General features: G+C 69.0%; 53 protein-coding genes (2 of these 53 cut by a window edge). 31 read left to right on the plus strand and 22 right to left on the minus strand.

What is annotated here, in order from left to right:
* A protein-coding gene (locus FB475_RS22910; protein WP_141858624.1) for a cation diffusion facilitator family transporter crosses the window boundary here: on the plus strand, nt 1-275 show its end. Its footprint begins 685 nt before the window's first position; the window shows 275 of its 960 coding nt (coding positions 686-960); the start codon falls outside the window, past its left edge; it ends in the stop codon at nt 273-275.
* Between the two features lie 41 nt (nt 276-316).
* Here the strand turns inward: FB475_RS22910 and FB475_RS22915 are convergent, their stop codons facing one another.
* Nucleotides 317-676 carry a MerR family transcriptional regulator gene (locus FB475_RS22915; protein WP_141858625.1) on the minus strand — a complete coding sequence of 120 codons (360 nt, stop codon included), beginning with the start codon at nt 674-676 and terminating at the stop codon, nt 317-319.
* A gap of 109 nt (nt 677-785) precedes the next feature.
* On the opposite strand from FB475_RS22915, the gene ahcY reads away from it, so the two are divergent.
* Entirely contained in the window at nt 786-2,219 is a 1,434-nt protein-coding gene (gene ahcY, locus FB475_RS22920) for an adenosylhomocysteinase (RefSeq protein ID WP_141858626.1), read from the plus strand.
* A gap of 48 nt (nt 2,220-2,267) precedes the next feature.
* On the opposite strand, the gene FB475_RS38175 is transcribed toward ahcY, so the two are convergent.
* Nucleotides 2,268-3,260: an RDD family protein gene (locus tag FB475_RS38175; protein WP_272952091.1), complete on the minus strand. Its 993-nt coding sequence runs from the start codon at nt 3,258-3,260 to the stop codon at nt 2,268-2,270.
* A 70-nt stretch (nt 3,261-3,330) separates the two neighbouring features.
* Between FB475_RS38175 and FB475_RS22930 the strand changes: the two genes are divergently transcribed.
* Nucleotides 3,331-4,320 carry a stage II sporulation protein M gene (locus FB475_RS22930; RefSeq protein ID WP_141858627.1) on the plus strand — a complete coding sequence of 330 codons (990 nt, stop codon included), beginning with the start codon at nt 3,331-3,333 and terminating at the stop codon, nt 4,318-4,320.
* Nucleotides 4,321-4,343: 23 nt separating this feature from the next.
* Nucleotides 4,344-5,117 carry a DUF1206 domain-containing protein gene (locus tag FB475_RS22935; protein WP_238332353.1) on the plus strand — a complete coding sequence of 258 codons (774 nt, stop codon included), beginning with the start codon at nt 4,344-4,346 and terminating at the stop codon, nt 5,115-5,117.
* A 28-nt stretch (nt 5,118-5,145) separates the two neighbouring features.
* Here the strand turns inward: FB475_RS22935 and FB475_RS22940 are convergent, their stop codons facing one another.
* From FB475_RS22940 to FB475_RS38180, 3 genes are read right to left on the minus strand one after another with little or no spacing between them, the layout of a single operon-like run.
* A complete protein-coding gene (locus tag FB475_RS22940; RefSeq protein ID WP_141858628.1) occupies nt 5,146-6,732 on the minus strand; it encodes an ABC transporter permease in 1,587 nt (528 codons plus the stop codon).
* Nucleotides 6,729-7,625: an ABC transporter ATP-binding protein gene (locus tag FB475_RS22945; RefSeq protein WP_141858629.1), complete on the minus strand. Its 897-nt coding sequence runs from the start codon at nt 7,623-7,625 to the stop codon at nt 6,729-6,731. Before FB475_RS22945 ends, FB475_RS22940 begins: the two co-directional genes overlap by 4 nt.
* A 2-nt stretch (nt 7,626-7,627) precedes the next feature.
* Nucleotides 7,628-8,230, minus strand: a complete 603-nt coding sequence (locus FB475_RS38180) for a TetR/AcrR family transcriptional regulator (protein ID WP_141858630.1) — start codon at nt 8,228-8,230, stop codon at nt 7,628-7,630.
* Nucleotides 8,231-8,408: 178 nt separating this feature from the next.
* Between FB475_RS38180 and FB475_RS22955 the strand changes: the two genes are divergently transcribed.
* The 7 genes from FB475_RS22955 to FB475_RS22985 are packed head-to-tail and all read left to right on the plus strand — an operon-like array spanning nt 8,409 to nt 15,189.
* Complete coding sequence (locus tag FB475_RS22955; protein WP_141858631.1) at nt 8,409-10,199, plus strand: ABC transporter substrate-binding protein; 1,791 nt, start codon at nt 8,409-8,411, stop codon at nt 10,197-10,199.
* A 7-nt stretch (nt 10,200-10,206) separates the two neighbouring features.
* Nucleotides 10,207-11,244 (plus strand): ABC transporter permease, encoded by a 1,038-nt coding sequence (locus tag FB475_RS22960; RefSeq protein ID WP_141858632.1) that lies wholly within the window; start codon nt 10,207-10,209, stop codon nt 11,242-11,244.
* Nucleotides 11,241-12,125: an ABC transporter permease gene (locus FB475_RS22965; RefSeq protein WP_141858633.1), complete on the plus strand. Its 885-nt coding sequence runs from the start codon at nt 11,241-11,243 to the stop codon at nt 12,123-12,125. The genes FB475_RS22960 and FB475_RS22965 overlap by 4 nt, the downstream gene beginning before the upstream one ends.
* On the plus strand, nt 12,125-13,084 hold the full coding sequence (locus FB475_RS22970; RefSeq protein WP_141858634.1) for an ABC transporter ATP-binding protein: 960 nt from the start codon (nt 12,125-12,127) through the stop codon (nt 13,082-13,084). Before FB475_RS22965 ends, FB475_RS22970 begins: the two co-directional genes overlap by 1 nt.
* A gap of 3 nt (nt 13,085-13,087) precedes the next feature.
* A complete protein-coding gene (locus tag FB475_RS22975; protein WP_141858635.1) occupies nt 13,088-14,035 on the plus strand; it encodes an ABC transporter ATP-binding protein in 948 nt (315 codons plus the stop codon).
* A gap of 22 nt (nt 14,036-14,057) precedes the next feature.
* Nucleotides 14,058-14,399 carry an ArsR/SmtB family transcription factor gene (locus tag FB475_RS22980; RefSeq protein WP_141858636.1) on the plus strand — a complete coding sequence of 114 codons (342 nt, stop codon included), beginning with the start codon at nt 14,058-14,060 and terminating at the stop codon, nt 14,397-14,399.
* Nucleotides 14,392-15,189, plus strand: a complete 798-nt coding sequence (locus tag FB475_RS22985) for a VOC family protein (RefSeq protein WP_141858637.1) — start codon at nt 14,392-14,394, stop codon at nt 15,187-15,189. Before FB475_RS22980 ends, FB475_RS22985 begins: the two co-directional genes overlap by 8 nt.
* 338 nt (nt 15,190-15,527) lie before the next feature.
* On the opposite strand, the gene FB475_RS22995 is transcribed toward FB475_RS22985, so the two are convergent.
* From FB475_RS22995 to FB475_RS23015, 5 genes are read right to left on the minus strand one after another with little or no spacing between them, the layout of a single operon-like run.
* On the minus strand, nt 15,528-16,820 hold the full coding sequence (locus FB475_RS22995; protein ID WP_141858638.1) for a DUF58 domain-containing protein: 1,293 nt from the start codon (nt 16,818-16,820) through the stop codon (nt 15,528-15,530).
* Entirely contained in the window at nt 16,820-17,791 is a 972-nt protein-coding gene (locus tag FB475_RS23000) for an AAA family ATPase (protein ID WP_141858639.1), read from the minus strand. Before FB475_RS23000 ends, FB475_RS22995 begins: the two co-directional genes overlap by 1 nt.
* Nucleotides 17,788-18,930 carry a DUF4350 domain-containing protein gene (locus FB475_RS23005; RefSeq protein ID WP_141858640.1) on the minus strand — a complete coding sequence of 381 codons (1,143 nt, stop codon included), beginning with the start codon at nt 18,928-18,930 and terminating at the stop codon, nt 17,788-17,790. The genes FB475_RS23000 and FB475_RS23005 overlap by 4 nt, the downstream gene beginning before the upstream one ends.
* Nucleotides 18,927-19,556, minus strand: coding sequence for a DUF4129 domain-containing protein (locus FB475_RS23010; protein ID WP_141858641.1), 630 nt, complete (start codon nt 19,554-19,556; stop codon nt 18,927-18,929). Before FB475_RS23010 ends, FB475_RS23005 begins: the two co-directional genes overlap by 4 nt.
* Nucleotides 19,553-20,584, minus strand: coding sequence for a hypothetical protein (locus FB475_RS23015; protein ID WP_238332354.1), 1,032 nt, complete (start codon nt 20,582-20,584; stop codon nt 19,553-19,555). Before FB475_RS23015 ends, FB475_RS23010 begins: the two co-directional genes overlap by 4 nt.
* Nucleotides 20,585-20,811: 227 nt before the next feature.
* Here FB475_RS23015 and mtrA point away from each other — a divergent pair, with 227 nt between their 5' ends.
* From mtrA to FB475_RS23055, 8 genes are all read left to right on the plus strand, one after another.
* Nucleotides 20,812-21,489 carry an MtrAB system response regulator MtrA gene (gene mtrA, locus FB475_RS23020; protein WP_141859693.1) on the plus strand — a complete coding sequence of 226 codons (678 nt, stop codon included), beginning with the start codon at nt 20,812-20,814 and terminating at the stop codon, nt 21,487-21,489.
* A 658-nt stretch (nt 21,490-22,147) separates the two neighbouring features.
* Nucleotides 22,148-23,452, plus strand: coding sequence for an MtrAB system histidine kinase MtrB (mtrB, locus tag FB475_RS23025; protein ID WP_272952092.1), 1,305 nt, complete (start codon nt 22,148-22,150; stop codon nt 23,450-23,452).
* Nucleotides 23,449-25,218 carry an LpqB family beta-propeller domain-containing protein gene (locus FB475_RS23030; protein ID WP_141858643.1) on the plus strand — a complete coding sequence of 590 codons (1,770 nt, stop codon included), beginning with the start codon at nt 23,449-23,451 and terminating at the stop codon, nt 25,216-25,218. The genes mtrB and FB475_RS23030 overlap by 4 nt, the downstream gene beginning before the upstream one ends.
* 88 nt (nt 25,219-25,306) lie before the next feature.
* Complete coding sequence (locus tag FB475_RS23035; RefSeq protein WP_141858644.1) at nt 25,307-25,990, plus strand: ComF family protein; 684 nt, start codon at nt 25,307-25,309, stop codon at nt 25,988-25,990.
* A gap of 217 nt (nt 25,991-26,207) precedes the next feature.
* Entirely contained in the window at nt 26,208-26,831 is a 624-nt protein-coding gene (gene hpf, locus FB475_RS23040) for a ribosome hibernation-promoting factor, HPF/YfiA family (RefSeq protein ID WP_141858645.1), read from the plus strand.
* 111 nt (nt 26,832-26,942) lie between these two features.
* The gene (locus FB475_RS23045; protein WP_141858646.1) at nt 26,943-28,154 is read left to right on the plus strand and encodes a winged helix-turn-helix domain-containing protein; all 1,212 of its coding nucleotides are present in this window, start codon (nt 26,943-26,945) and stop codon (nt 28,152-28,154) included.
* A 387-nt stretch (nt 28,155-28,541) separates the two neighbouring features.
* The gene (gene secA, locus FB475_RS23050) at nt 28,542-31,511 is read left to right on the plus strand and encodes a preprotein translocase subunit SecA (RefSeq protein ID WP_141858647.1); all 2,970 of its coding nucleotides are present in this window, start codon (nt 28,542-28,544) and stop codon (nt 31,509-31,511) included.
* 101 nt (nt 31,512-31,612) lie between these two features.
* The gene (locus tag FB475_RS23055) at nt 31,613-32,569 is read left to right on the plus strand and encodes an NAD(P)H-dependent flavin oxidoreductase (RefSeq protein ID WP_141858648.1); all 957 of its coding nucleotides are present in this window, start codon (nt 31,613-31,615) and stop codon (nt 32,567-32,569) included.
* Here the strand turns inward: FB475_RS23055 and melA are convergent.
* Genes melA through FB475_RS23085 form a run of 6 tightly spaced genes read right to left on the minus strand, consistent with a single transcriptional unit; the run spans nt 32,533 to nt 38,656 of the window.
* Nucleotides 32,533-33,846: an alpha-galactosidase gene (gene melA / locus FB475_RS23060; protein ID WP_141858649.1), complete on the minus strand. Its 1,314-nt coding sequence runs from the start codon at nt 33,844-33,846 to the stop codon at nt 32,533-32,535. The genes FB475_RS23055 and melA overlap by 37 nt on opposite strands.
* Nucleotides 33,843-34,766 (minus strand): carbohydrate kinase family protein, encoded by a 924-nt coding sequence (locus FB475_RS23065; RefSeq protein WP_141858650.1) that lies wholly within the window; start codon nt 34,764-34,766, stop codon nt 33,843-33,845. Before FB475_RS23065 ends, melA begins: the two co-directional genes overlap by 4 nt.
* A gap of 7 nt (nt 34,767-34,773) precedes the next feature.
* Entirely contained in the window at nt 34,774-35,592 is an 819-nt protein-coding gene (locus FB475_RS23070) for a carbohydrate ABC transporter permease (RefSeq protein WP_141858651.1), read from the minus strand.
* Nucleotides 35,589-36,521: a carbohydrate ABC transporter permease gene (locus FB475_RS23075; protein WP_141858652.1), complete on the minus strand. Its 933-nt coding sequence runs from the start codon at nt 36,519-36,521 to the stop codon at nt 35,589-35,591. Before FB475_RS23075 ends, FB475_RS23070 begins: the two co-directional genes overlap by 4 nt.
* Nucleotides 36,521-37,819 (minus strand): ABC transporter substrate-binding protein, encoded by a 1,299-nt coding sequence (locus tag FB475_RS23080; RefSeq protein ID WP_141858653.1) that lies wholly within the window; start codon nt 37,817-37,819, stop codon nt 36,521-36,523. The genes FB475_RS23075 and FB475_RS23080 overlap by 1 nt, the downstream gene beginning before the upstream one ends.
* A 33-nt stretch (nt 37,820-37,852) precedes the next feature.
* Nucleotides 37,853-38,656 (minus strand): endo alpha-1,4 polygalactosaminidase, encoded by an 804-nt coding sequence (locus FB475_RS23085; protein WP_238332355.1) that lies wholly within the window; start codon nt 38,654-38,656, stop codon nt 37,853-37,855.
* 275 nt (nt 38,657-38,931) lie between these two features.
* On the opposite strand from FB475_RS23085, the gene FB475_RS23090 reads away from it, so the two are divergent.
* From FB475_RS23090 to FB475_RS37745, 7 genes are all read left to right on the plus strand, one after another.
* Entirely contained in the window at nt 38,932-39,951 is a 1,020-nt protein-coding gene (locus tag FB475_RS23090; RefSeq protein WP_141858655.1) for a LacI family DNA-binding transcriptional regulator, read from the plus strand.
* A gap of 17 nt (nt 39,952-39,968) precedes the next feature.
* On the plus strand, nt 39,969-41,234 hold the full coding sequence (locus FB475_RS23095) for an extracellular solute-binding protein (protein ID WP_141858656.1): 1,266 nt from the start codon (nt 39,969-39,971) through the stop codon (nt 41,232-41,234).
* Entirely contained in the window at nt 41,231-42,127 is an 897-nt protein-coding gene (locus FB475_RS23100) for a carbohydrate ABC transporter permease (RefSeq protein WP_141858657.1), read from the plus strand. The genes FB475_RS23095 and FB475_RS23100 overlap by 4 nt, the downstream gene beginning before the upstream one ends.
* Entirely contained in the window at nt 42,124-42,942 is an 819-nt protein-coding gene (locus FB475_RS23105; RefSeq protein WP_141858658.1) for a carbohydrate ABC transporter permease, read from the plus strand. The genes FB475_RS23100 and FB475_RS23105 overlap by 4 nt, the downstream gene beginning before the upstream one ends.
* A 17-nt stretch (nt 42,943-42,959) precedes the next feature.
* Nucleotides 42,960-44,018, plus strand: coding sequence for a glycoside hydrolase family 130 protein (locus tag FB475_RS23110; protein ID WP_238332356.1), 1,059 nt, complete (start codon nt 42,960-42,962; stop codon nt 44,016-44,018).
* Entirely contained in the window at nt 44,015-44,827 is an 813-nt protein-coding gene (locus FB475_RS37740; protein ID WP_238332357.1) for a hypothetical protein, read from the plus strand. Before FB475_RS23110 ends, FB475_RS37740 begins: the two co-directional genes overlap by 4 nt.
* A gap of 86 nt (nt 44,828-44,913) precedes the next feature.
* A complete protein-coding gene (locus tag FB475_RS37745; protein WP_238332358.1) occupies nt 44,914-45,867 on the plus strand; it encodes a hypothetical protein in 954 nt (317 codons plus the stop codon).
* A 10-nt stretch (nt 45,868-45,877) separates the two neighbouring features.
* Here the strand turns inward: FB475_RS37745 and FB475_RS23120 are convergent, their stop codons facing one another.
* The 5 genes from FB475_RS23120 to FB475_RS36890 form a co-directional block, all read right to left on the minus strand.
* The gene (locus FB475_RS23120; protein ID WP_238332359.1) at nt 45,878-46,585 is read right to left on the minus strand and encodes a helix-turn-helix domain-containing protein; all 708 of its coding nucleotides are present in this window, start codon (nt 46,583-46,585) and stop codon (nt 45,878-45,880) included.
* Nucleotides 46,582-46,875: a hypothetical protein gene (locus FB475_RS23125; RefSeq protein WP_141858659.1), complete on the minus strand. Its 294-nt coding sequence runs from the start codon at nt 46,873-46,875 to the stop codon at nt 46,582-46,584. The genes FB475_RS23120 and FB475_RS23125 overlap by 4 nt, the downstream gene beginning before the upstream one ends.
* A 146-nt stretch (nt 46,876-47,021) precedes the next feature.
* Complete coding sequence (locus tag FB475_RS23130) at nt 47,022-47,945, minus strand: VanW family protein (protein ID WP_238332360.1); 924 nt, start codon at nt 47,943-47,945, stop codon at nt 47,022-47,024.
* A 564-nt stretch (nt 47,946-48,509) separates the two neighbouring features.
* Nucleotides 48,510-49,913, minus strand: coding sequence for an Rv3235 family protein (locus FB475_RS23135; protein WP_141858660.1), 1,404 nt, complete (start codon nt 49,911-49,913; stop codon nt 48,510-48,512).
* A 343-nt stretch (nt 49,914-50,256) separates the two neighbouring features.
* Nucleotides 50,257-52,077: a hypothetical protein gene (locus FB475_RS36890; RefSeq protein WP_185759401.1), complete on the minus strand. Its 1,821-nt coding sequence runs from the start codon at nt 52,075-52,077 to the stop codon at nt 50,257-50,259.
* A 150-nt stretch (nt 52,078-52,227) separates the two neighbouring features.
* Between FB475_RS36890 and FB475_RS23145 the strand changes: the two genes are divergently transcribed.
* Nucleotides 52,228-52,776 carry a hypothetical protein gene (locus FB475_RS23145; RefSeq protein WP_141858661.1) on the plus strand — a complete coding sequence of 183 codons (549 nt, stop codon included), beginning with the start codon at nt 52,228-52,230 and terminating at the stop codon, nt 52,774-52,776.
* Nucleotides 52,777-53,086: 310 nt separating this feature from the next.
* Here FB475_RS23145 and FB475_RS23150 read toward each other — a convergent pair whose 3' ends face one another.
* Complete coding sequence (locus FB475_RS23150) at nt 53,087-53,335, minus strand: helix-turn-helix domain-containing protein (RefSeq protein ID WP_141858662.1); 249 nt, start codon at nt 53,333-53,335, stop codon at nt 53,087-53,089.
* A gap of 192 nt (nt 53,336-53,527) precedes the next feature.
* On the opposite strand from FB475_RS23150, the gene FB475_RS23155 reads away from it, so the two are divergent.
* The 4 genes from FB475_RS23155 to FB475_RS23170 all read left to right on the plus strand — a co-directional run.
* The gene (locus FB475_RS23155) at nt 53,528-54,187 is read left to right on the plus strand and encodes an SAF domain-containing protein (RefSeq protein WP_141858663.1); all 660 of its coding nucleotides are present in this window, start codon (nt 53,528-53,530) and stop codon (nt 54,185-54,187) included.
* The gene (locus FB475_RS23160) at nt 54,187-55,464 is read left to right on the plus strand and encodes a CpaE/TadZ family protein (RefSeq protein WP_141858664.1); all 1,278 of its coding nucleotides are present in this window, start codon (nt 54,187-54,189) and stop codon (nt 55,462-55,464) included. The genes FB475_RS23155 and FB475_RS23160 overlap by 1 nt, the downstream gene beginning before the upstream one ends.
* A gap of 66 nt (nt 55,465-55,530) precedes the next feature.
* Nucleotides 55,531-56,325 (plus strand): DUF4097 family beta strand repeat-containing protein, encoded by a 795-nt coding sequence (locus tag FB475_RS23165; protein ID WP_141858665.1) that lies wholly within the window; start codon nt 55,531-55,533, stop codon nt 56,323-56,325.
* 58 nt (nt 56,326-56,383) lie between these two features.
* Nucleotides 56,384-57,021, plus strand: the 5' portion of a protein-coding gene (locus FB475_RS23170) for an HAD family hydrolase (RefSeq protein ID WP_141858666.1). Its footprint extends 10 nt past the window's final position; 638 of the gene's 648 nt are visible here — the first part of the coding sequence; the start codon lies at nt 56,384-56,386; its stop codon lies off the right edge, out of view.

Consider the following 57,021-nt stretch of genomic DNA (forward strand, 5'->3'; position numbering starts at 1 on the left):
AGATCGTCGCCGCGATCGAGAACACCCCCGGCGTGCAGCGGCTCATCCACATCAAGACGCTGCACCTCGGCCCGGAAGAGGTACTGGTCGCCGCCAAGCTCGGCGTCGAGCCGACCACCGACGCGGCCGTGGTCGCGGAGACCATCGACGCCGCCGAACGCGCGATCCGCGCCGCCGAACCGATGGCGGCCCACATCTACCTCGAACCGGACGTCTTCCACGAGAACTACGTCCCCGACGAGCGCCCCGCAGTCCCCGAGGCCCCCTCGCACTGACGGAGCCCTCCCTTCCCCTTTCTCTCCTTCCTTCCCTTCGGCTAGCGGGGCCTAGGCGGCAGGACGCCACTGCGGCCCAGCCATCGGAGGGCGCGTTCGCGGTCGATCTCGGCTTGGGTGGGTGGGGCGGTGAGGCGGCCGGTGCGGTAGCCGAGGTTGCGGATGTCCGCGGCCACGGACGGTTCGGCCAGCGCGCGCAGGGCGAAGGCGAGCGCGGCCGGCGTCACGTCGTACCGGCGTTCGAGGTCGAGCGCGAGTTGGACGGCGGCCAGGTCGCGGTCGTCGTACTGGCGCTGCGCGGTGTGCTCGGAGCGCGAGCGCGGGAGCAGGCCGAGGGCCTCCCGGTAGCGCAGCATGCGCGGAGTGGTACCCAGCTGGCGAGCGGCCTCGGTGATGCGCATAGCATCAATCCTGACATTCCGGTGTCAATTTCGCGCTGCGAGCGATCAAACCGCGTGCCTCGGCCCTCTACGCTCGGGCAGGTACCAATCACAGCTTCAGGGGAGCGGCATGACCTTCGACTACAAGGTGGCGGACCTCGGCCTGGCCGAGTTCGGGCGCAAGGAGATCCGGCTGGCCGAGCACGAGATGCCCGGCCTGATGGCGATGCGTGCGCAGTACGGGGAGAGCAAGCCGCTGGCCGGTGCGCGCATCATGGGCTCGCTGCACATGACCATCCAGACCGCGGTACTGATCGAGACCCTGGTGGCGCTCGGAGCCGAGGTGCGCTGGGTGTCCTGCAACATCTTCTCCACCCAGGACCACGCGGCCGCCGCGGTCGTCGTCGGCAGCGGTACGGCCGACGCCCCGGCCGGCGTCCCGGTCTTCGCCTGGAAGGGCGAGACGCTGGAGGAGTACTGGTGGTGCACCGAGCAGGCGCTGACCTGGCCCGGTGGTGACGGCCCGAACATGATCCTCGACGACGGCGGCGACGCCACGATGCTCGTGCACAAGGGCACCGAGTTCGAGAAGGCGGGCGCCGTACCGGACCCGTCGACCGCGGACTCCGAGGAGTACGGCGTCGTCCTGAAGCTGCTCACCCGCACGCTCGCCGAGTCCCCGAACAAGTGGACCACGATCGGCCAGGGCATCAAGGGTGTCACCGAGGAGACCACCACCGGCGTGCACCGGCTGTACGAGATGCACAAGGCCGGCGCGCTGCTGTTCCCGGCGATCAACGTCAACGACTCCGTCACCAAGTCGAAGTTCGACAACAAGTACGGCTGCCGGCACTCGCTCATCGACGGCATCAACCGCGCCACCGACGTGCTGATCGGCGGCAAGGTCGCGGTCGTCTGCGGGTACGGCGACGTCGGCAAGGGCTGCGCCGAGTCGCTGCGCGGCCAGGGCGCCCGGGTGATCGTCACCGAGATCGACCCGATCTGCGCGCTGCAGGCCGCGATGGACGGGTACCAGGTGACCACCGTGGACGACGTGGTCGGGATCGCCGACATCTTCGTCACCACCACCGGCAACAAGGACGTCATCACCGCCGACCACATGGCCGCGATGAAGCACCAGGCGATCGTCGGCAACATCGGCCACTTCGACAACGAGATCGACATGGCCGGGCTGTACAAGGTGCCGGGGATCGAGCGGGTCAACATCAAGCCGCAGGTCGACGAGTTCCGGTTCCCGGACGGTCACACGATCATCGTGCTGTCCGAGGGCCGGCTGCTGAACCTGGGCAACGCGACCGGTCACCCGTCGTTCGTGATGTCGAACTCGTTCACCAACCAGGTGCTGGCGCAGATCGAGCTGTTCGTGAAGACCGCCGAGTACCCGACCGGCGTCTACGTGCTGCCCAAGCACCTCGACGAGATGGTCGCCCGGCTGCACCTCGACGCGCTCGGCGTGAAGCTCACCGAGCTGACCAAGGAGCAGTCCGCCTACCTCGGCGTACCGATCGAGGGGCCGTACAAGGCTGAGGCTTACCGCTACTGAGAACCTCGTGAAAAGCACCCCGCAGAGTCTCTGCGGGGTGCTTTTGCGTCAGGTCCAGCCGTTGCTTCCAGGGGCGGCCCAGCCTTGGGCGTTCACCGTGGCGGGGCGGGGGCCGCTGGGCGGTGGGGGCGGGACGAACGGCGGCGGTCCGGGCAGCGGGGCCGGTGCGCCGTACGGGTTCGGCGGGGCGAACGGGCCTTGCGGGACGGCGTACGGGTTCGGTGGGGCGAACGGGCCCTGCGGGACGGCGTACGGGCTCGCGAAGGGGCCGGTGGGGAGCGGGCGTTGCGTGGCCAGCCGGTGGAGTTCGCGGCGGCGGCGTTCGGCGAGGACCGCCGAGAGGAACGCGGGGGCGATGATCGGGTACGGCGGCGCCGGGGCGGTGACGGCCGCGACGCGGGCGGCCAGCGCCTCACCGAGGGCGATCTGCGGGCCGGGGAGGAGTTCGGTGTAGCGGGCCAGGTAGTCGCGCGCCGCGTTGGCGAGCTCGTCGGACAGCCGGGACAGCTCCAGCGACTGCGCCCATTGCACCAACGGGCCCGGTACGAACAGCGGCGGCGACGCCATCGACTGCTGGCGTTCGCGGATGACGACCGTACCGGCGACCATGTCCCCGATCCGCTTGCCCTGCTTGTTCATCAGGCTCGCGACGATCCCTGGGCTGGCCGCGAACCACGGCGCGAAGTCGACGAAGAACCACATCAGCGTCCGGACCAGCGCGTGCCGGAACCGGATCGAGCTGCCGTCGTCGCGGACCACCTTGAGCCCGAGCACCATCTTGCCGATGGTCCGCCCGCGGGTCAGCGTCTCCATCACGACCCGGTAGCCGATCGCCACGAGCAGCACGACGATGAAGATCAGCGCGACCGCCAGCGCCTCGCTGGACTGGCTCCCGATCAGGAAGCCGGTCAGCAGACCGATCAGCACCATCAGTACGACGCCCTGCAGGATCACGTCGATCGCACACGCCAGCGCCCGCGTCGGCATCCGGGCGATCCGCACCTGGAGAACGACCGCTTCACCCGTGACCAGCTGAGACACGACGTCGCCCCCCTCCTACGTAGACGCTCGGTCCGGCTAGTCTGCCATCAGTCGGGTGGAGGAGGTGGCGGTGGACGTAGAAGCGTTTGTGTCGGTGCACCAGCCGCAGTGGGACCGCCTCGCGCGCCTGACCCGAAGGCAGCGTCGGCTGACCGGTGCGGAGGCTGAGGAGCTCGTCGTGCTCTACCAGCGCGTCGGCACGCACCTTGCTGCGCTGCGGGCAGCTGGAGCGGACCCTGTCTCCATCGGGCGGCTGTCCGGGCTCATAGCCGACGCCCGTGGTGCGGTGACCGGAGCGCAGGCGCCCGTCTGGCGGGATATCTCCAAGTATTTCCTGGTCAGCTTCCCCGCCGCGCTGTACGCGTCCAGGCGCTGGTGGATCACCATCGGAGTGATCTTCTACCTGGTGGCTGCTTGGACGGCCTGGCGGGTGCTGGCGCATCCAGAAGTGATCGGCTCAGTCGCTACGCCGGACGAGGTCAAGCAGCTGGTCAACCACGACTTCCAGTCGTACTACTCCGACAACCCGGCCCAGGACTTCGCGCTACGTGTCTGGATCAACAACGCGACCATCAGTGCCGCCGTACTCGCGCTGGGTATCCTCCTCGTCCCGTCGGTCTTCGTACTGTGGGACAACGCGATGAACCTCGGCCTGAGCGCCGGCCTGATGATCGCCAACGACAAGGGCGGCCTGTTCTTCAGCCTGATCACCCCACACGGTCTGCTGGAGCTCACCGCCGTTTTCATCGCTACGGCAGCCGGGCTGCGCCTCGGCTGGTCGTGGATCGTGCCTGGTCCGCGGACCCGCATGCAGTCCTTGGCGCAGACCGGGCGGGCCACCATCGGCATGGCGATCGGTCTGGCCGCGGTACTCCTGGTCACCGGTCTGATCGAGGCTTTCGTCACCCCGTTCCTCCCGGCGCCGGTCCGCGTCACGATCGGTATCGTCGTCGAGCTGGCCTTCTTCACCTACGTCTGGACTTTGGGCCGCCGCGCCTACCGCCACGGCGACTACGGCGACATCGAGGAGGCGGACGCCTCGGCGCCGGTGTCCGCCTGACCTGTTTCCGGGCTGGGCACTTGGTGGTAGTGAGTACCGCCCAAGAAGTCCGCTACAGCCGGCCCTACGGCCTTGCCATCACCGTCGGCCTGATCGCGTACGGCCTGGTCTACCTGCTGATCGCGCTGATCGCGGTCCAGCTCGCCTTCGGTCACGCGCAGCAGGAGGCGACCCAGCAGGGCGCGCTCGAGGAGCTGGCCGGTACGCCGTTCGGCCACCTGCTGCTGTGGATCGTCGCGATAGGGCTGTTCGCCCTGGTGATCTGGCGGGTGCTGGAGCTCGTCTGGGGCCACCTCAAGCTGCAGAAGAAGCTGTCCTCGATCGGCCGCGGGATCGTCTACCTGGTGCTCGGTATCAGCGCGGTGAAGGTCGCGAACGGTGCCGGGGCTTCGAGCAGCGGTACCCAGCGGACCATGTCCGCGCGGGTGATGGAGCACCCCGCCGGCCGGGTGCTGATCGTGGCCATCGGGGTCGCGATCATCGCCATCGCCTGCTACCAGCTGTACAAGGCGTACTCGAAGAATTTCACCGAGGACCTGGCCGGCGGCATCTCGGACGTCACGATCCTGCTCGGCCGGATCGGCTATGCCGCGAAGGGCATCGCCTTCCTGGTCATGGGCGTGATGTTCGGCTGGGCCGCGATCAGCTACGACCCGCAGAAAGCCGGCGGCCTCGACACGGCGCTGCACACGATCAAGGACCAGCCCTTCGGCACCGTACTGCTGGCCGTCCTCGCCGCAGGCATCGCCTGTTTCGGCCTGTACTGCTTCATCTGGTCCTGCAACGCCCGCCGGTGAGTCGGCCTTCAATCGGGGTCAGCCGGGGTCAGGCGGGCACGTCCCGCCGGCGGAGGCCGAGGAGACCGGCGAGGCTGAGGGCCGCAGAGATCGCCACCAGGGCGATCAGTGCACCGGCGTCGACGGATCCACCCGGCAGCGACGGGAGATGGGTGTACGGCGAGATGTCGCGGATCCAGGTCGCGGTCGCGGCTCCTGCGCTGACCAGGCCGATCAGGATGCAGAGTGCGGGGCCGGCCCACGATGCCATTGACGCTTGGGGGAAGAAGCCGATGATCGCGATCGCCAGCGCGGCCAGGACCCACACCGCGGGGAGTTGGGCGAGCGCGGCGGCGACCATCCGCGGTAGTTGACCGCCGACGTCACCGATCGCGGCGCCGTACGCCAGCCCTTGCATGACGCCCGCGGCGAGCAGCGCGACGGCCGGACCGAGGAGGCTGAACAGCAAGTGACTCGCGGCCCACTGCCAGCGGCTCGTCGCGGTCGCCAGCACGGGTTCGGCCCGGCCGCTGGTTTCCTCGACCCGCATCCGGAGCGTCGCCTGGACCGCGTACGCCGACGCGATCAGCCCGCCGAGCATCGTCACGCCGGCCAGGAACGAGTCGATCAGCCCGGACGCACCACCCATCCGCTGGAACATCTCCTGGATCGCCCGGTCGTCGCGCATCATGTCGCCGACGCCCTTCGCGACGCCGCCGAACAACAAGCCCAGCAAGGCGAATCCGGCCGTCCAGGCGACCAGCAGCCCGCGGTGCAACCGCCACGCCAGCCCGAACGCCGAGCCGACGGTGCCGTCCGCCGGACCGAGCCGGTCCGGCAGCAGCCCCGCTCCCACATCCCGCCGCACAGCCAAACCCACCGCGGCGGCGATGAGTGCGATCGTTGCCATCAGCAGCACCCCGCCCAACCACCAACGGTTCTGGGCATAGGGATGAATCTGCTGCGCCCAACCGATCGGAGAGATGTATGACAACCACGCGAGCGGACCGTTCGTATGCGCACTGGTGTCCCCGGCGGCCCGCAGTACATAAGCCGCCCCCAGTACACCGATAGCGATCCCACGAGCCGTCCCCGCACCGGCGGTCAACTGCGCCGCGACCGCGCCGACACCCGCGAACAACCATCCGGTCCCGGCGTAGACGATGCCGATAGCAACGGATCCGGCGAGCGGCAGGTTCTGGCTGTGCATGCCGAGGGCAAGCAATACCGCGAGGACGAGGTTGGCGCCCAGGGTGACCACCAGCGCTGCGGCGAGTTGTGCGTGCCGGCCCACAACTGTTGCCCCGAGCAACTCCCGGCGCCCCGACTCCTCCTCGACCCGGGTGTGGCGGATCACCGTGAGCAAGCTGATCAGCCCGACCATCACCGGTACGAACCCGAGCCGCCACGTCACGAACTCGCCGAGGCTCGACCCGGACAGCTCGCCGTACAAGGTGATGAAGCCCGCGTTGCTCGCGTACTTGACCCGCGAGTCCGGCGTGGGGAACAGATCGCCGTACTGCTTGACATAGCTGACGGAGATCGCCGTCAGCAGCACGATCCACAACGGCAGGACGATCCGGTCGCGGCGCAGGATCAGCCGGATCAGACCTCCCGTTCCGGCCAGCGACTTCATCGTGCGGCCTCGGGTTCGTACAGTCGCAGGAACAGTTCCTCGAGCGACGGGGGTTGACTGACCAGGCTCCGTACGCCGATCTCGGTGAGCCGGCGCAGTACCGGGTTGATCTCGTCGGTGTCGACGTCGAACCGGACGCGCCGGTCGTCGACCCGCAGATCGTGGACACCGGCCAGCTGCGCGAGCCCGTCCATCGGACCGACCAGCTCGGCCTGGATCGACGTCCGGGTGAGATGCCGCAGCTCGCCGAGGGTGCCGCTCTCCACGGCACGGCCCGCGCGGATGATCGTGACCCGGTCGCACAGCGCCTCGACCTCGGACAGGATGTGGCTGGACAACAGCACGGTCCGCCCCTCGCGGTCGCTGATCTCCTGCACGACCTCGCGGAACACCTCCTCCATCAAGGGGTCCAGGCCGGAGGTCGGCTCGTCGAGCAGCAACAGTTCGACGTCGGACGCGAACGCGGCGACCAGCGCGACCTTCTGCCGGTTGCCCTTCGAGTACGCGCGGGCCTTCTTGCGCGGGTCGAGGTCGAACCGCTCGAGCAGCTCGGCCTTGCGCTTCCGGTCGATCCCTCCGCGCATCCGGCCGAGCAGGTCGATCGCCTCGCCACCGGACAGGTTCGGCCACAGCGTGACGTCACCCGGTACGTACGCGAGCCGCCGGTGCAGCGCGGTCGCGTCGGACCACGGGTCGCCGTCGAGGACGCTCGCCGTACCGCCGTCCGCGCGGGTCATTCCGAGCAGGATGCGAAGGGTGGTCGTCTTCCCCGCGCCGTTCGGGCCGAGGAAGCCGTGGACCTCACCGGTTCGCACCGTGAGATCGAGACCGTCCAGAGCACGGGTGCGCCCGAACCGCTTGACCAGACCTTCCGTGCTGATCGCAGCAGGCATGATCACTTCTCCTGTTTCCGCAGGGTGTCCACTTGTTCCTGGGTGATGATCGGGATGGCGAAGACGTCGAGCATGCCCTGACCGATCCGGGCGTAGCCGCTCGGCGACGTCATGTCCTCGCCGAGCGCCTGCGAGATCTGGTCGCGGAACACGAAGACGCTCAGCTTGATGGCGGCCAGCGCGGCGGCGTACGCGCGCCGGTCCTGCGGGTCGATGCCGTACCCCTTCGACCACTCCTCGATCGTCTCGACCGCGCCGAGGAACAACGCGGTCGCGGTCTCGGAACCGTCCATCATCGAGCGGACCAGGTACAGCTGCAGCGGGAACACCCGCGGATGCAACGTCACCGGGTCGAGTGCCGCCACCCCGTCGCTGCTCGCGAGCTCCGCGCTGATCTCGAGCATCCGCTCCCGTGCGTAGGCGTCACACGCCTCCCGCAACGCTTCCTTCGACCCGAAGTGATGCCGCACCAGCCCCGACGACACGCCAGCCTCGGCCGCGATGTCGCGGATCGAGGCGCCCTCGATCCCGCGCTCGCCGAACAGCTTCACCGCCGCGTCCCGGATCCGGGCCCGCGCCGTCAGATCCTCCAGCCGCCGATCCATCAGCCCTCCTCGCTACACACAAAAGCAAACTACTACACGATCGTGTAGTCAAGTGGTGTGGGCCGGTAAGAAGGTTACTTACGTATGACAATGCTGGTATTTCGTTGACAGGGCTGTGCCGAGTGGTGTGGTTTCTTCCCCAAACACCAACACCGGCTGGGGAAGGGTGGGCGGCCCGATGAGGAAGTTGTTGGCGGTGCTGGCGGCGCTGTGTTTGCTCGCGGCGGGACCGGGGACGGCGGTTGCGGCGCAACCGGGGCAGAAGAAGGTCATCAAGATCGGGGTGACGCAGTCGGTCGACTCGATGAATCCGTTTCTGGCGGTCCGGTTGGTGACGGGGTCGATCCAGCGGATGATCTACGGGTTCCTGACCGTGCCGGACTCGAAGACGTTGCAGCCGAGTCCGGATCTGGCGGAGTCGTGGACGACGTCACCGGACGGACTGACCTGGACGTTCAAGATCCGGCAGGCGAAGTGGTCGGACGGGCAGCCGATCACGGCCGACGACGCGGCCTGGACGTTCAACAAGATGATGACCGACGACGGTGCGAAGACCGGGAACGGCCCGGCGGTGGAGAACTTCCAGAGCGTCAGCGCGAACGGCCAGGAGCTGACGATCAAGCTCAAGACCCCGCAGGCGTCGATGCTCGACAACCCGGTGCCGATCATGCCGAAGCACGTCTGGGAGAAGATCAAGGAGATCTCGAAGTACGACGGGGAGACGTATCCGACCGTCGGCAGCGGGCCGTACGTCGCGGTCGAGCACAAGAAGGGCCAGTTCGTCCGGCTGGAGGCGAACCCGGACTACTGGCGTGGCCGCCCGAAGATCGACGAGCTGCAGATCATCTTCTACGACAACCCGGCCGCCTCGATCGTCGGGCTGAAGAAGGGCGATATCGACCTGATCGGCCGGCTGAACCCGCCGGACTTCGAGTCGCTCAAGGGCGACGGCAACATCGTCCAGTGGAACACCCAGGGCCGGCGGGCGACGTACCTGCAGATCAATCACGGCGCGACGACCAGCGACAACAAGCCGATCGGTGACGGGCATCCGGCGCTGAAGGATCCGCGGGTACGGACCGCGCTGCACTACGCGATCGACAAGCAGAAGCTGGTCGACGAGGTGCAGAACGGGCTGGCGCGACCGGCCGACGGGTCGATCATCCCGCCGCTGTACAAGGACTTCTTCTGGGAGGCGAGCGGCGCCGAGAAGGTCACGTTCGACCTGGCGAAGGCGAACAAGATCCTCGACGACGCCGGTTACAAGAAGGGTCCCGACGGCGTCCGCACGATGCCGGACGGGTCGCGGAAACTGCAGTTCCGCTTCAGCATCCACACCGACACCCCGATCGAGGAGAAGCTCGCCGAGTACCTGACCGGCTGGTTCAAGGAGATCGGGATCACGCTGACCACGAAGCGCCTGGATTCCAGCAAGTTCACCGAGGAGACCGGGACGACGGCACTGTTCGACATCGCGATCAGCGGCTGGTCGGTGAACCCGGACCCGGAGGAGGTCCTCGGTACGCACCTGTGCAGCCGGCGCCCGACTGCGACCGGAGAAGGCGGCGGTACGGAGTCGTTCTACTGCGACCCGACGTACGAGAGCCTGTACCTGCAGCAGCAGAAGGAACTGGACCGGACGAAGCGCGCCGACATCATCAAGAAGATGGAGGAACGGCTGTACGTCGACGCACCGGTGATCGCGTTGTACTACCCCAACGACCTCGAGGGGTACCGCAAGGACCGGATCGCCAAGATCACGCCGATCCCGGAGGACAAGGGCCTGCTGTACGGCGGCTCGGGCTACTGGCCGTTCTACACGCTGGAGGCGGTGTCGACGGACGCCAAGGCCGGCGGTGGATCGAACGCCGGAGTGATCGCGGGCGTCGCGGCCGGCATCGTCGTCCTCGCGCTCGGCGGCTTCTTCCTGGCCTGGCGCCGCCGCAGCGCCTCCGACGAGCGCGAATGACGCGCTGATGACCACCGTCCCCGAAGTCCCCGCCGTCGAGGCGCTGGACGAACGGCCCGTCCGCCACGGTTTGCTGCGGTACGCGGCGACCAAGGCGGGCGGGGCGCTGCTCAGCATCGCGATGGTGATCGTCGCGACGTTCTTCCTGTTCCGGCTGCTGCCGGGTGACCCGGTCCGCGCGCTCGCGCAGGGGCGGAACATGACGCCCGAGCAGCTGGACCTCGAACGCGCACGGCTCGGGCTCGACAAGCCGATCCCCGAACAGTTCCTGCACTTCGTCTCACAGACCCTGCGGCTGGACCTCGGCGTCTCGTACGAGTACAAGCGCCCGGTCCTCGACCTGATCGGCGAGCGGATCGGGTCGACGCTGCTGCTCACCGGTACGGCGCTGGTGATGGCCGTCAGCCTGGGTCTGTGGCAGGGCGCCCGCGCCGGCTGGAAGCCGGGCAGCCGGTTCGACAAGATCTCGACAGCGATCTCCCTGGTGCTGTGGTCGGTGCCGACGTTCTGGCTCGGGCTGTTGCTGCTGATGGTGTTCGCGGCCGGCATCGGTCCGATTCCCGGCATCTTCCCGACCCGCGGCAGTTCGAGCGTGGACAAGCCGGCCGGGTTCGCGGGTGTCCTCGACGTCGGTGAGCACATGGTGCTGCCATGCCTCACGCTGGTCGCGGTCGTCTACGCGCAGTACCTGCTGGTGATGCGGTCGTCGGTGATCGACGAGGTCGGCCAGGACTACATCACGACCGCGCGGGCCAAGGGTCTGCGCGACGACGAGGTACGCCGCAAGCACGCCGTACCGAATGCGCTGCTGCCGACCGTGACGCTGGTGTTCCTGCGGATCGGGTTCGTCGTCGGCGGTGCCGTGACGGTCGAAGCCATCTTCAGCTGGCCGGGGCTCGGGCAGCTGTTCTACCAGGCGATTCGGGTACCAGACTTCACATTGATGCAGGGCACTTTCCTGCTGATCACTGTGTCCGTCATCGTGATGAACACTCTTGCCGACGTGGTCTACCACCTCCTCGATCCCCGGGTGAGGTCGGCATGAGCAGCGTCGTTTGGGTACGGCGGAAACGCGCGTTCGGAAAGTTCTGGAGCGATTTCCGGAACCGCCGGGCCGGGGTTACCGGACTGGTGGTCCTGGTGATCGCGGTCGTCCTGGCGCTGATCGCGCCACTGTTCATCGACGCCGGCGTGACGAACGTCGTCAGCGGGACCGGGGCCAGGCTGGCTCCGCCGAGCCTCGACCATCCGCTCGGTACCGACGAGTCCGGGCGGTCGGTGCTGCTGATGATCTGGTGGGGATCCCGCACGTCGTTGCTGATCGGGTTCCTCGCGGCCCTGCTGAGTATGGTGATCGGGACGGTGCTCGGCATCGCGGCCGGGCATTTCCGCGGCTGGATCGGCGCGGTGATCCTGCGGGTGACCGACTGGTTCCTGGTCCTGCCGTCGCTGGTCACGGCGCTCGTTCTGGCGGCGATCCTCGGCGGGTCGACCGCGACGATCATCGTGGCGATCGGTGTCACGTCGTGGCCGTCGACGGCCCGGCTGATCCGCGCGCAAACGCTGGCCGTCGAGGCGCGCCCGTACATCGAGAGATCGCTGGCACTCGGCGCCGGGCACTGGCACATCGCCACCCGGCACGTGCTGCCGAACGTCGCGCCGTTGCTGTTGGCAAGCACGACACTGGAGGTCGCGAGCGCGATCGTCACCGAGTCGACGCTGGCGTTCCTCGGTGTCAGCGCGAACAAGACGTCGTGGGGCACGATGCTGCGCGGCTCGTACGACTGGGGCGCGGCAACCGCCGGCGCCTGGTGGTACATCCTGGTGCCCGGCCTGTGCATCGTGACGGTCGTGATGGCTTTCACCTTGTGCGGAAGGGCTTTGGAGACCGTGCTCAACCCGCGCCTGCGCACTCGGGAGGCCTGATGCTCGAACTCGAAGACCTCTCGGTCACCTACCGCATCGGTGCCGAATCAGGCGGTTCGTTCGGCGAGGTTCCCGCGGTGCGTGGAGTGTCGTTGAAGCTGGCCGCCGGAGAGGCACTCGGACTGGCGGGAGAGTCGGGATCCGGAAAGTCTTCCGTGGCCCTGACCCTGCTGCGGCTGCTGCCGCGTTCTGCGACGGTCGGCGGGCGGATCCTGCTCGACGGCGAAGACGTGCTGACGATGAACTGGGGCCGGCTCCGCGCCGTTCGCTGGTCGTCGGCCTCCATTGTTTTCCAGGGGGCCCAGCACGGTCTGAACCCGGTCCGGCGGATCGGTGACCAGATCGCCGAACCCCTGCTCGTCCACAAGTTGGCGTCCGGCGCGGCCGCCGACACCCGGGTCAAGGAACTGCTGGAACAGGTCGGGCTGCCTGCGTGGCGGGCGCGCAGCTACCCGCACGAGCTGAGCGGTGGCCAACGGCAACGAGTAATGATCGCGATGGCGCTGGCCTGTTCGCCGCGGCTGATCATCGCCGACGAGCCGACGACCGCGCTCGACCTGATGGTGCAGGCGCAGGTGCTGACCCTGATCCGGCAGCTGATCGCGGACCACGGGATCTCGTTGCTGATGATCTCGCACGACCTGTCCGTGCTCGCGGACGTGTGCGACCGGCTCGCGGTGATGTACGCCGGTCGGTTGGTGGAGGTGGGACCGGCGGGAGGAAAGTTCGAGCACCCGTACAGCCAGGCGCTGGCGGCAGCGTTCCCGACCGTCGGCGATCCGGCGTCCCGGCTCGCCCCGCGCGGGCTGGCCGGTGATCCGCCGGATCCGCAGCAGCTGCCGGGCGGCTGCGCGTTCCATCCGCGCTGCCCGGTCGCGCTCGAGACGTGTGCGAGTACCGACGTACAACTGCTGGTGTCGGGAGACCGGGCGGCGGCCTGTGTCCTGGTGGGGGAGTGACTCTTGCTAGAGGCAACTGATCTGCAGGTCGAGTTCTCCGGCCGTGGTGGACGCCGGGCGCGGGCCGTGGACGGTGTGAACCTGTCCGTCGGCGCGGGCGAGATCGTCGCGCTGGTCGGCGAATCAGGCTGCGGGAAGACCACGCTCGCCCGTACGCTGCTCGGTCTCGAACGTCCCACCGCCGGCCGCATCACGTACGACGGGACACCGCTGAACTACTCGACCCGTGCGCTGCGGGCCTTCCGCCGTCAAGTACAACTCGTTCTCCAGGACCCCATGGGCTCCTTGAACCCCCGGCACACCGTGTACGAGGCGGTCGCCGAAGGTCCCCGCATCCACGGGCTGCCTGACGAGGAGGCATTGGTCGCGTCCGCGTTGGCGCGGGCGGGATTGCGGCCGCCGGAGCGGTTCTTTCAGCGGTACCCGCACGAGTTGTCGGGTGGGCAGCGGCAGCGGGTGGTGATCGCCGGGGCATTGGCGTTGGAGCCGAAGGTATTGATCGCGGACGAGCCCGTGGCCTCGTTGGACGCGTCGGTCCGCGGCGAGATCCTCGCGCTGCTGCTGCGGCTGCGTGACGACCTCGGCCTGTCCGCGCTCGTCGTGACCCACGACCTCGGGCTGGCCTGGAACATCGCCGACCGGGTCGCGGTCATGTACCTCGGCCGGATCGTCGAATCCGGCCCGGCCGAAGACGTGCTCACCAACCCGCGGCACCCGTACACCAAGGCGCTGCTGTCGGTCCTCCCCGAGTCGCCGGCCCGGATCGTCCTCACCGGCGAACCGCCCGACCCGACCCGGATCCCGTCCGGCTGCCGCTTCCACCCGCGCTGCCAGCTGGTAGCCGCCGGCAACGGAACCGGCGCCTGCACGACCACCCGCCTCGACATCCTGCCCGCCGGGGCAGCGCATCAGGTCGCCTGCCATTTGGTTCCAGCGGTTGACAATAGTTAACAGATCGTAGAACTATTGCGGGATGGCGCAAGATCAGGTCGATCGGTTCTTCGAGGTGCTGGCTGATCCGACCCGGCGGCAGGTCGTGCAGCTGCTCGGGGACGGTCCGCAGCGCGCCGGGCAACTGGCGGTGGCGGCGGGGGTGTCGTCGCCCGCGATGAGCCGGCACCTGCGGATCCTGCTGGAGGCCGGTCTGGTCGCCGATGAACGGGTGCCGGACGACGCACGGGTTCGCGTGTTCCGGCTCAACCCGGAGCCTGTCGTCGCCGTACAGGCCTGGCTCGACCAGGTCCAGGCGCACTGGCGCGACCAGTTGGGCGCCTTCAAGCGACACGTCGAGCAGAAGGGGAAGTCCGATGCCTGAACCGTCCGCGACCGCGTCCGTGGAGGTCCCGGTCGACCCTGCCACCGCGTTCCAGGTCTTCACCGAGGAGATCGACCTGTGGTGGGTCCGCGGCCCGATCAACTTCTGGGACTCGTCCCGGGCGATCGAGATCCGCGTCGAGCCGGGCGTCGGCGGCCGGATCCTCGAGGTGTACGCCGACGACGCGCTGGAACGTGGCGTGATCACGGCCTGGGAGCCGGGCGTCCGCTTCGAGTACCGGAGCTCCACCGACGACACCGAGACGACGGTGACGTTCGACCCGATCGCCGCCGGGACCCGCGTGACCGTCGTCGAGGCGCTGGTCCCTGGTGGTACCGAGGCCGTCTACTCCTGGCGGAACGTGCTGCATTGGTTCCCGGCCTGGGTGGCGCGCCGCGACACCGCGCCGCACGAGGTCCGCGAGGTCGGCCGGCTCGCGGTCGCCTTGTCGTACGACGATCCTGCCGCGGCTGCGCGCTGGTTGCACAGGGTGTTCGGCCTGGAGACGTGGGACCGGATCCCGGAGGAGGGCCGGCAACCGTCCTGGATCGAGCTGCACGCCGGCGCCTCCTCGATCGTCCTGCTCCGCCGGGACGCGCCGGGGGCCCCGGCCGCCGACCATGCGACCTGGGTGTACGTCGACGACCTGGAAGCGCACTTCACGCAGGCCAGTGAGGGTGGCGCGAAGATCCTGAGCGAGATCCACCAACACGGCTACAAGTGCTACGAAGCCGAGGACCTCGAAGGACACCACTGGACCTTCCTCCAGGCGCGCCCGACGATGCCGTGATCGAAGAACCCCTCACGGGCGGCCGGATGACACCCGGCGTGGTACGGGTCGGTAACACGGTACGCCGGCCCGCGTCGGACCGCTCCGCGTTCACCGCAGCGCCGCAGCCGGCGCCAAACACAACGATCCCATCAGGCAAGCCGGCCAGGTCAGGGCTCTCGCGGATGCCTACGGTCTAGCCGCGACGGTCCCGCTGATCGACGCCATCCTGCGAAGCCAACTGGACAACGCACAGTTCTGGGCCGACAGGCCATGTGAAGCGGCGGCGGAGCGAATCGCCTGGTCCTACCGAGAACACGCCTTCGTCGCAGACAACCGCCACATCTTCGAAGCAGCCCTCACAGCCGGCCGGCCTTCTTGAGGGCGAGGTAGGTGTCGGCGAGGGCCGGTGCAATCTTGTCCGGAGGCTCGTCGACGACAGTCACCCCAGCACGACTCAAAGTCGCGGTCAGGCGTTCGCGGTCCAACCGCGTCCGAGCCGCCGACGCAGCCCCGTACACCTCGACCAGATCCGTGCGACTGGCCTCGAGCTCGGTCAACCGGGGATCAGCAATCGAAGCGAGCAGTACGACGTGCCGCCGAAGCAGCGGCCCGATGACCGGCAGCAGCGACTCCTCGATCGCCGCCGGGTCCAGCCCCGTCAGCAGCACGACCAGCGACCGCTGACCGAGCCGCTCCAGCACCTGCGACACCACGATGCGGAAGTCCGTCTGCACCAGCTCCGCCTCGACGTTCGCCAGTGCGTTCACGAACGACGGCAGCACGTCCTCCGGCGCGGGCCGCCGTACGTCGGCCCGTACCGCGGAATCGCAAGCCAGCAAGGAGACCCGGTCACCCGCCCGGGTGGCGAGCGCGGCCAGCAGCAGCGCGGCGTCCATCGCATGATCCAGCCGCGGCGCATCCCCGACCCGTCCCGCGGACAGCCGCCCGGAGTCGATCACGATCGCGACCTGCCGATCCCGCTCCGGCCGCCAGGTCCGCAGGACGACGTTCCCGCGCCGGGCCGTGGCCCGCCAGTCGATGCTGCGTACGTCGTCACCCGGTACGTAGTCCCGCAACGAGTCGAACTCCGTACCCTGCCCGCGCACCAGCAACGCCGTACGCCCGTCCAGCTCGCGCAGTCGGGCCAACCGCGACGGCAGATGCTTGCGGCTCTTGAACGGCGGTAGCGCCCGCACCGTCCACGGCACCTGCTGCGACCCTTGCCGGCCCGCGAACCCGAGCGGCCCGATCGCTCGCACCGTCACGCGAACCGACTGCCGATCGCCACGACGCGTCGGAACCAGATGCGTCGTCAACCGGCGCCTCTCACCGGACGGAATGTCCAGCTTGTGCGGCCGGTCCAGTACGCCTGCGGAAGGCGGCCAAGCGTCCCGCAGCAAGCCCCGCCCCCGGCGACCTGGGTTGGTGACCAGCAGGTTCACCACGGCCTGCTCACCCAGCCGTACGGCGTTGTCGCCCTCACGGCTGAACTGCAGCCGCCGTGGCGACCCAGCCAGCAGGATGTCCACCAGGCTGATTACCAGCACCGCACCAACCACCACACCGACCCCGGCCCACGACGGCATCACCAGAGCGACGAACACCACTCCAGCGGCTGCCAAGAGGCCGGCCCGGCCAGTGAGAACCATCAGCGTGGCACCGGCACCGTTGCGAGCACGCTCTCCAGTACGGCGTCCGGGCTGACACCCTCCAGCTCCGCCTCGGGCCGCACCTGGATTCGGTGCCGCAGACAAGGACGAGCCATCGCCTTCACATCGTCCGGGATCACATAGTCCCGCCCGGAAAGCCACGCCCACGCACGGGAAACGGCCAGCAGCGCCGTAGCGCCACGGGGCGACACGCCGAGCTGCAGGGACGGCGACTGGCGCGTAGCGCGGCACAGGTCCACGACGTACGCCAGCACGTCCTCGCGGACCGCAACCCGCCGTACGGCGTTCTGCCCGGCTTCAAGATCCTCCGGACCAGCCACTGGACGCAGTCCGGCCGCGGCCAGGTCGCGCGGATCGAAGCCCTGCGCGTGGCGGGCCAGTACGGCGATCTCCGCGTCGCGCGGCGGGATGTCCAGTGTCACCTTGAGCAGGAAGCGGTCCAGTTGCGCCTCCGGCAGCGGATAGGTGCCTTCGTACTCCACGGGGTTCTGCGTGGCGGCGACGACGAACGGAACGGGCAGCTTGCGCGGCTCGCCGTCCACGGTGACCTGGCGCTCCTCCATGGCCTCCAGCAGCGCGGCCTGCGTCTTCGGTGGCGTCCGGTTGATCTCGTCCGCGAGCAGGATGTTCGTGAACACCGGACCCGGGCGGAACTCGAACTCCGACGTCTTCGCGTCGTACACCAGCGAACCGGTGACGTCACCCGGCATCAGGTCCGGCGTGAACTGCACGCGTTTGGTGTCCAGCCGCATCGCTGTCGACAGTGCCCGCACCATCAGCGTCTTGGCTGTACCGGGAACGCCTTCCAGCAGTACGTGGCCGCGGCACAGCAGGGCGAGCACCAGTGCGGTCACAGCGGTGTCCTGGCCGACCACCGCCTTGCCGATCTCGGTCCGGAGCGCGACCAGCGCCTGCCGGGCCTGGTCGGCGGTGACCTCGGTAGTCGTCACGGGTGTCGTACCTCCTGCGTCAGTACGTCGAGTTGCTGGGACAAGGACATCAGAGCGGCATCGGAGAGCGGTGGGAGACCGTAGAGCAGTTCGTACAGCATCGCCGGGTCCCGGCCGGTCCGTGCGGCGACGGTCGCGACAACGGCTGACGGGTCAGCCCGTCGAGGGATGCCGTGCGCCTTGTGTAGCTGGCCGAGCGCGGACTCGCGCAGTGCCGCGGCAGCGCGGTCCCGGGCGCGAGAGCGGCGGTAGAGCCGCGCTCTGCCCTCGGTGGTCTCGGCGGCGTGCACGATGACCGGGAGCCGCTCTGCGACGACAGGACCGAGCCGCCGGCCACGCCAGATCGCCACAACCAGCACTGCGAACGCCAGCGCCCAGCCGATGTAGCGGACGGCAGGCGGGATCAGCGGCGGGCTGTTGCCGTCCGGGCTGTCGGCACCGGTCGACTCCCACTGCGGCAGGTACCAGGTGAGGTCCTGATGCGTGCCGATCAGGTTGAGCGCCAACGCAGCGTTGCCGTCGTCCGCCAGCTGGTCGTTGGTGAACGACAGTGGCGTACCGATCACGTCGACGGTCTGGTCGCCCACGTGCAGCTGCACCACGGTGTTGTGGACGCCGTCGCCGTAGCAGGTGACCGCGTTCTCCGGCGCGATGTACGTCGGCCCGCTGACGGTGACCGTACCGGCCTTGACTGCCGCGGGGAGGTCGCAGCCAGGCTCCCGGCTCCGCGACGTCACGGAGTCACCGCTCAGCGAGACCCCGGGCGCGAGGGCCGTCAGCGCTCGCGTGCTCGGCCGGATCAGGATGAGGTGGCTCCAGCGAGCGTTGGCGATCTCCTGCCAGTCGGAGTCGTCCAGCGCACCGGACGGTCCAACGAGGAGGGCCTTGCCGTCTCCTGATTTCACGGCGTCGTCCAGGGACTCAGTGCTGTGCACGGCGACGTTGTGGTTCTCCAGCAATGCTGCCAGCGCACGGGCCCCGTCGGACTTCGTAGAGTCCGGACTGAACGGTCCTGAAGTCCGCGCCGACGTAGCGATCAGTACGCCGATCGCGGCCAGCACCACGAGAGCTGTCACGAGGAGGGGTGTCCGCAACGCCCTCCAGGTCTCCACGGCGTCGCGCCCTACCGACGTACTCATACAGCCACCCGCGCCGTCCGTGCTGCATTGTCAGCCGTCACCACGGCCTCGTACCGCTCGCGGCTGCCCGGACGGTTGCCGTAGACAACCTCTGTGAAGATCAGAGCAGCCGGTTGCAGGATGTCGCGCAGTACCGGAGCTGCTTTCCCCGCGTCCGCGACCACCTCGTACGCCGTACGTCCGGGGCGCTCGTCGAGGATGGTCCGCTCGGTCAACTCGGCCACGCAGGCGCGGAACCGGCTGCGGATCGCCGACGCGAAGTCACCGGACGCCGCCTCGCGCTCGGCCAGCGCACGGTACTCCGCGGCGCTCCGCGGCCGTGCCGTGTCGAAGACGGCCTGCGACTTCACCTTGCGGCTGGTCCGCAGTACGCCGGCACGCCAGAGCACCACAACCACGACCAGCACGAGGAGACCGATCAGCATTGCCAGACCGGCGTGGCCGTTCGGTGAGGAGCCGTTGAGGCTGTCGATCAGGTCCTGGATCCAGCCGACGAGCTTGCCGAGTGCCTTCTCGATCAGCGAGCCCGAGTCCCGGTACGCCGACTTCGACAGCTCCTTGGCCGCCTCGTGCGCGGCCCGGTCCCGGTCGATGTCGACGGGCGGCTCCAGCGGGAAGCGGATCACACGGGCTCCCCGGACCGCAGCGCCGGACGCATCCACAGGTCGAGACCCTCACGCCGGACCCGGAGGTCCAGGTAGATCAGGGCCTGTACGGCCGACATGAACGCCAGGCTCGCGATCACCGTCATCAGCGCCGCGAGGCCGACGGCAGCACCGAGCACAACCGTCACCACGGTGGACGCGGTGCTGTCGTCCCCGCCGGCCCATGAGCCGACCGTGATCATCAGCGACGTCACCCCGAACTGCAGTGCGTAGCTGATGATGTTGACGACCAGCCCGCCGAACACCAGGATCCCGAACACCCGCCAGAACTTCCCCCGCACCAGCCGCCAGGACCGCCGCAGCGCACCCCAGACACCAACCCGCTCCGGGATGTAGAGGCCGATGTCGGGCGAGTGCCGACCCTCCATCAGGACGACGGTGCCGGCGAGGACGAGCCGGACGCCGAAGATCAGCACGAGTACGCCACCTACGAACATCATGCCCAGCGCGGCCGCGCCTGCGGCGTCCGAGGAGATCGCAGCGTCCGTGCCGGCGCCGATGCCGAGCACGGCCAACCCCCAGCCGCCGATGAGCAGCACGAACGACAGGGACTGCACCAGACCGACAGCAGCGAGCGCAGGTAGCGCGGGCCGCACCAGCCGCATCAGCTCACGCGGACCGGCCCGGTGCGCCAGCTGACTGCGCACCGCCGCCAGGGCGATGATCCCCGCGAGCATGCTCGACACCACCGAGAACAGCACCACCTGGACGCCGTACGTGAGCAGCAAGGCCGCCCCGGCCTGTCCGAACGGGTCGTCCGCCCCGAAGAACCCGCTCAGACCACCCGGTACGGCGACCTCGGTCAGGGCGGCCTGCAGCGCGACCAGGGCGATCCCGGCCAGCACCGGCAGGCCCAGCATGATCGTTTTGTTCTCGGAGATCGTCCGGGCCGCGTTGTCGAGCAGGTCCGCGGGCAGCCAGGGACGCAGCGGCTCGGCGGCGACGTCGTCGTGCAACCGCATGCTCTCGTCGGCCCCCTGATCGGCCACTGCTTACCCTCCTCTGCCCGTGACGAAGTTGTGGTGGACCCTGGATGTGCACCATGATCCCCGTTGATCACAGCCCAAACCGGGGTCATACGGCGATCCGGCGTGTGCACTACCCGGGGAATGGGACACTATCCGTAGTGCGTACGGCCTGGCACCTGCCGCGCGCATCCGATCGGTCGGCAAGCGGACGGCAAGGAGCTATGGGCGTGGCAGACGGTAACCGGACGATGCGGGGCCGCATCCTCATCGTCGACGACGACACCGCGTTGTCGGAGATGCTCAGCATCGTGCTGCGCAACGAGGGCTACGACACCTATCTGTGCGCGACCGGTGACAAGGCGGTACCGGCGTTCCGCGAGTTCAAGCCGGACCTGCTGCTGCTCGACCTGATGCTGCCCGGGATGGACGGCATCGACGTCTGCCGGGCGATCCGGGCCGAGTCCGGCGTACCGATCGTGATGCTGACCGCCAAGAGCGACACCGTGGACGTGGTGCTCGGGCTGGAGTCGGGCGCCGACGACTACGTGGTGAAGCCGTTCAAGCCCAAGGAGCTGGTGGCCCGGATCCGGGCCCGGCTGCGCCGGATGGACGAGCCCGGCCCGGAGTCGCTGACCATCGGCGATCTGACCATCGACGTGGCCGGCCACTCGGTGAAGCGGGCCGGCGAGACCATCCAGTTGACGCCGCTGGAGTTCGACCTGCTCGTCTGCCTGGCGTCGAAGCCCTGGCAGGTGTTCACCCGCGAGGTGCTGCTGGAGCAGGTCTGGGGCTACCGGCACGCGGCCGACACCCGGCTGGTCAACGTGCACGTCCAGCGGCTGCGCTCCAAGATCGAGAAGGACCCTGAGCACCCGGAGATCGTCGTCACGGTCCGCGGTGTCGGATACAAGGCTGGTGCGGACTGATCGAGTACGGTCGCGGCCAAGAGCCGCAGGTGGCCTCCGGCGACACCCCGGTCGAGCCGGTGGCCGAGTCCGCCCACACCACCTCCCGGGGCACGTCTCAGGGCACACCGCAGGGCACGTCGCACAGCACCGCGCAGCCGGGCCCGCCCGCGCACCAGGTGGCCGAGTCCCGCGGCACCGAGATCGAGCTGACGGCGGCCACGGCGGACTGGTCTGCCCAGCCGAAGCCACTGTGGCGCACGCATCCCAAGCACTGGCCGGACATCTGGCGGCGCTCCATCCAGGCCCGGATCGTCACCGGCACCCTGCTGATGTCGACGCTGGTACTGATCCTGGTTGGCTGGGTGATGATGAGTCAGGTCACCGACGGTGTCCTGGAGTCCCGCCGTACCAGCGCCCAGGCCGAGGTTCGGGCGCAGCTGCAGCAGCTGTCCGCCTCGATCGACGCGGCGAACCGCAACACGGTCAACCAGCAGCTCTCCGAGCTGGTCCTCGGCACCAACCGCCCAGGCCTGTACGACGTACTGCTGGTGCCGACCGATCAGGCCGCGTCCAACGCGATCCGCTACACCGGCCTGGTCGACAGTGAACGGTCAACCAGCAGCTCTCCGAGCTGGTCCTCGGCACCAACCGCCCAGGCCTGTACGACGTACTGCTGGTGCCGACCGATCAGGCCGCGTCCAACGCGATCCGCTACACCGGCCTGGTCGACAGTGACTCGATCCCGCAGGCGCTGGCGTCCTCCGTGGTCAGCGACGGCGACAAGCTGTGGGACACCTACACCCGGATCAACTACCGGGACAGCCCGAGCGTCCCGGGACTGGTGATCGGCTCCCAGATCCGGATCGACTCCACCGGGGACAAGTACTCCATCTACTTCCTGTTCCCGCTCACAGCGCAGCAGGAGACCCTGGACGTCGTCCAGCGCGCCCTGGTGACCGCGGGCCTGCTGCTGATCGTTCTTCTCGGCGCTATCGCCTGGCTGGTCACCCGGCAGGTGGTCACGCCCGTGCGGATGGCCCGGCGGATCGCCGAGCGGCTGGCCGCCGGCAAGCTCGAGGAGCGGATGCAGGTCCGCGGTACCGACGACCTGGCCCGCCTGGCGCTGTCCTTCAACAAGATGGCCTCCAACCTGCAGCGGCAGATCCGCCGGCTCGAGGAGTTGTCCCGGCTGCAGCGGCGGTTCGTGTCGGACGTGTCGCACGAGCTGCGGACGCCGCTCACCACGGTCCGGATGGCCGCCGACCTGCTGCACGAGACCCGCGACCAGTTCGACCCGATCAGCCGCCGCTCGGTCGAGCTGCTGCAGAACGAGCTCAACCGGTTCGAGGAGCTGCTCGCGGACCTGCTGGAGATCAGCCGCTTCGACGCCGGCGCGGCCGCCCTCGACCTGGAGGACGTCGATCTGCGCGACATCGTCAACCGCGTACTGGAGAACCACGAGACGCTGCTCGAACGCAAGGGCTGCCCGGTCGAGCTGGACATGCCGGCTCCGTGCCGGGCGAACGTCGACTCGCGCCGGATCGAGCGGATCCTGCGGAACCTGATCGGCAACGCGATCGAGCACAGCGAGGGCCTGCCGATCAGGATCAGCACGGCCTTCGACGACGACGCGGCCGCCGTCGCGGTCCGCGACCACGGCGTCGGCTTCCGCGCCGAGGAGGCCGAGATGGTGTTCAGCCGGTTCTGGCGGGCCGACCCGGCCCGGGCCCGGACCACCGGCGGCACCGGCCTCGGGCTGTCGATCGCGCTCGAGGACGCCCGGCTGCACGGCGGCCGGCTGGACGCCTGGGGCTCGCCCGGCGAGGGCGCGTACTTCCGGCTGACGCTGCCGCGCCGCCCGGACGTGGCGCTCACCGGTTCGCCGCTGCCGCCCCGGCCGCCGGACGCCGCCCGGGTGATCACCGAGCTCGTCGACGTCGGCGCGCCGTACCAGAAACTGAACGGTGGTGAGGACCGGTGAGGCGCCGGCTCCTGCTGGTGCTGGTCTCGGTGGCGATGCTGGCCGGTTGTGCGGCCGTGCCGACCAAGGGCACCATCCGCAGCGGCGACCGCGCCGGGCAGGCGCCCGACCTGGGCGGCGTCGGCGTCGAGGCGAAGCCGCCGCGGCCGAACGTCGGTGACATGGCCATCGTCAACGGCTTCCTCGAGGCGATGTCGGACTCCCAGGCCTACGACGTGGCCCGCCAGTACATGACCCCGGAAGCGGCCGGCGCCTGGAAGCCGGAGAAGCAGACGGTCGTGTACGACCAGCAACCCGACTCGCTGACCCGCAAGGGCAACGGGATCCAGCTGTCCGCGACGATGATCGCCACCATCGACGAGCGCGGCGAGTGGATCCCGGCGCCGCCGAACGCGAAGGCCGACTTCTTCTTCAAGCTCAAGAAGGTCAACGACCAGCTGCGCGTCGACTCGGCGCCGCCGGGCGCCTATCTGGGCAGCAACCAGGTCGATCTGAAGCTCGCTCCCCGCGACCTGTACTTCCTCAACCCGGACCGCAACATGCTCGTCCCGGACCCGGTCTACCTCCCGCAGACCCTGCCGTCCGGCCAGGCCGCGACACAGCTCATCCAGGAACTGCTGAAGGGCCCGACCAGCCGGCTCGGCAACGGTGTGGTCTCCGCGGCGCCTCCAGGCACCGAGGTACAGGTCTCGGTACCGGTGGACCTCGGCGTGGCGACCGTTGCGCTCAACGACACCGCGGGCTCGCTCCGGGACCCGGACCGGCGGCTGCTGGCGGCACAGATCGTCTGGACGCTCAACCAGCTCAACCTGCGGGCCAAGATCACCGTCGGCGGTGCGCCGCTGCTGCCGGACGATCCGGACGTGCTGCCGTTCGCCACCTTCACCGCGTTCGACCCGCAGGTGCCGGGGACCTCCATGACCCGGCTGTACGGGCTGATGAACGACCTGCCGCAGCGGATCGTCGGCCTGGACGGCTCCACCAACGTGGAGGCCCAGGTCGTCAACAACGGCCCGCTGGCCGGCAAGAAGGCCCAGTCGTTCGCTGTCACGCCCCGAGGCGACGCCGGCGCGATCGTCACACTCGACGGGCACGACGTTGTCTACGGGCTCCTGGACCCGACCGGGAAGGACGACAAGGATGGGTCCTTCAAGGTCGAGGGCAAGACGCTGCCGCCCAGCTACGACTCCGAGGGCAACCTCTGGGTACTGGACCGGGCCGACACCGCGCACCCGCGGTTCCGGGTCCGCGACGCCGACGGACAGACGCTCACCCCGATCGCCACCGACTTCAAGGGCGACACCCCGGTGGCGCTGCGAATGGCACCCGACGGCGTGCGGGTGCTGCTGGTGATGCAGACCGCCGGCACCACGCAGAACTACGTCGAGACCGGGACCGTGCAGACCACGAACAACGGCAAGCAGCTGGTGCTCGGGGCCTTCCGGCCGCTGCGACTGCCGCTCACCAACATCTCCGACGCCGCCTGGAGCAAGCAGGGCATCATCGTGATCGGCGCCGGCGGCTCGCCGGGCAACACCAAGCACCAGGTCTGGTCGGTGAACGCGGACGGCTCCAGCCTGCAGCTGCTGCCCGGCTCGACCCCGGACTTCACCCCCGAGCGCGTCGCCTCGAACCCGAACAAGGACACCCTGCCGGTGATCCAGGACGACGACGGCCAGATCCACTGGCTCAGCAAGGACCTCGCCTGGATCACGATGGACAGCGAGAAGAACCACCCGGTGATCGTCCCGACATACCCGGGCTGAGTAAGAGGTCCCGCTCGCGGGACCTCTTGTCCACAGGCACCCGGTCGCGCGGTTGCGTGCCGGGGGCCGGTTCGGCGACGGTGGCCCGATGTGGGGCGGCTTCGTCGATCTGGTGCTGGGCGGGCGGTGCGCCGGGTGCGAGCGGCCCGGTGTCACTCTCTGTGGTGGTTGCCGTCGGCTACTGATCGGAGCGACTCCGTTCCGTGCATGGCCGGACCCCCGACCGCCGGGGCTGGCGCCCCCGACGGCCGCCGCGCCGTACGCCGGGGAGCTCCGCCGGCTGATCGTGGCGCACAAGGAGAACGCCCGGTACACCTTGGCCGGGCCGCTCGGCCGCATGCTCGCGGACGCCGTCCGGACCGCGCTCGGGGAGCGGCGGGCGATCTGGCTGTGTCCGGTTCCGTCGCCGCGAGCAACAGTGCGGCGGCGCGGTCACGATCCGCTCGGACGCATTACGAAGGCTGCCGTCAGATCCCTGCGCAGACAGGGAATCGACGCGCGGACGGCGCCTGCGCTGCGGGTCGTCCGGCGGCCCGACGACCAGGCCGGGCTGTCCGCGCAACGCCGTACCGCCAATCTGGCCGGGGCGTTCGGGGTGCGTTCGCGCTGGGCTGAAACGCTGATCGATCAACCGGTCCTGCTGGTCGACGACGTGATCACCACCGGTTCCACGCTGGCCGAGGCGTGCCGCGCCTTGGAATCGGCGGGAATCGGAGTGCTCGGATGCGCCGTCGTGGCCGCCACCGCCCGGCAGCGGGTGTCTGGTTCATGAGAACTTCCCTACCGGTTTTCGCCGAAGCCGACTAGCGTTGGCCTATGACACCCGCTAGGGCTTGTCGGGCAGTGGAGTGGTGGAGGACCGGATCAGCCGGCTTCCTCGCCACCGGGTCCGACGGGTTCGACAGCGGGTGTTCTCGTTTCGGGACCCGTCAGCACGAGTACGGGGGTCCGGACACGTAAAAAGAAGTCGCCGATCGATGGAGGTTTCCGTGGACGTCGTTGTCAAGGGTCATCACTGCGAGGTCAGTGACCGCTTCCGGCAGTACGTCGAGGAAAAACTCGAGCGGATCGAGAAGGTCGATCACCGGGTACTGCGCTGCGAAGTGGAAGTCAGTCAGGAGAAGAACCCGCGACAGCACGATCGGGCGATGCGTGTCGAGCTCACCATGTACACCAAGGGTCCGGTGGTCCGCGCGGAGGCGTGCGGGGAGACCAAGCAGGCGGCGTTCGACGTCTGCCTGGACCGGCTCCGGTCCCAGGTCCGCAAGGCGGCCGACCGGCGCCGGGTGCACCGGGGTGAGCGCGCGCCGGAAGGCCTGCGGCACGTGAACGCGAAGCAGCCGCTCAATGGCACAGCCGTAGTGGAGGAACCAGTCGCCGAGGACGAGGTGGCGACGCACAAGTACGGATCCCTCACGGTCACCGGCGACGGTCCGCTGGTGATGCGCGAGAAGACCCACTCCGCCAAGCCGATGACCCTGGACCAGGCTCTGTACGAGCTCGAACTGGTCGGGCACGACTTCTACCTGTTCGTCGACGCCGACGAGAACCAGCCGAGCGTGGTCTACCGCCGTCGCGGCTACGACTACGGCGTGATCCGGCTGACCGTCTGAGCCCTCGGGAGGAGCACACGCGAACGGGCCGGGCGGCCGTCCGACGGTCGCCCGGCCCGTTCGCTGCTCCGGCGTCCGCGTTCTGTCGGTGGGTACCGGCAGAATCGCGGTATGGCTACAGAGGTGCTGTCGACGGCTCAGGCGCGCCGGGTGGCGCTCGCGGCGCAGGGATTCATGGACCCACGGCCGAAGGGTGTCCCGGATGCGCGGTCGCTGGCGCGGGTGCTCGGCCGGATCGGGCTGATCCAGATCGACTCGGTCAACGTGCTGAGCCGCGCGCAGTACCTCCCGCTCTACTCCCGCCTCGGGCCGTACCCGCGTGACCTGCTCGACCGCGCCGCCGGCAAGGCCCCGCGCCGCCTGGTCGAGTACTGGGCGCACGAGGCGTCGCTGATCCCGGTCGAGACCCACCCGCTGATGCGCTGGCGAATGGCCCGCGCCACCACCGAGGCGTGGGGCGGCCCGCGGTCGATCGCCAAGGAGCGGCCGGACCTGCTCAAGCAGGTGCTCGCCGACGTGCAGGCCCACGGCCCGCTGACCGCCCGCGAGATCGACGACGACGTCGAGCGCACCAAGGACCATTGGGGCTGGAACTGGTCGGACGTCAAGCGGGCGCTGGAGTTCCTCTTCTTCGCCGGGGAGATCACCGTCGCCCGGCGCAACCAGCAGTTCGAGCGGATGTACGACGTACCCGAGCGGGTGCTGCCCCGGTCGGTGCTCGACACGCCGACGCCGACGCTCGACGAGGCGCACCGCGGGCTGGTGTCGATCGCGGCTCGCGCACACGGGGTGGCGACCGCGCAGTGCCTGCGGGACTACTTCCGGACCGCGCCGGAGCCGACGCTGCAGGCGATCGCCGAGCTGGTCGAGGAGGGCGAGCTGCTCCCGGTCCGGATCGACGGCTGGAAGCGCCCGGCGTACCTGCACAAGGACGCCCGGCTGCCGCGCCGGGTGAACGCCCGCGCGCTGGTCAGCCCGTTCGACTCGCTGGTGTTCGAGCGGACCCGGACCGAGGTGCTGTTCGACTTCCGGTACCGGATCGAGATCTACGTCCCGGCCGCGAAGCGCATCCACGGGTACTACGTGCTTCCGTTCCTGCTCGGCGACAAGCTGGTCGCCCGCGTCGACCTGAAGGCGGACCGGGTCGGTGGCGTCCTGCTCGTCCAGTCCGCGCACGCGGAGCCGAAGGCGCCGGTGGAGACCGCCGAGGAGCTGGCCGCCGAGTTGGTCCAGCTGGCCGGCTGGCTGGGGCTGGAACAGGTCCGGGTGGCAGGTGGAGGTGACCTCTCGCCAGCGCTCAGTGACGCTCTGCGTGGTTCCTGACCGGGGCGGTGGGGTGGGTGGGCAGCCAATACTGAGAGCATGCTGGGAACTTTCCGCCCCGCTCGAGCGTGGGTCGGGTGGGGCAGGGAGGGTGTCGGGGGGACCCTGCGCCTACTGCGCGGCACTCGGCGGGCACCTCGGTGCACTGGAGGAAAGGGAACGATGCTCCGCATCGACCCCTTCCCTCCAGCACACCGAGGCACTCCGCCGAGCACCTGCTCGCTACGGCGCAGGATCCCCCGACACCCTCCAAGGCACGCTGCCCGCGTGGCTTGGCACACCGGGCCCCGTACGATGGGGGACGCACGCCATCCCGGGAGGGGGCGGACGTGCCCTGTCGGCGTTCGGCCGTACCCAGGCTTCAGCAGCAAGGAGTGAACTCCCCCCATGAAGGTTGTCGACAAGGTCCTGCGGATCGGCGAGGGCAAGATCCTCCGCCAGCTGCAGGGCATCGCGAAGATGGTCAACTCCATCGAGGACGACTTCGTCAACATGACCGACGAAGAGCTGCGCGGCCAGACCGCGGAGTTCAAGGAGCGGCACAAGAACGGGGAGTCCCTCGACCAGTTGCTCCCGGAGGCCTTCGCGGTGGTCCGGGAGGCGGCCAAGCGCACGCTGCACCAGCGGCACTACGACGTCCAGATCATGGGTGGCGCGGCGCTGCACCTCGGCAACATCGCCGAGATGAAGACCGGCGAGGGCAAGACGCTGGTCGGCACCCTGCCGACGTACCTGAACGCGCTGTCCGGCAAGGGCGTGCACGTGGTCACGGTGAACGACTACCTGGCCAAGTACCAGGCCGAGTGGATGGGCCGGGTGTACCACTTCCTCGGCCTCGACTACGGCGTGATCCTGCCGGAGATGTCGCCGGCCGAGCGCCGGATCGCCTACGCCAAGGACATCACCTACGGCACCAACAACGAGTTCGGCTTCGACTACCTGCGCGACAACATGGCGCAGAGCATCGAGGACTGCGTCCAGCGCGAGCACAACTACGCGATCGTGGACGAGGTGGACTCGATCCTGATCGACGAGGCCCGGACCCCGCTGATCATCTCCGGACCGGCCGAGGACTCCCAGCGCTGGTACGTCGAGATGGCCCGGATCGCGAACACGCTGAAGGCCTGGACGCTGGCCGACGAGGCGGAGCTGAAGCGGAAGAACCCGCGCGTCACCGACCTGGAGATCGACGAGACCAAGCGCCGGGTCGCCGACTACGACGTGGACGAGAAGAAGCGCACGGTCGCGATCCTCGAGCGCGGGATCGAGAAGGTCGAGGACCGGCTCGGCATCGACAACCTGTACGAGTCGGCCAACACCCCGCTGATCAGCTACCTGAACAACGCGCTGAAGGCCAAGGACCTGTTCCACCGCGACAAGGACTACGTCGTGGTCGACGGCGGCGAGGTGCTGATCGTCGACGAGCACACCGGCCGGACGCTGCACGGCCGCCGCTACAACGAGGGTCTGCACCAGGCGATCGAGGCCAAGGAAGGCGTCGAGATCAAGGAGGAGTACCAGACCCTCGCGACGATCACGCTGCAGAACTACTTCCGGCTCTACGACAAGCTGGCCGGCATGACCGGTACGGCGATGACCGAGGCGAACGAGTTCTCCAAGGTCTACAAGCTCGGCGTGGTGCCGATCCCGACGAACAAGCCGATGATCCGGGTCGAGGAGCGGGACCTGATCTACCGCACCGAGGACGCCAAGTTCGACGCGGTGGTCAAGGACATCGTCGAGGTGCACAAGACCGGTCAGCCGATCCTGGTCGGTACGACGTCGGTGGAGAAGTCCGAGCGGCTGTCGCGGATGCTGCTCAAGGAGAACATCAAGCACGAGGTGCTGAACGCGAAGCAGCATGCGCGCGAGGCGGCGATCGTCGCCGAGGCCGGCCGCAAGGGTGCGGTCACGGTGGCCACCAACATGGCCGGCCGTGGTACCGACATCATCCTCGGCGGCAACCCGGAGTTCCTCGCCGACAAGGAGCTGCGCGCCCGCGGCATCGACCCGGCCGAGGACATCGAGCAGTACGAGGCCGAGTACCCGGCGATGCTCGAGCGGTTCGAGAAGCAGGTCAAGGAGGAGCAGGCCGAGGTCCGCGAGCTCGGTGGCCTGTACGTGCTCGGCACCGAGCGGCACGAGTCGCGCCGGATCGACAACCAGCTGCGCGGTCGCGCCGGCCGCCAGGGCGACCCGGGCAAGTCCCGGTTCTACCTGTCGCTCGAGGACGACCTGATGCGGCTGTTCAAGCGCGAGATGGTCGACTGGGCGATGTCGCGGAACAACGACGACACCCAGCCGCTGGAGAACAAGGTCGTCACCAAGGCGATCGCCTCCGCGCAGGGCCAGGTCGAGGCGCAGAACTTCGAGACCCGGAAGAACATCCTCAAGTACGACGACGTGATGAACCGCCAGCGGCACGTCGTGTACGACGAGCGCCGCCGGGTGCTCGAGGGTGCCGACCTGCGCGAGCAAGTGCTGGACATGCTCGAGGAGACCGTCACCGGCTACGTCCAGGGCGCGACCGCGGACGGCTTCGCCGAGGACTGGGACCTGGACGCGCTGTTCACCGCGATGAAGACGCTGTACAAGTCCGAGCTCACCGAGGAGCAGCTGATCGAGGAGGCCGGCGGCGAGAAGGCCGGCCTGACCCAGGACTTCCTGGTCGAGCGCTTCCTCGAGGAGGCCACCGCGGCGTACGAAGCCCGTGAGGAGCTGCTCGGCGAGGAGGCGATGCGCGAGCTGGAGCGCCGCGTCGTGCTGAGCGTGCTGGACCGCAAGTGGCGCGAGCATCTCTACGAGATGGACTACCTGCGCGAGGGCATCGGCCTGCGCGCGATGGCGCAGCGCGACCCGCTGGTCGAGTACCAGCGCGAGGGCTACGACATGTTCGCCTCGATGATGGAGTCGATCAAGGAGGAGTCGGTCGGGTTCATCTTCAACGTCGAGGTCGACGTCGAGGCGATGCGCGCGGAGATGGAGCTCGCCTCCGAGGCGGCGCTGGCCGACGAGGAGAACCTCACCGGCCGCCGGATCGAGGACATCCTGACGCCCGGTGCGCCGGTCGCGGAGTTCGCTCGCTCGGCCGACGACGAGGAGCGGCCGCAGGACACCCCGCGGCAGGCGCCGCGAATGCGGGCGAAGGGCCTCACGAACGAGCCCCGGGCGCAGCGGCTGACGTACTCCGCTCCGACCATCGACGGTGACGACGAGGTCGCGATGCACCAGGACGCGGTCGAGGAGGGCAACCTCGAATACGCCGGGACTCCGCGGAACGCGGCCTGCCCGTGCGGCTCCGGCAAGAAGTACAAGCGCTGCCACGGCGACCCGCAGTCGGACGCCTACAAGTTCTGACCCGCAGCACCCGAAACGGCCGGCCCGCTCCTGCAGGCCGGCCGTCTTCCGTGTGGTGCGCGCCATGGCGGCCGGGCGCGGGCGTGTGGTGCTCTGGTGGCATGTGGCTGAGTGAGCGGTTCGGGTTGACGGTTCCGGTGGTGCAGGCGCCGATGGCGAACGTGAGCGGAGGCAGGCTCACCGCTGCGGTGTCGGCCGCTGGTGGGATGGGGATGCTGGGCGCCGGGTCCGCGGTCACGGCTGAGTGGATCCGGACCGAGGGAGCGGTCGCCGCGGCGGCCGGGAAGCCGTACGGGATCGGCTTGATGGCGTGGTCGGTCGCGGATCATCCGGAGCATCTCGAGGCGGTGCTGGAGTTGCGGCCGGCGCTGGTTTCGGTGAGCTTCGGGAACTATGCGCCGTACGTCGGTCCGCTGCAGGAGGCCGGGATCACCGTCGCGACCCAGGCGGGAACGGTGGCGGATGCCCAGGAGGCGGTGCGCGCGGGCGTCGACGTCATCGTTGCCCGGGGCGCCGAAGCCGGCGGGCACGGGCGGAACGCGGTCGGCACGCTGCCGCTGCTGCAAGCGATTCTGGACCTGACCGACGTACCGGTGCTCGCGGGCGGCGGGATCTCGGGCGCGCGCGGTCTTGCCGCGGTGCTGGCGGCGGGAGCTGTCGGCGGATGGATCGGTACGGCGTTCATCACCTGCGCCGAGGCGTTGACGAAGGAACCGGTGCGGCAGCGGATCGTCGAGGCGGACGAGACCGACACCGTCTACGGAACCGTGTTCGACGCGGCCTCGCGAGCCGGGTGGCCGGACGAGTTCGGCGGGCGGGCGCTCCGGAACGCGTACTTCGACACCTGGGAAGGGCGCGAGGAGGAGCTGAAGTCCGACGACGCCGGGCACGCCGAGTACGTTGCCGGTACCGGAGCCGCCGACCCGGCCCGCGCGTCGATCTACGCGGGCCAGGGCGTCGGAGCGATCACCGGGCAGCCGACGGCGGCCGAGGTGGTCGCCGGGTTCGCGGCGTACCGCGACTACTTGAGGATCGCCCTCAACGACGGGTCCAGGTAGTTGCGATGAGCAAGTACCAGGTCGTTGCAGAGTTCCCAGATCTGTTCGACGGGTAGGGTGCCGGCGGTCGCCGGGTCCACCATGATCGCCTGCCGGATCGCTCGCGGGTCCTCGGTGAGGGCTGCTTGTACGGCGAGTTCGGCGACGTTGAGGTACGAGCGGTTGAGCGCGGCGCACTGCGCCGGGAGTTCGCCGACCGCTGTCGGGTGGATGCCCGAACCGTCCACCAGACACGGCACCTCGACGACGGCCCTGGACTGCAGGTTGGGGATGAGGCCGCCGGCCCGGGGCGTGGTGGCGTTGGGGACGTTGGCGTAGATCGTGCGCGGGGTGTTCGTCGTGATGCTGTGGACGATTTGCGGGGCGTATTCCATCGTCGGGTCGACCTCCACGGGATCGCCTGTTTTCAAGGCGTTTCTCGTGTGTTCGTAGGACGCGAGGTTCTCCGCGACGATGTCCAGGTAGGCGCCGATCGGCAGCCGTAGCCTCTCCACCTCGCTCGCGTGGCCCAGGTACCACGGGACGTATTCGGAGGAGTGTTCGCTAGTCTCGGTCGGGTAGAACCCGAGTCGCCTGTACATGTCCACCCGGACCCGCCGCAGCAGCTCCGGGTCCGCCGCGATCACTTCGTCCAGCCGGTCGTACAGGTTCTCCCGGCCGCGTTCGAACCGCAGTACCCACGACTGGTGGTTGACGCCGGCGGCCAGGTACGTGACGTCCTCGTACGGTACGCCGACCAGGTCGGACAGGCCCTGCATCGTCCAGTACACCGAGTGGCAGAGGCCGGCCAGGTTCCGGACGCCGAGCTCTTTCAGGTACCAGACGTTCATCACCATCGGGTTGGTGTAGTTGAGCAGCCACGCGTCCGGGCAGACCTCGGCGATGTCCTGCGCGAGGCCTCGCAGCACCGGGAACGTGCGCAGCGCGCGGAACACCCCGCCGACGCCTAAGGTGTCCCCGATCGTCTGGCGCAGCCCGTACCGGGCGGGAATCTCGAAGTCGGTGTGCGTGGCGGCGTTCATCCCGACCTGCACGATGTTGATCACGAAGTCCGCTCCGTCGAGCGCCGCCCGGCGCTCCAGGTGCGTGCTGATCCGCGGGGTCACGCGATGCTCGCGGGCGATGTACGCCGCAGCCGCTGCCGCTGTCTCCAGCCGCTCGGGATCGATGTCGTGCAACCGGATCTCCAGCGAATCCAGGTCGAGATCGAAGAGATCCGCCAACAGGCCCTGCGTGAATACCACGCTTCCCGCCCCGATGAACGCGATCGCCGTCATGCTGTCGCCTCTTCCCACGTCGGTTGAGCGGCTGTCCCGCCGGCTTCGCGGGTGGACAGCGACCCGCAGGTCGCCGCGATCGCCAGCGCACGGTCCGGTTTGAAGCCGTTGAGTACGGCGGCCACCCACCCGGCGTCGAAGCTGTCACCGGCGCCGACCGTGTCGACCGTGTCCACCTTCATCGCCGGTGCCGTGATGACCTTCGAGCCGTTGTGTGCGAGCCCGCCGTCCGGCCCGTTCTTGACGACGACGAACGTCCCGCGGCGGGCCATCCTGCGGGCCAGAATGCCGGCCGCGTCCTCGACCGAGTGGTGTCCGGTCAACGCCAGCGCCTCGGCGGCGTTCGGCAGGAAGTAGTCGGTGACCCGCAACACCGGATCGAGCACGGTCTGATCCCACGTCCCGGCCGGATCGTCGTTCGGATCCAGCGAGGTGGTTGCCTTTGCGGCCTTCGCCTCCTTGAAGATCCCCGCCAGCCCAGCAGCCAGTCGCGGCATCAGATAGAACGACCCGGCATGCACATGGCGCACCGACCGCACCAGCGCCGGCGGCACGTCCTCGGCCGCCGTACTGGGCATACATCCCGGGGACGTGAGGATCGCGCGATCGTCGCCCGAGGTGAGGATCGTGGTGAGCGGTGTCGGCAGCGTCGGGTCAACCACCAGGGCCTCGACATCGACGCCGTGGTCGGCCAACGACGTACGGACGAAGTCGCCGGCCGGATCGTCACCGACCCGGCCGGCGAAGGCGACCCGCAGGCCGAGCCGGGCCGCGCCGCAGGCCATGATCGAGGCGGAACCGCCGAGGACGAGGGAGCCGCTGGGAACGAGCCGTTCCCGTTGGCCGAACAGGATCGGCTGCTCCACGGGCCCGACCACCACGTCGGGGTTCGCGTCGCCGATCACGAGCAGATCGAACATATTCGTCTCAGCCTTTGAGTCCGGTGGAGGCCAGCGAGCGGATGAACGCCTTCTGGGCCAGGAGGAACCCCAGCAGAACGGGCAGCACGGTGATGACGTTGCCGGCCATCACGGCGGACCACTGGGTGTGGTGCTGTCCCTGGAACGTCGTCAGTCCCAGCTGGAGGGTGTACGTGGAGTCGGTGTTGATCGCGATCAACGGCCAGGTCAGGTCGTTCCAGGTCGCGAGGAACGTCAGTACGGCGACCGTGCTCAACGCCGGCCGGGCCAGCGGCAGCACGATCGAGACGAGGATCCGCAGCCGCCCGCAGCCGTCGATCCAGGCCGCCTCCTCGAGTTCGCGCGGCAGCGAGACGAAGAACTGCCGGAACAGAAACACCGACAGCGGTGTCACCAGCGACGGAACGATCAGCGCGCCGAGCGTGTCGATCAGCCCGAGCTGCTTCATCACCAGGAACGTCGGAATCATCGTCAGCTGGAACGGGATCACCATCGTGGCCAGCATCAGCCCGAGGACGAGCTTCGACCCGGTGAACCGGATCCGCGCGAACGCGTACCCGCCGAGCGATCCGAGCACCAGGTTCGCGGTCACGGCGACCGCGGAAACGATGAAGGAATTCAGGAACCAGCGCGGAAACAGGGCGTTCCCGAGCACGTACCGGTACCCGTCGAACTTGATGCCGTGCGGCCACAACGCCGGCGGAAAACGGTTGATCTCCGCGTTGCTCATCACCGAGCTCACGAGCAGCCACACCAGCGGCAGCGCGAACAGCAGCGCGAGCGGAGCGAGGACGAAATGCCAACCGCTGAAGGGAAGTCGCTTCATCGGGCAGCCACCCTCCGCCGGTAGACCTGCAATGCGACGCCGATCACGAGCAATGCGATCGCCAGCGTGTACGCGGCCGCCGCGCTGTAGCCGGCCGTGAAGGTCTTGAACGCCTTCTCCCAGATGAAGTACACGATCACCGTGGTCGACCCGAGCGGCCCGCCCTTCGTGGTGACGAACACCAGGTCGAACACCTGCAGCGCGTTGATGGTCTGGAACAGCAGCAGGAACACGGTGACCGGGGTGAGCGCGGGCAGCGTCACGTGCCGCAGTACGCCCCACCGCCCGGCGCCGTCGATCCGCGCCGCCTCGACCAGCTCGCTCGAGACGCCTTGCAAGCCGGCCAGGTACACGATCACGCAGAACCCGGTCCCGCTCCACAACGAGATCGCGACCAGCAGGTACAGCGCTTGCCCCGGATCGCTGAAGAACCCCTGCGCGGGCAGCCCGACCTTGTGCAGCAGGCTGTTCGCGACCCCGAACTCGGGATCCAGTACGAACGAGAACAGCACGCCCTGCGCCGCGGCGGACACCACGAACGGTACGAACACCAGCGTCCGGTACAACCCGATCAATGCGATCGTCCGGTCCAGCGCGATCGCGATCGCCAGCCCCGCCACCACGCTCAACGGCACGTAGAGCGCGGTGTAGACAAGCGTGTGCGAGACCGCCGACCCGAACGTCGGATCCTTCAGCAGCGCCTTGTAGTTCGCCAGGCCGACCCACTGCGACGGCGACACCAGATCGTTGACCTGGAACGAAAACAGCAGCGACCACAGCACCGGTACGACACTGAGGCCGAGAATGATCACCACCGACGGACTCACGAATGCCCAGCCGGTCGCGCTCTCACCGCGCACCCGGCGCTTCGCGGCCCGGCTCCGCGGATCGACCGTGAAAGTCCCGACGACGCCGCCATGGCTGGCCATCAGCTCGGCACCGCCAGCACCTGGTTGCACTGGTCAACGGCCTGCTTCAGCGCGTCCGCCGGGCTCTGCTTCCCGAGCAGCACCGCGGCGATCGCCTCGCCGACGTGCTGCGAGATCTGCGGGTACGTCGTGATCGTCGGCCGCACCTTCGCGGTGTCGAGCGCCGTCACGAACACCTCGAGCCCGTTGGTCTCGGCCGAGTGCTTCTTCCAGGCGGGCAGCTCCGCGGTCGCCTTGGTGATCGGGAGACTGCCACCCTTGATGTCCCACTGGATGTCCTGCGCCGGGTCGGCCAGCCAGCTGACGAACTCGGTCGCCGCCTTCACCTTGGCCTTGCCGTTGTCGAAGATCGTCCAGGTGTCCGGCCCGGAGATCGTGATCGGTTTCCCGGAGTACGACGGCAGCGGGACGACGCCGTACTCGAGGCCGTTGTCCTTCAGCTCCGGGAGCTGCCAGGGGCCGGTGGCAACCATGCCCATCCGGCCGCCGAGGAACACCTGGTACAGCTGCTCGCTGCCGGGCTTCGGGTCGACGTACAGCGACTTGTCGCTGCGCAGCTTGTCCAGGGTCTGCAACGCCTGTGCACCGACGGTGTCGAAGCCGACCTTCTTCCCGTCGCCGCTGACCACGTCGCCGCCGAGGTCCCAGATCATCGGCCAGATCCGCCAGACCGTGTCCTCGTCGCCGACGCCGGGCCAGCCGGTGCCGAAGATGCCCTTCGCGGGATTCGTCAGCTGCTTGGACGTGGCGACGAAGTCGTCCCAGGTCCAGCCGGGCTTCGGCGGGGCCACCCCGGCCGCGGCGAACAGCTTCTTGTTGTAGACCACGCAGAGCGAGTCGAGCAGCGCCGGCGCGGCCCGTACCTTGCCCTTCACGCTGACCGCATCCTTCGCGGCCGGCCAGTAGTCGTCGATCTTGAGCTGCCCGGTCAGGTCGGCGACCTTCGGGCTCTTGGTCAGGCTGGCGAGGTCGGACCCGAAGATGTACGCGATGTCCGGGTACGACCCCGCCGCCAGTCCCGCGGTGACCTTCTGCAGCATGCTGTCCGCGGTCACCCCGCCACCACCGCCGACCACCTTGATCTTCGGGTGGCTCTGGTTGAACGCGGCGATCAGCGAGTCGATCGCGGCCTTGCCGAGGTCCACCTGGCCGTGCCACAGATCGAGCGTGACCACGCCGTTCGGGTCCGCGCCGTCGTCGTTGTTCTTGCCGCAGGAGGCCAGCGTTCCGGCCGCCGCGGCAGCGGCCGCGGCGCGCAGGAGGTCGCGACGGGACAGGTTTCGAGCATGCTGAGACATGGCGGTCTCCAGAAGGGGAGCGGGAAAGGAGTTTCAGCAGGTCTTGCGGACGTAGCCGGGATCACCCGGGACCGAGACGTCCACATCGCGCTGCACGATCGACAAGGTTCCGGCGTACTGCGCACACGCTGTCCGGCGGCCGCTGTCGGTGTACTCGATCACGATGACGTGGTTGCCGAAGGCACTGACGTAGTCGGCGCACTCGTCGTACTGGCCGCATTCCTCGGCGACCGCGAAGTCCAGGCCGACGGCCCTTCGGTCACCGGCCAGCTCGACCGTGTTCTTCTGGCCGATGGCCAGGTTCTTGCTGTGTGCGTGAGTGGCCAGCAGCGTCAGGTACGCCTCGGCATGGGTTGCCTTGAGCAACTTCTTCGAGCGGGTGTAGCTGTCGTAGTTGTCGGGCTCGATCGCCTGGTAGCCGGCGGCCGCGCAGCCGTCGATCCAGCCGTTGACCTTCGCGGCGATCCGGTTCCGTTTGTCCGCCGTCCGCAGGTCCAGGAGCGCTTCGCCCCAGTCCTGGTCGATCACCAGCTTGCCGCTCGCGTCCCGGAGCAGCAGGTCGGCGGCCCACTGACCTTGTTCGCCGGGCTGGACCTGGAAAGCGTTGACGTAGCAGATGTTGTACAGGCCGGCCGCCGGTGCGGCGGTCCGGTCCCGGGTGACCACCTGGACACCGACGGGCGGGGTGTAGGCGCCGCCGATCTGGTAGTCGAACTTGGCGTGCGCCGGCGGCAGCGTCATGGCCGCGTCGGCGGAGGTCCGGGTGAGGGTTGGGACGGTGACTGCGAGGGCGGTGGCCGCGGCTGCGACGAGCAGGCGGCGGATGAGTCTGGACACGATTTGCTCCATCGGTCCCGGGGACGCGACCCCGCCTCGGGTCTCACCAACCCTGGCGCCGGAAAACCGGACTTCAGGCCGTCGGCCTGGTACCGGCTGGGTGCGTCGCTGCGGCCCAGTTAAGCGATTCGCACCGTGGACCGTCAAGCGATCGGCTGCAAACGAGTGCGCGGAACCGGCCGCAGATTGCGGTACTGCGCAGCGCCCGAGTTCTTGACAGCTGCGGTTTAAACCGGTTTGAATGCTGTTTAAACCGGTTTAAAAGGAGCGCCAGCGTGACGAAACGACCGACGATCGCGGACGTGGCTCGCCGGGCCGGCGTGTCCAAGGGATCGGTCTCGTTCGCGCTCAACGGCCGCCCCGGGCTGGCGAGTGCGACCGTGGACAAGATCCTCGCGGCCGCCGACGAGCTCGGCTGGCGGCCGAGCAACCGGGCGCGATCGCTGTCGGTCTCGAAGGCGTTCGCGCTCGGCCTGGTGATCACCCGGGATCCGGCCGTGCTGTCGTCGGACCCGTTCTTCCCGGCGTTCATCGCCGGGGTCGAGAGCGTGCTGTCGACCCAGGGCCAGGCGCTCGTCCTGCAGGTGGTCGCCGACGGTTCGGAGGCCGACGGGTACCGAAGGCTCGCGCAGGACGCGCGCGTCGACGGCGTGTTCCTGTCCGACCTGCGGCACGACGACCCGCGGATCGACCTGTTGGTCGAGCTCGGGCTGCCGGCCGTCACGCTGAACCGGCCGGACGGCGCCTCGCCGTTCCCGGCCGTCACGCTCGACGATCGGCCCGGCTCCGTCGCGGTGGTCGAGCACCTGCTCGGGCTCGGGCACACCCGGATCGCGCATGTCGCCGGTCCGCCCGCGTTCGTGCACGCGACCGCGCGGTCGACAGCGTTCGTCGAGACGCTCGCCGCGGCCGGACTGGCGCCGGTGGCGGTCGAGGCCGGCGACTTCACCGGAGCCGGCGGGATCGAGGCGACCCGGCGGCTGCTCGCGCTGCCGGAGCCGCCGACCGCGATCGTCTACGCGAACGACCGGATGGCGATCGCCGGTCTGGGCGCCGCCCAAGCGGCCGGGATGACCGTGCCGGACGACCTCAGCATGGCCGGCTTCGACGACAGCGAGCTCGCCGAGTACGTGCACCCGGGGCTGACCACGGTCCGCGCGGACCCGTTCCAGTTCGGAGTGGCGGCCGCCCGGACCCTGAACCGGGTCGTCGACGGCGAGACCGACGTACCCGACGTCGAACTGCCGCCCGCGGAGCTGGTCGTCCGCCGCTCCACTTCTGCACCACCTGCCTAGCTTCGTTGGAGGAGCTCATGAAGTTGCAAGCTGGACTGCTGGCCGTGGTCTTGGCCGGCTCGCTCGCCGCGTGCGGCAGCGGCGGTGGCGCTGGTGACGCCGACGCCGCGGCCAAGGCGCACGGCCCGATCACGATCTGGTACTCGAACAACGCCGAGGAAGTGGCCTGGGGCAAGCAGATGGTCGCGGCCTGGAACGCCGAGCACGCGGACCAGAAGATCACCGCCCAGGAGATCCCGACCGGCAAGTCCTCCGAGGAGGTGATCGGCGCCGCCATCACCGCCGGCAACGCGCCCTGCCTGATCTTCAACACCTCGCCGGCGTCGGTCTCGCAGTTCCAGAAGCAGGGCGGGCTGGTCCCGCTGGACGCCTCGTACATCGAGGAGCGGTCCGGCGACGTCGCCCAGCAGTACAAGTCGCCCGACGGCAAGTACTACCAGCTGCCGTGGAAGTCGAACCCGGTGATGATCTTCTACAACAAGAAGATCTTCGCGAAGGCGGGGATCACGGATCCGAAGCTGCAGACCTACGACGAGTTCCTGGCCGCTTCGCGCAAGATCGTCGCGTCGAAGGCGGCCAAGTTCGCGATCTACCCGGCGCCGAGCAACGAGTTCTTCCAGTCCTGGTTCGACTTCTACCCGCTGTTCGCGGCCGAGACCGGCGGCAAGCAGCTGGTTGCCGACGGCAAGGCGACGTTCGCCTCGGACGAGGGTAAGAAGGTCGCTCAGTTCTGGCGGACCATGTACGCCGACAAGCTCGCCTCGCAGGAGAAGTACACCGGTGACGCGTTCGTCGACGGCACCGCGGCGATGGCCGTGGTCGGTCCGTGGGCGATCGCGACGTACAAGGGCAAGGTCGACTGGGGTGTCGTGCCGGTCCCGACCTCGTCCGGCAAGCCGGCGTCGGAGGTCCACACCTTCAGCGACGCGAAGAACGTTGCGATGTACTCGGCGTGCAAGAACCGTGGTACGGCATGGGACGTGCTGAAGTTCGCCACCAGCAAGGACCAGGACGGCAAGTTCCTGGCCGCGACCGGGCAGATGCCGCTGCGCAAGGACGTCGCGTCGGTGTACGCGGACTACTTCGCGAAGAACCCCGACTACAAGCTGTTCGCGGACCAGGCGTCGCGGACCGTCGAGGTGCCGAACGTGCCGAACTCGATCACGATCTGGCAGACCTTCCGCGACGCCTACTCCAAGTCGGTGATCTTCGGTCAGGAAGACGTCGGCTCGGCTCTGGACGGCGCCGCACAGAAGGTCGATCAGCTCGTCAAGCAGTCATGAGGCGTGGGCTGATCGGCCGGATCCTCGGCGCGCACCCGGTCGGGACGGCGTTCGTCACGCCGTACGTCATCTTCCTGGCCGCGGTGTTCGCCTATCCGCTCGGGTTCGCCGTGTACATGTCGTTCCACGACTACTTCTTCGCGGCGCCCGGCGCGGTGGTGGAGCGCCCGTTCGTGGGATTCGCCAACTATGTGACGGTGTTGTCGGATCCCGCGGTACGGCGGGCGTTCGGGAACGTGCTGATCTTCCTGGTGATCAACGTCCCGCTGACCGTGGTGCTGTCGCTCGGCCTGGCCAACGCCCTGAACGCCGCGATCCGCTGGCGCACCTTCTTCCGCGTCTCGTACTACGTCCCTTATGTCACCGCGTCCGTCGCGGTCGTAGGTGTGTGGCTCTTCCTGTTCAACTCGAACGGGCTCGTCAACTCAGTTCTGGGCCCACTCGCTCCCGATCCGTCCTGGTTGGTCAATTCAGGCCTGGCCATGCCGACAGTCGCCATCTACGTCACCTGGAAGCAGTTGGGCTTCTTCATCCTGCTCTACCTGGCCGCGCTGCAGAACGTCTCCAAGGACCTGTACGAGGCCGCCTCGATGGACGGCGCCGGTCGGTGGCAATCGTTCCTCAACGTGACTGTTCCGGGCGTCCGGCCGGCGACCACGTTGGTGGTGCTGGTGGCGACGGTGACCGGGGCGAACCTGTTCACCGAGCCCTACCTGCTGACCGGAGGCGGCGGCCCGGACGGTGCATCCGCCTCACCGGTACTGATCATGTATCAGCGCGGGATCGAGCAGGGGCACCCGGATGTGGGCGCGGCGATCGGGGTGTTGCTGGTGATCGGCGTGCTCTTGCTGGCGCTTGTCGAACGGCGGTTCGTCGGGAGGGAGGAGTCGTGAAGCTGAAGTTCGTCGCGCTGCTGGTCGGCGCCTTCGTCTTCCTGTTCCCCTTCTACTACATGCTGATCGGCTCGCTGCAGGCGGAACCGGATCCGTCGGTTTCCGGAGCGTTCCCGAAAGCCGGAAACCTGACGTTCCACAACTACGCCGAGATCAACAAGTCGATCCACCTCGGCCGCTCACTGATCAACTCCGGCATCTTCACCGGCGGCGTGATCCTCGGGACGCTGGTGTTCGGCGTCCTCGCGGGCTACGCACTGGCTCGGTTGCAGTTCCGCGGGCGCGGCGTGGTGTTCAACCTGATGCTGCTGATCCAGGTCGTGCCGTTCCAGTTGCTGACGATCCCGCTGTACGTGCTGATCGTGCGCAGCTACGGGCTGGCCGACTCCTACCTCGGGATGATCCTGCCCTTCCTGATCAACTCCACCGCGGTCTTCGTCTTCCGGCAGTATTTCCTGCAGTTGCCGGCCGAGCTGTTCGACGCGGCCCGGATCGACGGGGCGTCCGAGCTGAGCATCCTCTGGCGGGTCGCGGTACCGCTCGTCCGGCCGGCGCTGCTCACCGCCGTACTGCTGACCTTCATCGGGCCGTGGAACGAGTTCCTCTGGCCGTTCCTGATCACCAAGCAGCAGGACCTGCAGCCGCTCGCGGTCTCGCTGTCCAACTACCTGACCACCGTCTCGGCCCGGGCGGCGAACCCGTTCGGCGCCGTCCTCGCCGGGGCCTGCGTACTGGCCGCACCGGCCGTGACCTTGTTCATCGTCTTCCAGCGCCGGTTCATCTCCACGAACCTGTCGTCCGGCGTCAAAGGCTGATCCCAGAAGGGCTTCTCGTGACTGTTCCCTACACGCTGACCCGCGTCGGCGTCCTGATGACGCCCGAGCCGGGCAACGACCTCGAGACCGAGGGCGTGCTGAACCCGGCTACCGGACACACCCCGGACGGGCAGCTGTACCTGCTGCCCCGACTCGTTGCTGCAGGCAACGTATCCCGGGTCGGGCTGGCCGCCGTGGTGCTCGAGGATGGGGTGCCGGCCGGCGTCCGGCGCGAAGGGGTTGTGCTCGCACCGGATGAGGGGTGGGAGCGCGGCAAGAACAACGCCGGCGTGGAGGATCCGCGGGTGACGTACGTACCGTCGCTCGGGCTGCACGTGATGACGTACGTCGCGTACGGTCCGCTCGGGCCCAAACCGGCGCTCGCGGTGTCGTCGGACCTGCGGGAGTGGCGGCGGCTCGGGCCGTTGCACTTCGAGTACCAGCCCGACCTGGACACCGACCTGAACCTGTTCCCGAACAAGGACACTGTCTTCTTCCCCGAGCCGGTGACCGGTCCGGACGGCGTTGCGTCGTACGCGATGCTGCACCGGCCGATGTGGGACCTCGGCTGGTTCCGTGAAGGCGAGGGCGTGCACCTGCCGGCCGGGATCACCGACGACCGGCCGGGGATCTGGGTGTCGTTCGTCCCAGTGGCCGACGTCGAGGCCGACGTCCGGAATCTCGTCCACCTGCGCAACCACCGGCTGGTCGCGATGTCGGAGTACCCGTTCGAGGAGCTCAAGATCGGCGCCGGTCCCGCGCCACTGCGAGTTCCCGAGGGGTGGCTCGTGATCCACCACGGCGTCACCGGCGAGCAGCCGCAGGGCTTCGATCCGACGACTCAGAAGGTCGAGTACGCGGCCGGCGCGCTGCTGCTGGACCCGGACGACGTTACCCGGGTGGTCGCCCGGACCGCGGAACCGCTGCTCGTCCCGGAAACCGAGGCGGAGAAGGTCGGAACCGTCGGAAACGTCGTGTTCCCGACTGCGATCGAGGAGATCGACGGTCAGCACTATGTCTTCTACGGCATGGCCGACGCCGCGATCGGTGTCGCCAGATTGGACCGGACACCATGAAACCGACTCGTCGCACCGTCCTCGGCGGCGCCTTCGCGGCAGCTGCTGCTTCCTCCGTCTCGCTCCCTGCGCGTGCCGCCGGGCGGCTCTCCAACCTCGCCCATCTCGACTTCCTCCGCACCACAGTCGTACCGCCCACGGCCCCCGGGCACACGACGTACGGCTCGGGCCCGCTCGGCGTGCTCTGGACGTATGCCGAGCACCAGGCCGACGGGTCGTACAGGCGGGTCGGCGGTGGAACCTACGACGCCGCGACGAACACCTACGGGCAAGGCGCTTTCAACGCGGACGACATCGCGCGGGCTGCCGTCGTGTACGTGCGGCATTGGCAGCTTTTTCGGCGTACGTCGTCGCTCGACGCGGCACGCGGGCTGCTGCGGGCGTTGACGTTTCTGCAGTCGCCGAACGGCAACGTCGTCCTGTGGATGCAGCCCGACGGCACCCTGAATCCGAGCGCGAAGCCGGTCGAGCTGCCGGATCCGTCCGACTCCGGGCCGTCGTACTGGCTGGCCCGAACGGTCTGGGCGTTGGGGGAGGGGTACGCCACTTTCCGGCACACGGACAGCGCCTTCGCGGGTTTCCTGCGCGAGCGGCTCGAGTTGGCGATTGCGGCGCTCGAACGCCAGGTGCTGGTGCGGTACGGCTCGTACAACATCATTGACGGTCGGCGTCTCCCGGCCTGGCTGATCGTCAACGGCGCTGACGCGACGTCCGAGGCGGTACTGGGGTTGGCGCTTACGCACGAGCCGGCGGGTCTGCGGCCGCGCGTCGAGCGCTTGCTCGCTTCGCGGAGGGCATCGCGAAGCTGAGCGCCGGCTCGACTCGGGTCTGGCCGTTCCGCGCGTTGCTGCCGTGGGCCGAATCGATTTCCGACTGGCATGCCTGGGGCGCGCAGATGCCCTCCGCGCTCGCCGCCGCATCGTCCGTCCTCGGCCGTCCGGACCTCCTCGGTCCGGCGATCGGTGACACTGTGGGCTTCACCCCGCTGCTGCTCGCTTCGGGCGGTCCCGACAACGGCTGGCTCCCGGTCCCGATCGACCGTTCGCAGATCGCGTACGGCGTCGACGCTCGGCTGCAAGCTCTGGTCGCCGTCGGTCAGCACCACCTCGCCGCCTTCGCCGCCGCGTGGTACTTCGGCTCGAACCGCGCCGGCCAGCCGATGTACGACCCGACCACGGGCCGCACGTACGACGGCATCTCCGGGGACGGCACGATCAACCGCAACTCCGGCGCCGAGTCGTCCATCCACGGCCAGCTCTCGATGCTCGCCCTCGACGCCCATCCCGAGATCGCGCGGCTGTCGGGCACGCCGACGTACGACGGTCTGCAGATCGTCGAGGCAGAGACGGCCACCGGCGGCGAGGTCGTCACGCCGCCGTCGGCGTGGACGGGCGAATCCCAGTGGAGCAACGGCTCGTACCTGTCGCTGGACGGCACCGCGGCGTGGACAGTTCCCGCCGCCACTCAACCGCGGCTCGTTCTCCCGGTCGTGAACGTACTCGAAACCTCCAGCCGAACGCTGTGGAGCCTGGGGCCGCTCGACTACCAAGGCGGCCCCCAAGGCATCTCGGCCGCGCCCGGTGCCCTGCTACCCCTGACTCTCCCCAAACCGCTCCCGGCCCGGGCCACCACCATCACCGCCGCCGGCACCGCCCAGATCGACGCTCTGCTGCTCCTCCCACTCCTCAGCAGCCTCAAGATCGGCAACGCCACGTTGCTGGTCAACCTGGACACACACCCACGACCCGTCGCCGGCAAAAACGCCTGGAACTACAACTCCTCCGGCCACCTAGTTACCCAAGGCAAACCAATCGTCCAACCAGGCGGCTTCACCGTCCTACTCGACTGACCGGGTGTCATCAGCTGATCAGGATCTTCGGAGGTAGGCCCGTGAGGGCTTTGACGTCGCGGGTGAGGTGGGCCTGGTCGGCGTAGCCGGTGATCATCGCGACGTCCGCCAACGGCAGCCCGGTGCGGGCGTGGTCGAGCGCGACGTTCATCCAGAGCACGCGGTCGAGCATCTTCGGGCCGTAGCCGAATGCGTCCAGGCAGCGGCGGTGCAGTTGGCGTTCGCTCAGGCCGATCGTGCCGGCCAGCCTTGAGACGCCGGCGGTGCCGCGAAGCAGACCGGTCCGGACGCTGTCGAGGATGTGCGTTGTCAGCCGGTCCGCCGGTTCGTCGAGCAGTCTCGCGACTTCCAGATCCAGCGCGTCGGCACGGTCGGGCGCGGACCTGATCCGGTCGAGCAGGCGGCGGCTGCGGTTCGGCGACCAGAGCTCGGCGAGCGGGACGCGTTCGTTCAGCAGGTCGCGAGCCGGTATGCCGAGGAACGCCGGCGCGGACCCCGGCGCGAACCGGATCCCGGCGTACCGCGTTCCCCGCGGCGCGCTCCCGGTCCACGCGTGAGTGTCCGGACCGGCAACGTACAGCTCGTCGTCCATCAGCAACACGTCCATGCACCCGTCGGGCAGGATCCGGAACTCCCCGCCCTCGGCCGTCCGCGTCCACAGCGCAGCCCCGGCGATACGCGCAGCGCGCTCCCGGTACGGCTCAACCGCAACAGTCACAACTCCAGTCTGCAACGCCCTACCGACAGTTCTGGCTGCGGAGGAGCTACCGACGGGACGATCTGACCGGTGTACCGCTGCTCGGGCGGAAGATCGCGCCGCAGGGATCCGGCCTCGTACTCGCGCAGCCGTACGTCCGACGCGGTCGCGTGGCAGGCGCCACTACACGTCCACCACACCGACGACCAGGCGTGGTACATGGTGCCGGGGATGCTCGACTGAACATCGCCGGCGAGTACTACGACGTACCCGCCGGCGCCGGCAATGTCGGCCCGCGCGGCGTACCGCACACGTTCGGGAACCCGTCCGGCGAGCCGGCTCGGTTACGTGCTGGTCATGTCGGCGACCACGCAGGCGGTGCTGGCCGAGTTGCACGGCGGCCTCTCGGGTGACGTCGGGGCGTTGTTCGAAGTAAGGGTGTTTGCTGCTCGGATGATCAGGTCGGTACGACGACGTCGACGACGGGCACGTCGACCGGCAGGTACTTGACCAGGGCAACGTTTTCGCGGATCAGTTCGTCGCGGACCGGCGTACCGGTGCGGCGGTCGATCACCGTGCGCCAGATCTCGTTCCGGCGGAAGTAGTCGGCGCCGACGCGCAGGAAACGCTCGCCCTTCGAGAACACGCGGTACGACGATTCGGCCGGTACGTCGGCCAGGATCTCGCCCTCCAGGTACCGCTCGCCGACGCCGACGTGCAGCTGGAACGTCTGGTCGGTGTCGTTGCGGAACTGCAGATCCACGTAGTTGTAGACGATGCTGCAACCGACACCCCACGGCAGTACGCGACCGTTGTCCGGGAACGGGTCGAAGCTGTGCGTCGACCGCTGCGTCACGGTCAACGGCGAATGCAGCACCATCCAGTGCAGCAGGTTCGCGAGCTGGCAGATGCCGCCGCCGATCCCCGGTTTGGCGTGCCCGTTCGACAGCCGCATACCCTTCGCGTATCCCTTGCGGCGGGTCGCGTTACCGACCACCTTGTTGAACGAGAACGTCTCGCCCGGCCGGATCAACAGCCCGTCCACCTGCGCGCACGCGAGCTTCAGGTTCGTCACCTTGTTGTGCTGCATCCACATCTCGGTCTCCCCGAGCTGCCTGAGCAGCAACGACTTGTGGCGCTTGATTCGCACCGGTAGGTCGCCGGCGGCGCGCTGATCGGCGTACGGCGTACTCGACCGCATCCACTCGATCCGCTTGACGGCCCGGTGGTACCGCACAGCGACCGGGTACAACAGCCCGATCCGCTCACTCCACCGCTTCCGCCGCACCGCAGGCAACACCCGCGCCCGTTCGGCCGCACTCAACTCGTCGACCCCGACCCGCGGCGCACCCTCATCCACCGATGTGACAGCTGTACTCACAGACATCCCCGTTTCCCCGAGTCCATTTCCCGCACCGTAAGCCGCCCCCACCTCGACCCGGTGACAACCACCCCACAATCCCCTCGCACCCCTAAGACGCCCCCCACCCCCAAAGAGTTGCCCCAACCAATTCCCCACCCCCACTGCACGCCCTCCCAACAACACACCGCCCGAACCCCGCCCCACCCAACCCACGCCCGCCGCCCGAACCTCGAAACCCCCAGCCCCTGCAACCCAGCCGCCCACACCTACACCCACCCACACGCCGCAGCAGCACGTGATTGCACCTGAGCCGCTTGGGTCCACGCCACAACACACCGCGCGCGCCCGCCTCCGCGCCCGAACAGCCCCCGGCCTCGAAGCCTTCACCGCCTGCAACCCAGCCGCCCACGCGCCCCACACGTGCACCGCGCGGGGTACGACCGACTCGACCCACGAGTGGCGCCGGGGCATCGGGACCTCCAGCCGCTGCAAACAGCCGTCGACGCCTACACCCACCAACGTTCCGAGGGAGGCGCGCGGCTGGCGCGCGAGGCGTGCGTTAGGACTGCGGTTGCTGGAGGATCAGTCGAGTTCGAGGGCGGTGCAGATCCAGCGGTTGCGGCGGATCTCGAGACGGAGGGCGACCGCTCGGGAACGCTGCCCGTGCCGCACGTGGGCGGCGACCTCGGCGATCGCGGGTTGCGGCATGAAGACCCGCACCGAGCGGACGGTGCTCTTTTCCTTCGCCCCGCGAGTACCGGCAGTCGAGTTCAAGCCGAGCAGACGAACCCGCCGGTTCAGCTCCAGAAACACCTGATCATCCGTGAACCGCACCAATTGCGAAATCGGCCGATCCCCCACCAGCACCTCACTCACCGCCTGAGCCAACCGCCCACCCCACAACCGAGCATCCGGCAACCCAGGCAGCTCCTCCCGCCCCACCTGAGCCCCACCGCTGGTGCTGGTGGGGGCCGACTTGAGCGGCGTACGATCCCGGTCAGACCGCCCCGAGACGGCGCCCGCCCGCGCACCCCGAACCTCGCCCACAGCCACGCTCAACTTCGAAGCCGAGTTACCCGCCTCCACGCCACCCGCGTTTGCCGCACCGGCTTGCGCGGGCGACGTCTCCGTCTCCACGCCGCCCGTGTACGCCACACCGGCTTGGGCGGACGATGTCTCCGCCTCCACGCCGCCCGTGTACGCCGCACCAGCTTGCGCGGCCCCCGTCATACCGGAGACCGACGTACGCGCCGCAGGCTCCTCACGTCGGGCGACCTCGGACGACTTGGACGCGGCCTGGGGGTCGAGTACTTCGTCCTCGGCGTCGTCGGCAGTCCTGGCGCCTGACGATTCGGGCTCGGCTGAATTCGGGATGCGCGCATCGTCTGTCGTGTGGAGTGTGATGGGACGCGGGGCGGAGGTGACGCCGAGGCGGATGATCGCCTGGTGGCGGAGGGCGAGGGCACCCTCGGTCAGTTGGTCGGCGTACCGGGCGGTTGCTGGTAGGTAGTGCTCGTCGTCCCCGCGTACGGACGCCAGCCGCGGGCGCGTCACCGCGTCGTACATCCCACCCGGCTCGACCGCGCCGGCTCTCCGCGTGAAGGATTCAGCCTCCACCGGTACGACGGTCAACGCGCGCTGCGGCATGCTCGGCGAGTTCGCCCCGGCAGACGTCGGCCCGCCCAGAATGTCCTGCTCCCGGTCGGCAGGCTCGCCGACGTCGGTGGCATCGCCGAACCGTGTGGACTCGCCGGCTGGAGTGGACCCGGAGGCCCGGGTGGATTCGCCCGCCTGGGTGGACTCGGAGGCCGGAGTGGATTCGCCCGGTCGGGTGGATTTGCCGGACTGGGCGGGTGCGTGGACATCGGCTTCAAGGCTGTCGTGCGCGTCGGGCACCAGCGCGAGGTCTGGAGTTGTCTTGGCCTTCGCGGCCGGGGTAGAGGCGACCGTGCGGTCGTCGGGGTTCGGGCGAGAGTTGACGGCCATGGGTGCCTCCGGGGTTTGCGGTACTGGTTGGCGGCTGGACGTGGGCGCTGGATGCGTGACCGCGGTTGGACTGGCCACGTTCGACGAGGTTGTGCTCGGGGCGATTGGGCTTGCGGTGGTCGCGGGCGGGCTTGGAGTGGTTGGGCTTGAGGTGGTCGCGTGGAGGTCGGTGCGGCTGCGAGTGGTCGCGCGGGGGTGGCCCGGGTCTGCCGTCGTGCGGGGGTTGGTTTGGGCGGAGTTGGTTGGCGGTGGGGTTGGGATGGCGGTTACGGAGGGGGCTGGGGTCGGAGTGTGGGGAGCAGTGGCTTGGGGTTTTGAGGGTTGGGGCCGGGGGTGGGTCATGTCACTGCTCCTGGGGGTGGGGCGGGAGGTGGTCGCCGTTGGGGGTGGGCGGGGTGCGGAGTACTTGGCCGGGGAGGATGAGATCGGGGTTGGGTCCGATCACGTGGCGGTTGGCGGCGTACCAGTCGTGCCAGCGGGCGGTGATGGCTTGAGGCGTTGCGGTGGGGCCGAGTTCGCGGGCGGCGATGGTCCAGAGCGAGTCGCCTTCGCGTACGACGAGGCTCACGGGGACGTTCGGGCGGAGCTCGGTGTACCGCGTGGGTGCTCCGTCGGTCGGCCGATCCGGCACACCCACCCGCCGCCCACCAGGCCCCCGCCCCGAACCACCCGGCTTCCCGTCCGACGCCCGCCCCGAACCAGCCGCCCGCCCCACCCCCGCCGGCTTCCCACCCGCCTCGTCCGCGCCAGTCGTCTCGGCGGAGCCCGCCGCCCCGTCCGAGCCGGTCGTGGGGTCCGAGCCCGTCGTACGAGACGAACCCGTCGTACGGTCCGAGCCCGTCGTACCGTCCGAGCCCGCTTGGTTCCCGGAGGTGGCGTTGGAGCCTGCCGGGCGCTCGGAGTCCGCTTGCTTGTCGGAAGTGTTGTCTGACGGCGCGGTGGCGGTGCGGCCGGGGAGGGGCGTCGCGGTGGGGGTCGGCGGGGCGGGGGTGGTCGGGCGGCTTGAGGTGGTGGGGTGGCCGGGGGGGTTGGGGTCGGGCTGGGTGGGTGGGGTGAAGGTCGACGGGGTGATGGCGAGGGTGGACGCGGGCTCGGTGGCGCGGTAGTCGTCGGTGGTTTGGTGCGGGGTGCCGGTGCGCGAGGGCTGGGTGGTGTTGGCGGCGCCAGTACCGCGTGTGGTGGTGGGGGTTTGGTTGATCGGGAGGGTGGAGGCGGGCTCGGTGGCGCGGTAGTTGTCGGTGGTTTGGTGCGGGGTCGTGGTGTGCGGGGGCTGGGTGGTGTTGGCGGTTTGGTGCTGGGTGAGGGCCTGGGGCGGGTGGGTGGTGTTGTCGGTGTTGGTGCGGCGTGTGGTGGTGGAGGGCTCGCTGATCGGGAGGGTGGAGGCCGGTTCGGTGGTGCGGTAGTTGTCGGTGGTTTGGGGGCGCTGGGTGGTGTTGGTCGAGTTGGCCCGGGGTGGGGTGGGGGTGGTTTCGCCGAGCTTGAGGATGGAGGGCGGCTCGGTGGCTCGGTAGTCGGTTGGGGCTTGGTGGGGGGTGCCGGTGATGCCGAGGGTTGACGGGGTTTCGGTGGCTCGGTAGTTGGTCGCGTCTTGGCGTGGGGTGGCGCTGGCAATGCGTGGGGTGGTGTTGGCGATGTCTGGGGAGGACGCGGTCTCGGTTGGGCGGTGTGGGTTGTGGCGTGCGGTTTGTGGGGCGGAGGCGGTCTTGGGGCTGTGGTGGTCGCTGGTGATTTTTAGGTGGGAGGCGGCTTCGGGGGCGCGGTAGGTCGCGGGGAGGGCGGGGGTCGGTTGGGTGGTGGGGCGGACTTGGGTGGTGGTGGGGGTGGCGTGGGCTGCGGTGATCGTGAGGGGGGTTACGGCGGCTACGCCTAGGCCGGAGCGGAGTAGGGCTCGGGCGGTTTTGGTGGTGATTCGGCCGGCGACGGCGCCTGCGAGTTCGCCGACGACGCCGGGGATCTGTTCCAGGACGGTGAGTACGACGGCGAGGGTCAGCCAGGCGTACGCGATCCATGCGATCGCGCCGACCGCGAGGACGGTCAGGGAGTCCAGGTCGTACGTACGAAGCCCGCTGATCGAGCCGGCCGTCATCCAGCGCAGGAGCCAGCCGAGTCCGGCCAGTGCGAGGACCACGAGGGTGCCTTTGAGTGCCCGGATCATCGCGTTCATCCCGATTCGCTCCCGACCTGTGAGTTTGCCTTAGTTTGCTTTGGCTTGATCACTATAGACAGGTAATAGTTAGGCTTTGCAAGTCCTTAACGCACGCTGCGTCGATTTCCGCTGCGGAGAGTGACCGCCCGACCCGGTAGGTTCACGGGCATGCGGTGGGATGCGTTATTCGCGGACCTGGAGTCGCAGTTCGAGGCGCTCCAGGACAGTGATCTGTACGGCGAGGTGGCGGACCGGATCCGCGCCGAGGTCGGGAAGATCACTGTGCTGGACCGGTTGCGCGGCGCGGTGGACACCGTCGTACGCGTGGAGGTGATGGACGCCGATCCGATCCGTGGTCTGCTCAGCCGCGTAGGCAAGGACTGTCTGTTGATCGAGACCGAGCGCTACGAGGAGTGGTTGATCCCGGTGCAGGCGCTGGTCGCCGTACACCGCCTGGGCCCGTGGGCGGAGCCGGCCGTCGGTGCGGTCGAGGGCAAGCTCGGCCTCGCGCATCTGCTCCGTGGGATCGCGCGCGACCGCTCACCGGTGACGCTGTTCTGCAGCGGCGGCGGACCGGTCACCGGCACGATCGACCGCGTCGGCGCCGACTTCGTCGAGATCGCCGAGCACCCCCTGGATGCGCCACGCCGCCGTACCGAGGTCTACAACGTCCGCCTGGTCCCCACCCAGGCGCTCCGAGCCCTCCGCCGCCGCTGACCGTCCGCCCGCTCGTAGGCGAGTCGCACAGTCGCAGCCGGCTGATGCGTGCGGGCCGCCACCATCAGCACGTGGCGGGCAGGGGGCCCGCCCGCTCCCCGCAACAAGCTCACCACGAGACCCAGCGTCAGCCCGCCGGGTCTGCGGCTGGGCTGGAGTTGCGCGTCCTCCGGAGCTTCCGGCTGGCGGGCAGGACCCCGCCGCCGACGTCCCGCAACGAGCTCACCATCAGAACCAGCGCCAGCCCGGTGGGCCCCGCCAGGAGCTCACTTCCAGACCCAGCGCCAGCCCGCCGGGGCTTGCGTCACTGCTAGAGCTGAGCGTCCTCCGGGGTTTCTGCTTCTTCGCCGAAGGGGTGGGTGTCGATGAACTGTTTGGTTTCGGTGTAGAGGCGCTCGATGTACTTCTCCAGCTCGGACGACTCGACCCGCCACTGGCCGCGGCCGCCGATCTTGACGGCGGGGATGTCGCCGCGGCGGACCAGTGCGTACACCTGGTTGGCGGAGATGTTCAGGACCTCGGCGACGTCGGCGAGCTGGAGGAAACGCGGACCCGGCATCGTCGGAACTCCTTCGGATAGTGGCTGGTTCCTTCAGTTTGCCACGGTTGGCGCATGGACGACCAAGTTTGTCCCCAGGCCCCGACCGTGCCGGGACCCGCGCCATGACAGCCTGTGGATGACCGTTCACGCCGAGCTCGGCGAACAGGCAGAATGTCCGCCGACAGGCGATCCATCCACTGGGGAGATGACGTGGTCGAGACACAGGTGCGGAGCGGGTTCGGGGCGCCGGCCGCTCCGGCGCAGCGCAACCGGAAGGCGCGCTGGCGGGACGGCCGCCTGGTGCTCGGTGTGTTGCTCGTCGCCGTCACCGCGCTGGCCGGCGCGAAGCTGCTCTCGGCCGCGGACGACACGACCACGATCTGGGCGGCCAAGCACGAGCTGCGGATCGGCAGCCCGCTGACCGACGACGACCTGACCACGGTCCGGGTCCGGTTCACCAGCAGCAACGACTCGAGCAAGTACCTGTCCGCCGACGCCGACCTGAAGGGCCTGATCGTAGGCCGGACGGTCGGACCGGGCGAATTCGTACCGAAGGACGCCGCCGTCACCAAGTCCGATCAGGACCGGACCGAGCTGCCGCTGTCGGTCGCCACCGGTCACCTGCCGCCGGACACCGCGGTCGGTGACGTCGTCGATGTCTGGGTGGTGCCGAAGGAGGACGGGCAGGCCGCGTCCCGGCTGTGGAGCGGTGTCCGGATCCAGCAGATCGACTCGGTGAAGGGTGTGGCCGGAGGCTCGGCGCGCAGACAGGTCACGGTCGACCTGGCCCCGGACGACCTCGGCCGTATCCCCGCCGCGCTCGCCGCGATCAACGCGGGCGAGCCGACCCTGGTCCGGAAGGCCGGCTGATGTCGATACCGGTCCTCCTCGCCGTGACGGGCGCGCCGTGGGAGGCGGACGTCGTACGGCGGGCCGAGCAGGCCTCGGGTCTCCGGGTCGTCCGGCGCTGTGTGGACATCGCCGACGTGATGGCCGCGGCCGCCAGCGGACAGGCCCGCGCGGTGCTGATCGCCGACGCGCTGGCCCGCCTCTCGTCGGATGCGGTCGCCGCGCTGCACTCCCGCGGTCTCGTCGTGCTCGCCCTGGTCGACCCGCTGGAGACCGGTGCGCCGTTCGGGGCCGAGGACCGGCTGGCGCGGATGGGCATCGAGCGGATCCTGCCCGCGGACGTGAGCCCGGCGGACCTGGGCCGCGCGGTCGCCGATGCGGTCGAGTCGGGCCCGCCGGTCGCCAGCTCGCACTTCGCGGGAGGGTTCGTACCGCTGACACCGGAGGACGCCGCCAACCCGAAACCGCCCGCGTTCCCGCAGGGCACGGGCCGGCTTGTCGCCGTCTGGGGCCCGACCGGTGCCCCGGGCCGGACGACGGTCGCGGTCAACCTGGCGACCGAGCTGTCCCTGCGCCGCGTGCCGACCCTGCTCGCGGACGCGGATGTGTACGGCGGCACTGTGGCGCAGATGCTCGGCATGCTCGACGAGACCTCCGGGCTGGCGGCCGCGGCGCGCTCCGCGTCCAACGGTTCACTCGACACCGTGATGCTCGCCCGGCACTCCCGCGAGGTGAACCCGCATCTCCTGGTGCTGTCCGGTCTGAACCGCGCCGACCGCTGGACCGAGCTCCGCCCGGCGGCGATCGAGTCGATCTGGGCGACCGCCCGGACGCTGGCGCCGCTGACGATCGTGGACGCGGGGTTCTGTATCGAGACCGACGAGGAGATCTCGTTCGACTCACTGGCACCCCGGCGCAACGGCGCGACGGTCGCGACCCTCGAGGAGGCGGACGAGGTGATCGTCGTCGGTACGGCGGACCCGGTCGGCCTGACCCGCCTGATCCGCGCGGTCCACGAGGTGCGGGCCGTCGTACCGTCGGTCGGCGTCCGCGTGGTCGTGAACCGGCTCCGCAGCGGCGCACTCGGCAGTTCCCCGGCGGACGCGGCCACCGCGGCGCTGCGGCAGTACGCCGGCATCGACCGCGCCGTCCTCCTGCCGTACGACCTAGGCGCGACCGACGCCGCGATGGCGCACGGCCGGAGCCTGGCCGACGCCGCGAAGTCGAGCAAGCTCCGCAAGGCGTTCCAGCAACTGGCCGCCGAGGTCGCGGAGGCCTTCCATACTGTTCCCGCGTAGAACCTCAGGGTCGATCCGGGGGATATCCCGACCGACAACGCGGCGCGGAGCTGCCAAGGTGGAGGTATGTCTGACGTCCAGGGCCGCCCGCGAGGTTCGATGAGTACCGAGCGCCGCTACGGGATCGCGATCTCGGTCGCGCTGATCCTCGGCGGCGTCTACTGGGCGCTGACGGGGCTGACCTCGGGCGCCAGGTCCGACCAGAGCAGCTACCCGGTGGACGGCACCACGTTGCTGGTCAAGGGCGGGTCGGCGACGGTCGAGGTGCTGCCCGGCGACGGCACCGAGGTGAAGGTCGAGCGACAGTTCGAGCGGAACGTGTTCGGCTCGGACCCGCAGGAGAAGTACGACGCGGACGCGCACCGGCTCCAACTGGATGGTGGCGGCTGCGGGTTCTTGTCCTTCGGCTGCAAGACGAGCTACGTGCTGACCGTCCCGCGGAACGTGCAACTGACGGTCGAGAGCAACAGCGGTGACGTGACGGTTTCCGGCATGCGGGCGGGCACGACCGTGAAGACCAGCTCGGGCGACATCGCGGTGCACGACGTCGGCGGCCCGCTGGACCTGCGGTCGAGTTCGGGCGATCTGGACGCGGACGCGCTGAATTCGACGTCGGTGACGACGTCCACGAGTTCGGGCAGCGCCACGCTGGAGTTCGCCGTCGCGCCGCAGTCGATCGAGTCGAAGTCCAGCTCGGGCGACGTGTCGATCGGCATCCCGGCCGGCGACGAGGCGTACAAGGTCGACACCAAGACGTCGTCCGGCGACGAGTCGGCGAACGTGAAGAGCGATCCGGCCGCGACCCGGGAGATCACCGCACGGACGTCGTCCGGCGACGTCAGCATCGACTACACCCACTGAGAGTGAGATCGAGGGTGGGGAGGGTGAGCGCGCCTGCGGTCTGAGTAGGCTTGCCGCCATGGTCGAGGTGCGTGGTCTGCTGGTGGACTGGGGCGGCGTCCTCACCTCGGGTCTGGAGCCGGCGCTGCGGCGCTGGGCCGAGCTCGACGACTTCGACTTCGATTCCTACCTCGAGGCCGTGCTGAAATGGCTGCCGTCCGAGAACGCCGCGACCGCCGAGCTCAACCCGGTGCACGCGCTCGAACGCGGCCAGCTCGCGGTGCCCGACTTCGAACGCAAACTCGCCTCGATGCTCGTCCGCCGCGACGGTACGCCGGTACCGGCCGAGGGGCTGATCGAGCGGATGTTCGCGCACTTCGAGCACCAGCCCGCGATGGCCGCGCTGGTCCGCCGGATCAACCAGCGCGGGATCCGGACCGCGCTGCTGTCCAACTCCTGGGGCAACACCTACCCGCGCGACACCTGGGACGGCATGTTCGACGACATCGTCATCTCCGGTGAGGTCGGGCTGCGCAAGCCCGAACCGGAGATCTTCCGGCTGGCGGCCGGCCGGCTCGGCCTGGAACCGGCCGAGTGCGTGTTCGTCGACGACCTGCAACTCAACGTCGACGGCGCCCGCGCGGTCGGCATGACCGCGATTCTTCACACCGAGTACGACGAGACCCGGCGAGCGCTGGAAGACCTGTTCGGAGCCGA

The sequence above is a fragment of the Kribbella jejuensis genome, from assembly GCF_006715085.1.
GTDB classification, from domain to species: Bacteria; Actinomycetota; Actinomycetes; order Propionibacteriales; family Kribbellaceae; genus Kribbella; species Kribbella jejuensis.

What these genes read in the sequence shown, in the direction of transcription:
- FB475_RS22915 (WP_141858625.1), bottom strand. Translation starts at nt 676, where the DNA reads ATGCGCATCACCGAGGCCGCTCGCCAGCTGGGTACCACTCCGCGCATG.
- ahcY (WP_141858626.1), top strand. Translation starts at nt 786, where the DNA reads ATGACCTTCGACTACAAGGTGGCGGACCTCGGCCTGGCCGAGTTCGGG.
- FB475_RS22940 (WP_141858628.1), bottom strand. Translation starts at nt 6,732, where the DNA reads ATGAAGTCGCTGGCCGGAACGGGAGGTCTGATCCGGCTGATCCTGCGC.
- FB475_RS22945 (WP_141858629.1), bottom strand. Translation starts at nt 7,625, where the DNA reads ATGCCTGCTGCGATCAGCACGGAAGGTCTGGTCAAGCGGTTCGGGCGC.
- FB475_RS38180 (WP_141858630.1), bottom strand. Translation starts at nt 8,230, where the DNA reads ATGGATCGGCGGCTGGAGGATCTGACGGCGCGGGCCCGGATCCGGGAC.
- FB475_RS22955 (WP_141858631.1), top strand. Translation starts at nt 8,409, where the DNA reads ATGAGGAAGTTGTTGGCGGTGCTGGCGGCGCTGTGTTTGCTCGCGGCG.
- FB475_RS22960 (WP_141858632.1), top strand. Translation starts at nt 10,207, where the DNA reads ATGACCACCGTCCCCGAAGTCCCCGCCGTCGAGGCGCTGGACGAACGG.
- FB475_RS22965 (WP_141858633.1), top strand. Translation starts at nt 11,241, where the DNA reads ATGAGCAGCGTCGTTTGGGTACGGCGGAAACGCGCGTTCGGAAAGTTC.
- FB475_RS22970 (WP_141858634.1), top strand. Translation starts at nt 12,125, where the DNA reads ATGCTCGAACTCGAAGACCTCTCGGTCACCTACCGCATCGGTGCCGAA.
- FB475_RS22980 (WP_141858636.1), top strand. Translation starts at nt 14,058, where the DNA reads ATGGCGCAAGATCAGGTCGATCGGTTCTTCGAGGTGCTGGCTGATCCG.
- FB475_RS22985 (WP_141858637.1), top strand. Translation starts at nt 14,392, where the DNA reads ATGCCTGAACCGTCCGCGACCGCGTCCGTGGAGGTCCCGGTCGACCCT.
- FB475_RS22995 (WP_141858638.1), bottom strand. Translation starts at nt 16,820, where the DNA reads ATGGTTCTCACTGGCCGGGCCGGCCTCTTGGCAGCCGCTGGAGTGGTG.
- FB475_RS23005 (WP_141858640.1), bottom strand. Translation starts at nt 18,930, where the DNA reads ATGAGTACGTCGGTAGGGCGCGACGCCGTGGAGACCTGGAGGGCGTTG.
- mtrA (WP_141859693.1), top strand. Translation starts at nt 20,812, where the DNA reads ATGCGGGGCCGCATCCTCATCGTCGACGACGACACCGCGTTGTCGGAG.
- FB475_RS23035 (WP_141858644.1), top strand. Translation starts at nt 25,307, where the DNA reads ATGTGGGGCGGCTTCGTCGATCTGGTGCTGGGCGGGCGGTGCGCCGGG.
- FB475_RS23045 (WP_141858646.1), top strand. Translation starts at nt 26,943, where the DNA reads ATGGCTACAGAGGTGCTGTCGACGGCTCAGGCGCGCCGGGTGGCGCTC.
- secA (WP_141858647.1), top strand. Translation starts at nt 28,542, where the DNA reads ATGAAGGTTGTCGACAAGGTCCTGCGGATCGGCGAGGGCAAGATCCTC.
- FB475_RS23055 (WP_141858648.1), top strand. Translation starts at nt 31,613, where the DNA reads ATGTGGCTGAGTGAGCGGTTCGGGTTGACGGTTCCGGTGGTGCAGGCG.
- melA (WP_141858649.1), bottom strand. Translation starts at nt 33,846, where the DNA reads ATGACGGCGATCGCGTTCATCGGGGCGGGAAGCGTGGTATTCACGCAG.
- FB475_RS23065 (WP_141858650.1), bottom strand. Translation starts at nt 34,766, where the DNA reads ATGTTCGATCTGCTCGTGATCGGCGACGCGAACCCCGACGTGGTGGTC.
- FB475_RS23070 (WP_141858651.1), bottom strand. Translation starts at nt 35,592, where the DNA reads ATGAAGCGACTTCCCTTCAGCGGTTGGCATTTCGTCCTCGCTCCGCTC.
- FB475_RS23075 (WP_141858652.1), bottom strand. Translation starts at nt 36,521, where the DNA reads ATGGCCAGCCATGGCGGCGTCGTCGGGACTTTCACGGTCGATCCGCGG.
- FB475_RS23080 (WP_141858653.1), bottom strand. Translation starts at nt 37,819, where the DNA reads ATGTCTCAGCATGCTCGAAACCTGTCCCGTCGCGACCTCCTGCGCGCC.
- FB475_RS23095 (WP_141858656.1), top strand. Translation starts at nt 39,969, where the DNA reads ATGAAGTTGCAAGCTGGACTGCTGGCCGTGGTCTTGGCCGGCTCGCTC.
- FB475_RS23100 (WP_141858657.1), top strand. Translation starts at nt 41,231, where the DNA reads ATGAGGCGTGGGCTGATCGGCCGGATCCTCGGCGCGCACCCGGTCGGG.
- FB475_RS37740 (WP_238332357.1), top strand. Translation starts at nt 44,015, where the DNA reads ATGAAACCGACTCGTCGCACCGTCCTCGGCGGCGCCTTCGCGGCAGCT.
- FB475_RS37745 (WP_238332358.1), top strand. Translation starts at nt 44,914, where the DNA reads ATGCCCTCCGCGCTCGCCGCCGCATCGTCCGTCCTCGGCCGTCCGGAC.
- FB475_RS23135 (WP_141858660.1), bottom strand. Translation starts at nt 49,913, where the DNA reads ATGGCCGTCAACTCTCGCCCGAACCCCGACGACCGCACGGTCGCCTCT.
- FB475_RS36890 (WP_185759401.1), bottom strand. Translation starts at nt 52,077, where the DNA reads ATGAACGCGATGATCCGGGCACTCAAAGGCACCCTCGTGGTCCTCGCA.
- FB475_RS23145 (WP_141858661.1), top strand. Translation starts at nt 52,228, where the DNA reads ATGCGGTGGGATGCGTTATTCGCGGACCTGGAGTCGCAGTTCGAGGCG.
- FB475_RS23150 (WP_141858662.1), bottom strand. Translation starts at nt 53,335, where the DNA reads ATGCCGGGTCCGCGTTTCCTCCAGCTCGCCGACGTCGCCGAGGTCCTG.
- FB475_RS23160 (WP_141858664.1), top strand. Translation starts at nt 54,187, where the DNA reads ATGTCGATACCGGTCCTCCTCGCCGTGACGGGCGCGCCGTGGGAGGCG.
- FB475_RS23165 (WP_141858665.1), top strand. Translation starts at nt 55,531, where the DNA reads ATGTCTGACGTCCAGGGCCGCCCGCGAGGTTCGATGAGTACCGAGCGC.